Here is a 55734-nt window from a genome sequence, read left to right on the forward strand (position 1 = left end):
TGAGCTGGAAGTATGCCGCCCGCTCAGCGGTCAGCTTCTTCCGTCCCTGCGGCCTCCGGTCCCCCCGGATCTGGTGGTCCATCGCATCCCCTGAGCTGGGGTGTTGCGACGACCACTAGAACGGAAGCCCGTCGGGAGGGGCGTTTTTGCTGGTCAGGGGTGTTTGGCGGGGGTGCCGGGGTGGGAGCGTGGCGCGGGGGCGGACTGGCCGTCAGAGGCGGGGAGGATCGGGAGGATCCTGCTCAGTCCGCTGGCCCTCAGCGCTTGAGCGACGGCGGGGCGCGGTGCGGCGAGGCAGAGGTCGCCGCCGGAGTAGCGGGCGCTGCGGGCGGTGGCGACGAGCAGCCCGAGGCCCAGGGCGTCGCAGGAGGTGACGCCGGAGAGGTCGAGGGTCAGCCGGCTTCCGGGGCTGTGGGACACGTGCAGGAGGCGCTCGCGCAGCCTCGGGACACCGGAGAGGTCCAGCCTTCCGCGGACGGTGAGCACGCGGTCCCGTGGGCTGCCGGGGGGCGGGGAGTGACAGCGCGATGCGGACACGCGCCGGCCCGCCCCTCGGGGAACTTCGGCGGGGGCGGGGACGGTTTTGCGTTCTACGGGCACCACGTGCCTCCTCGGAGCGGCTTGCATCTCGGTGCTGCCGGGGGCTGGGGCCTCACACCGCAGCCTAGTCCTGTCCGTACGTTACGAACAGGGCTGAACAGAGCTGAACAGAAAGGCCCTTGTTCAGGTCTGCCGCGTGCTGCCCGTGTCGATGAGGATCTGTTCGGCCCTGGTGACGTTGTCGGCCCGTACGGCCCTGGCCATCGCGGCGCGTGCCGCGTCGGGCGTCGCGTCGGGCGGGACCACCAGCAGAGCGAAGTGGTCGTTCTCGCCCCGGGTGATGAGGACCGTGTCGTCACCGACCGGGAAGGAGTCGATGCGCACGACCCGGTCGTCGATGGTCAGCCGCGTCGGGAGCTCCTGCCAGGCACTCGCGTCCAGGCCGACGCGCGTGACGGGGCCGAGGTGCTCGGTCAGGGCGGTGATCAGGCCGGGAAGCTCGGCGCCGATGTCGCGGGAGCGCGGCCACCACGCGCCGTCCAGCACTCCCCCGCGCTCTTGCGTCGTCTCCAGCCGCAGGAGCGCCGTCCCGGGTTTCACGGCTCGGTGAATCGCTTCCGGCAGGAGCCCGGGAGGGTGTGGGGTGTCGGAATCGGCCATGGTGTGTGCTCGCCCGTCTCCGAGAGTTACGCGCATGCGCGAGAGTTACGCGCGCTCGCCCGCCGTCCGGGCTGTTCCGGCAGCACCGGGCGAAGCGCTCGCAGTAACCCCACCGTACTCCGCACGGCGGCGGCGGGCTCGCCCGCAGGACAATGCCTGGTCGCGCAGGGTCTCCGGGCCGCCTGCCGGAGTAGGGTGGGGAGACCGGGAGCACTTCGTACACCGGCCTCCATGCGGGTGTCGTTCCCGGTGAGTCACCCATGCCGGGCGATCGACGATGAGCCCGGGGGCAGGTTCAGATCATGGCTGTCACCATCAACCGCCCGACCACCGATGAGCATGCCCCTTCGCCGCCCGCTCGCCTGTCCCTGACGCCGGGGACGGTGCCGGGCCTGCTGGACGGGGCCTGGTGGCCCCGCTCGCGCGATCTCTCCCGCGAGCTCCCCGCGCTGGCGGAGAGGCTGGACCACTCCTGGGGCCGGGTCACGCGCGTCACGGTGAATCCGACGTTCTGGCCCGTGATCCCGCGCAAGGTTCCCGTCGCCGGACACACGGTGCACGTGGGCTGGTTCGACAAGGAGCAGGACCCGCACAAGCTCCTGCTGTTCTCCTTCACCGCGGACCGCCTGGACCTGCTGATCATCCCGCCGGAGACCGACCCGGCCGCGGCCGCCCGGCTCATGTACGCCGCGACCACCCCCGGAAGCCTCCTCACCGCGAGCAAGCTGATGGAGGACGAGCGGACGGCCGACGATGCGACGGAGTCACGGAACAGCGAAGAGGAATGGGAGACCGAGGGTGGAACCGGGACCGGCACCGGGACTGGGACCGGCACCGGGACCGCGTCGCTGCCGGCCGGGAACCCGACCGGTCCTCCCCTCGCGCGTAACTGCCGCGAGCAACCGCGCGGGGACCGCGGGCGACTCCGGCTCTGCTCCGGCGAGGGGTGGTGACCATGCCGTCCGAACGCGCCGCACCCGCCCCCGCGCCGGCGGAGCCGCTGCCGGCGGCGGGGCTCGCCGACGTCCGCATCGTCACCGCGTCCCCCGAGACCGCCCGCCGCGTCGCGGAAGTCCTCCGGCACTGCTTCGATTCCACTGAGCAGCGCAGCTACCCGGCCGGCCGCGGAGGCGGCACCCGGCTGCACCTCACCGTCGACACCACGCATCCCGCCGAGCCCGCGCGATCCTGGCTGGTGGCCAGCCGGGCTTCGGCGGCCGGCCGCCCACGGCACGACGACGAGCTCTGAACGGCCCGCGGCCGCCCCGCTGCCTCCCCTCGTCTTCCCCTCGTCCCGGAGGGCGAAGCCCGCGAAAGAACCGTACGGTTGGCCCATGAGCGTCTTCATCAAACTGGTGGAAAACCGTCCGCCGAAGGAATACGCGAACGATCGGACGCCGGACATCTCCTACGACGACACCGTCGAAGGCAGTTCCGAGATCACTTACCAGTACGACGTGCTTCCCGGCGGCGCCCTGAGAATCCTGCGGATCGCCAAGGGGGAGGAAGCCGTCATCCATGCGGTCTACGCCCAGGGCCTGTGGTTCCGCGTCGAAGGCCTCTGCCGCGGCACTACGGAATAGCGGCACTACGGAATAGCGGCCCGGCCAGGTGCCCCGCGGCCTCAGCGGAGGATTCCCTCCAGGAAGTCGCTGCTCAGGCGGGCCACCGCGCGGACGTCCAGCTGGTAGAGGACGTAGCGGCCGCGGCGGCGGGACGTGATCAGGCCCGCCTTCTTGAGGACGGACAGGTGGCGGGAGACCTCCGGGGGGCTGATGCCGAGGACGCCGGCCAGTTCGCCCGTGGTGTGCGGGGTGCGGGCCGTGCTGCGGCAGACCTGCATGCGGACGGGGTGGGCCAGGGCTTCGAGGCGGAGTTTGAGGAGGTCGACCGAGGTGGGGGCGGGCAGTTCGGGCGAGCCGACCGGGTAGTGGACGACGGGACGCCACTGCGGCCGGTGCAGGACCATCAGGTGCGGCCAGCCGAAGTGGGACGGGACGAGGGTGAGGCCCGGGCCCACCACGGAATCCGTCGCCGTGGCCCTTCCGTCGGCCAGCTTGTCGACCCGGATGCGGCGGCCGCCGTCCTCCAGGTGGAGGGCCGGGGAGACCGCGGCGAGCGCCTCGCGGAGCCCCTTGCGGCGCAGCAGCTGCGTCTTGTGCCGGACGTCGGCGGCCAGCCGGGGCTCGACGCGCTGCCAGATGTCCGCGAAGAACGCCTCGTCGCAGTCCTCGAACAGGCGGCGCACCCAGGCCCGTACGGAGGCCGGGTCCTTCAGCAGGCGCCCGGCGAACTCCACCTGCCGGGGCCCGCGGGCCGCCGCGAGCTCCAGGATCCGGGTGCGCGTCGGGCGGTGCGTCAGCGGCGACGGGCCGCCGATGCTGTACGAGGCGAGGCAGGCGAACTCCAGGGCCGTGGTGACGAACTGGTCGTCGTCCAGCCGGTCGAGGAGGTCCAGCTCCTCGGCGAGAGTCGCCCCGGGCCTGCCCGTGCCGCCGCGCAGCCCGGCCCAGGGCATGAACAGGTCGGAGAAGGTGGTGCGCCACAGGAAGTCGGCTTCCTGGAGGCGGTCGGCGAGGTCCGGGCGGAGCGCGGCGGCCGTGGCCGTGACCCAGCCGGCCAGCCCCGGGTGGTGGCCGGGCTCGGACAGCGCGTGCAGCGCGAGGCACAACTCGCCCATCGGCGACGTCTCGAAGACGATCCGTTCGGTGGCCAGGCCGGTGATGTCTATGCTCACGCTCACGACGTCATGATGCCCGCTCCCGCGCGCTGCCTGCGCGTTCGAGGGCGAGCAGGCGCTGCTTCCGGGGCAGTCCGCCGCCGTAGCCGGTGAGGGCGCCGCTCGCGCCGACGACGCGGTGGCAGGGGACGATGATGCCGACGGGGTTGCGGCCGTTGGCCAGCCCCACGGCCCGGGACGCGGCCGGGCGGCCGATGCGGGCGGCCAGCAGGCCGTACGAGACGGTCTCCCCGTACGGGATCTCCAGGAGGGCCTGCCAGACGGTGCGCTGGAAGTCCGTCCCGGCGAGCCCGAGGGGCAGGTCGAAGCGGGTGCGGGCGCCGGCGAAGTACTCCTCCAGCTGCTCGTGGGTCCGGGCGAACACCGAGCCCGGGGCGTACGGTTGCGGCTCGCGCTCGCCGAAGGTCTCCTGGGGCGGGCGGTGGCGCTGGCCTTCCATGTACAGGCCGCTGAGCCGGTCGCCGGTGGCCACCAGGGTGAGGGGGCCGTACGGGCTGTCCACGACGGCGTACGAGCGGTGGGAGTGGTGGTCGTGGTGGGACATGGTTCCTCCGTGTTCCTCCGTGTTCCTCCGTGATGTGCGGCGGGTTCAGACCGGCATGCGGTTGATCTGGTGGTCACCCGTCGCCCACAGGTGCTGGACGGCGTACGACCGCCACGGCTGCCAGGCCCGTGACCTGCGGGTGAGGGCCGCGGGCGTGGCGGGCAGGCCGAGGTTCGCCGCGGCGAGGCGGACGCCGAGGTCGGTGGCGACGAAGGCGTCCGGGTCGCCGAGGGCGCGCATGGCGATCGTCTCCACGGTCCAGGGGCCCATCCCCGGCAGCGCGGCGAGCTGCTCCCGGGTGCGCTGCCAGTCGCTGCCCGGGCCGAGGTCGAGCCCGTCGGAGGCGAGCGCGGCGACGAGGGCGGTGAACGTACGGCGGCGCGCACCCGGCATGGCGAGGGTCCCGGGGTCGAGCTCCGCGAGGGCCGCGGGGGGCGGGAAGAGGTGGGTGAGGCCGCCGTCCGGGTCCTCGACCGGGGTGCCGTGGGCGGTGACGAGGCGCCCGGCGAGGGTGCGGGCCGCGGCCGTGGACACCTGCTGGCCGAGCACCGCGCGGAGGGCGAACTCGGCCGGGTCCACGGTGTGCGGCACCCTGCGGCCGGGGGCGCGGTCGACGAGCGGGGCCAGCAGCGGGTCCTCGCGCAGGAGCCCGTCGACGGCCTCGGGGTCCGCGTCCAGGTCGAGCAGGCGGCGGCAGCGGCTGACCGCGGCGGCCAGGTCCCGCAGGTCCGTGAGGGTCAGCCGGCAGCCGATGTGGCCGTCCGCGGGGCGGAGCGTCGCGATGCCGTGCCCGTGCGGCAGCCGCATCGTGCAGCGGTACGCCCCCTCCCGCCACTCCTCCGTGCCGGGGACGGCGGTCGCCGCCAGATGCCCGAACAGGTTGTCCGGGAAGAGCGGGGCGCGGTGGGGCAGGCGCAGGGAGACGGTGCCGGGGGTGGTGCCCGGGCCGGTGCCTCCCGCGGCGGGCTCCCGGTGCGCCCGGCCCGCCGCGCGGGTCCGCAGCTCGCTCGGGGAGAGCGCGAAGACCTCCCGCACGGTGTCGTTGAAGGCGCGGATGCTCGCGAACCCGGAGGCGAACGCGACTTCCCCCATCGGCAGGGGCGTCGTCTCGATCAGCAGCCGCGCCGTCTGGGCGCGCTGCGCGCGGGCCAGCGCGAGGGGGCCCGCGCCCAGCTCGGCGAGGAGCTGCCGCTCGACCTGCCGGGTGCTGTACCCGAGCCGCGCCCCGAGGCCCGGCACGCCCTCGCGGTCCACCACGCCGTCGGCGATCAGGCGCATGGCCCGGGCCGCCAGGTCGGCCCGCTCGTTCCAGCGGGGCGAGCCCGGGCTCGCGTCGGGCCGGCAGCGCTTGCAGGCGCGGAACCCGGCCTGCTGCGCGGCGGCCGCGCTCGGGTAGAAGGTCATGTTCCGCGGCTTGGGCGGCACGACGGGGCAGCTCGGGCGGCAGTAGATGCGGGTGGTGGTCACGGCAGTGAAGAACCACCCGTCGAAGCGGGCGTCCTTGGACTGTACGGCCCGGACGCACCGGTCCACGTCGTGGTGCATGCCATCGCTGTGCATGGCGTCGGTGTGCATGCCGCCAGTATTGGCGCACCTCCCGCCCCGGATCCGGCGGAAATCCGACATCCATGTCGGAGGTGTGCTGTGCTTCAGTGGGGTTTCGGTGGGGCCGGTGTTGCTGGTGATCGTTAGGGGGGACAGAGAAATGCGTGGGATGAGTGATCAGATCAATGATCAGAGGAGTGGTCAGAGGCGTGATCAGGCGCGTCTGCGGGTGCCCGTCGGGGAGGACGCCCACCGGTGGGTGACCCGGGCCGCGTGCCGCCGCGTCCTGTTCGTCGTGCACAACGTCACCTCCGCCACCCGGCTGCTGGACGTGCTGCCGCTCTTCCGGGACGACCTCCGGGTGCAGCTGCTCGTGACGTGCACCGGGTCGTCGCCGTTCCTCGCCGGAGTGCCGGAGCTGCTGGCCTCCGTGGGGCTGCCCGTACTGCCCTGGGAGCAGGCCAAGGAGACGCCCGTCGACCTGGCCGTATCCGCCAGCTACGGCGGCGAACTAGAGCTGATATGCGGGGATTTGGCCGTGCTTTCACACGGCGTTGGCTACAATAAGAGATTGGCCACGCCGGACGCCGGACGCCGGACGCCGGACGCCGGACGCCGGACGCCGGACGCCGGACGCCGGACGCCGGACGCCGGACGCCGGACGCCGGACGCCGGACGCCCATACCCCCACCCCCGCGGCTCCCGTCTTCGGCCTCTCCCCCGACTGGCTGCTCCACGACGGCCGCCCCCTCGCCGCCGCGACCGTCCTCTCGCACCCCGAGCAGCTCGGCCGCCTGCGCGCCGCCTGCCCGGAGGCGGCCGGCACCGCCGTCCTCGCCGGTGACCCCTGCTACGACCGCATCCTCGCGGCCCTCCCCCACCGGGAGCGCTTCCGCCGGGCCCTCGGCACGGCCCCCGGCCAGCGGCTCGTCGTCGTCAACTCCACCTGGTCGCCCGGCTCCCTCTTCGGCGACGACGACTCCGAGGGCGACCTGCTGCCGTCGCTCCTCCCGCGGCTGGCCGCCGAGCTCCCCGCCGACGAGTACCGCACGGCCGCGGTTCTCCACCCCAACATCTGGCACGGCCACGGACCCGGTCAGATACGGGCCTGGCTCGACCGGGCCCGCCGCGCCGGGCTCGCGCTCGTGGACCCGGTGGAGGACTGGCGGCAGGCGCTGATCGCCGCGGACTGCGTGATCGGCGACCACGGGTCCGTCACGTACTACGCGGCCGCCATCGGCAGGCCCGTCCTCCTCGGCGCCTTCCCCGGCGGCGCCCTCGACCCGGACTCGCCCGTCGCCGCCCTCGGCCGGGCCGCGCCGCGGCTGCGCCCGTACGACGACCTGCGCGCACAGGTCGACCACGCCGTCGACCACCACGACCCGGGCCGCTTCCGCGCGCAGGCCGAGCACGTCAGCTCCGCGCCGGGCCGCTCCGCCGCACTCCTGCGCCGCGCGTTCTACGGCCTGATCGGCATTCCGGAGCCCGCCGGCCGCCCCGCCCTCCTCGACCCGCTGCCGCTCCCGTCGTACGCGCCCGCCGAGCGCACCGCGCCCGTCCGCGTCCTCACCCGGCTGGCCGACGCCTCGGGCGCACCGGAGATCGCCGTGGTGCGCCGAGCGACGGACGACGGCCCGATGGATGCCGGCGACGACATCGGCCAGGACGCCCACACCTCCGTCCATGAGGACACCCCCGACCCGGGCCGGCTGCGCGTCGCGGACGTGATCGTGCGGTACGCGGCGGCCGACGACCCGCGCGTCGGGCCGCCCGCCGCCTGGACCGCGGAGGTCCTCGGCCGCCACCCGGGCTGCGCGCTCGCCGTGTACGTCACGGGCCCCGGGCGCTGCACCGTCCGCACCCGCGCCGGCGACCTGCTGCGGCTCACCGCCCGCCCCGGCGCCGACGGCCGGGCCGACCTGTGCGACCCGGCGGCCCACGCCTCCGCCCTCCACGCCTGGCTCGCGGGCGGCAAGTCCCTGGAGGAGGCGGTGGGGAGCGGCATCACCGTCGTGACCGGGAGGGTCCACCACCGCGTGGACATCGAGCCGCTGCCCGGCTGAGGCCGGCCGTACCGTCCGGCACCGCCGCTACACGCCCCCGGCCCCCGTCTCCCTCAGGTGTGCCTCCGTACGGGACACGCCCGCCGTGTCGCCGGCCTCCTCGTACAGCGAGCGGGCCAGGCGCAGGTAGCGCGCCGCCTCCTCCGGGGCCTGCGTACAGCGGGCGCGGAGTTCGGCGGCGTCGGCCCGCTGGAGGACCGCGCCCTCGGCCTCCATGACGGCGAGGGCCTCGTCGAGGGGCGTACGAGCAGCGGCGGGGTCGCCGGCGGCCAGGTGGGTCTCGCCGAGGCTCATCCGGACGCGGGCCTCGTTGTAGAGGTCGCGGTCGGGCAGCGCCCGGAAGCGGGCGAGGGCGTCGGCCAGCTGGGCCAGGGCCTCGGCGTGGCGGGCCTGGCCGCGCAGGGCCCGCCCGAGGTGGTGGGCGAGGAGCGCGTCGGCGCGGGGCACGTCGGCCGCGCCGACGCCGCCGGGAGAGATGCCGTCCAGGGCGCTCCGGGCCTGCACGAAGTACTCCTCGGCGGCCTCGTAGCGCCATTGCCGCAGGCAGAGCAGGCCGAGCGACTCGGTGGCCGTGGCGCGGCCGCGGTGGTGGCCCGCGCGCTCGTCGGCCGCCGCGGCGGCGGTCAGCTGGGCCTCGGCCTCCGCGTACCGGCCGAGGCCCATGTACCCGAAGGCGAGCTGGGTCCGTATGCGGCCCTCGGCCCGCGGGTCGCCGATGCCGGCGGCGCAGCGGCGGGCCGCCTCGACGCCCCGCAGGTGCGTGGCGACCCACTGGTCGTGGAAGCCGAGGCGCAGGTGCAGGCCCCAGGTGGCCTCGCACAGTTGCCAGGCCTCCTCGTCGAAGCCGTACTCCTCCGCGGCCCGTACGGCTTCGGCGAGGTTCGCGCGTTCGCGGCGCAGCACGGCCAGGGCCGCGCGGGCCTCTTCCGCGGTACGGCCGGCGGGGCCGCTGCCGGGCGTACGGGCGTACGCGGGTCCCAGGTGCCAGCGGCCGGGGATGACGAGGGCGTCGGCGCGGGCGGCCAGCCGCAGGTACCAGGTGATGGTGCGGCGGACGGCGAGGGCCGTCGCCGCGCGGCCGTCCTCCTCGTGGGCGCGGCGCCCGGCGTGCAGGCGGACGAGGTCGTGGAAGCGGTAGCGCTCCTCACCGGTCTCCTCCAAAAGGTGGGCCGCGGCGAGGGTTTCGAGCAGGCGGCGGGCCTCGGCCTCGCCGGTGTCCGCCGCGGCCGCGGCGGCGCCGACGGGGATGTCCGGCCAGGGGCGCAGGCCCAGCAGCCGGTAGAGGCGGGCGGCGTCGGGGGCCAGGTCGCGGTAGGAGAGGTCGGTGGCGAGGAGGGCCGGTTCCACCGGAGAAACACGAAACGCGGTGTCATCAGGGAAAGCAGCGTCATCAGGCATTCCAGGAGCCTGTCCCTGCCGGCCCCCCGTCAAGCCCGTGGTGTCCCTCAAGCCCGCGGTGCCACTCAAGCCCTCGGCCATCGCGGCGAATTCGCGCTCCAGGCTCTCCCAGGTCAGCTGCTCCCGCACCTGCACCAGGGCCCCCGTCTCGCACAGCGCGAGCGGTATGCCCCCGCACCGCGCCGCCACGGCCTCCGCGTGCGTGCGCTGCGCGGCGACGCGCTCCGGGCCGGCGATCCGGGTGAGCAGCAGGACGGAGTCGGCGCCGGACAGCGGGCCGACCGGCACGATCCGCGCCCCGTGGTCGCGCACGAGCGCGGGCAGCCGGTGGCGGCTGGTGACCAGGACGAGCGAGCCGGGCGACGCCGTCAGCAGCGGCCCGACCTGGGCGGCGCTGTGGGCGTTGTCGAGGAGGACGACCATGCGCCGGCCCTCGGTGCGCTCGCGGTAGAGGTCGGACTGGCCCTGCTCGTCGGCCGGCACCCGGTCCGCGGGTACGCCCAGGTGGTGCAGGAAGCGGACGAGCACCTCGGACGGGGTGACGGCGGTGTCCGCCGCGGCGCCGCGCAGGTCGGCGTACAGCTCGCCGTCCGGGAAGCGGTCGGCGAGGGAGCGGGCGCAGTGCACGGCCGCGGCGGTCTTGCCGACGCCGGCGGAGCCGGCGAGCACGGCGATGGGCGGAGCCATGGACGCGGCGGCACCGCCGTCCGGCCCGTCCAGCAGCGCCGTGACCTTCGCCAGGACCTCGTCCCGGTCGGTGAAGGCCGACGTCAGCGGCGGCAACATCCGCGGGCGGGCCGCGCTGGAAGCCGCCGCGGGGACGGCGGCGGCCGCCGCCAGCCACTCGCTCTCGCGGAGCCAGGAGGCCAGGTCGCGGGCGAAGCCCGGTTCGGCCCGGGCCTGTTCGATCAGGAGGGCGGCGAGGGCCCTGCGCTCGCCGTCGTCCGCAGGGGCCGCGGGCGGCTCGCCGCCGCCGTCCCTGCGCCAGGCCCGGCGGGCCAGGCCGGCCAGCCCCTCCGCGGTCCGCCGCCCCAGCTCGCCGGCCGCGCCCGAAAGCGCTCCCGACGCCGCCGTGTCGACGGCCGCCAGCACCGCCGTCATCGTGAACGGATCCACCGCACGCCCTCCCCCGACTCGCCCCGCCCCGTAGTCCCGACCAAGCTAGCGGGAAGATCACCTACTGGGGAGGGGAACCCCGTGCGCGGGCGGGGAAAAGCCCCCCGAACACAGCGTGGCGCCCGCGACGGTGAATCGAGGGCGCCACACGGAAGCGGCCCGGGGCGGGGGCACCCCGAATCCGCCGGTTTTCGGCCTGTGTCAGTCGATGACGCAGACGTTGCCGGACGCGGGGTTCAGCAGTCCGACGATGTCGATCGTGTTGCCGCACAGGTTGATCGGGATCTGGATCGGCACCTGGATGACGTTGCCCGAGATGACGCCCGGGGAACCGACAGCCGCCCCCTTGGCGCCGGCGTCGGCGAGCGCGGTCCCGGTGATACCCGCGAGCGCCGCGCCCACGGTGGCGGTCAGGGCAGCCGTTTTGACGATTCGTGACATGCGGAGACACCTTTGCTGCTTGATCTTGCTCGGTCGTACTGGGAGGCACCCGACCGGTGACGGCCGGGGTGTGCTTTTCAACGCCCCGTACTCGCAAAGGTTTCGTCCGTGGTGCGGATGGGTGACCGAGGATCTCCCTTCCGGTCGCCCTTGTCCGTGTACTGGTCCGTGCCGTTGCCACGGAGAAATCCGCAGCCATTACCCGCAGCGCCGCAGTCATTTCGGCAGGTCGTCGGTCTAATGCGCTCTAATGCGCCGCGCGGGCGGCGGCGAAAGGAGCGGCGTCGCGGATAGGAAAAGCCCTACAAATGCGGTTCCGCAGAATGACCCGTACGGCCCAGCGGAGAGCGCACCGAAAGGCGCCGCCCCGCCCTACCCCCGCTCCGCCGCCATCCGCACCGCGAAGGCCGTCAGCTCCTCGCACCACCCCGGCGTCAGCCGCGCGGCGGCCGCGGTCCGGGACGCCCGGTCCACCAGCTCGCGGATGAGGCGCTCGGCGATGCCGCGCTCCTCGCGCTCCAGCAGGATCTCCCGCAGCAGTTCGGCGTCCCAGTCGTACTCCGGGCCGCCGTCGAGGAAGCCGCGCAGCCGCCAGGCGGCGTGCAGCGAGCGGGCGTAGGCGTCGTAGGCGGTGTCGAGGTCGGGCCGGTCGGCGAGCGCCGCGCCCAGCCGGAGCGGGTGCCGCAGGGCGTACCAGCCCGCGGCGCAGCCCCGGTCGCATCCCGATATGCACCGCCCGGGCCACGGGTCGTCGAGGTATTCGGCGGCCATCGCCTCGTGGGCGTACGTGCCGATCACGCGCTCCACGCGCATCTCGTCCCAGATCTGCCACGCGGGCGCGGGCAGCCGCGCGGCGAGCCGGTCGCCGAGCGAGAGGGCGAGGTCGCCGGCCAGGGTGGCGGTGGACTCGCCGAAGCGGCGCGCGTCACCGGCCCAGCCGTTGCGCTCGTGCTCGGCGGCGCGGCTGACGTGCAGCGCGGGGATGCCGCGGCGCAGGGCGGCGTTGTCGCGCACGTCGCTGCGGATGAGGGTGCAGGTGTCGAGGAGTTCGAGGGCGGCGGCGGCCTCGACGGCGGCCGTGCCGTCCGCGTCGCCGCCCGCCGCCAGGTAGCCGGTGAGGAGGATGACCGGGCGGACCCGGTCGGCCCCCACGGCGACGAGTTCGGCGAGGGATTCGACGACGCCGGCGCCCCGCGCGTCGGCGGTGCGCCAGCGGCGGTGCTCGTCGTTGAGGAGGCCGCGCAGCCGTTTCTCGACCTGGTCGAGCATCCCGGCGCGCTGGAGCTGGGGGACCGGCTCCCGGGGCGCCACCGCGCGGGGCGGCCGGGGTTGCGTCGTCATCGTGTGCCTCCCTGGATCGGTTTCGGTCCAGCGACCGACCCTGCCGGGCGGGCGCCCCGCCCTCGGCGGCGGAGCCTGACCGGCCAGAAGGCTGCCCACGGGAGCGCGCGGGAAGCGACGGTTTCCTGCCATACCGGAATGCGCCATCCCTCCCCCTTCATGGCACTCTCGCCACCCCCTCCGGTCCGCCGGGACGGCCCCAGGAGGCGGCTTGCGGCCCGTGCGCGCGTACGAGCGTGGCGTGCATGTGGCTCATAATCGGCTGTCGTTGCCCGCCCGGACCGGGCCGATCCCCCCGGGCACCGGTCGTATCATCCTCCGATTCACTCGTGTGACCTGCGGCAGAGCCTTCTCCTGACCGCCAGGTTGACCGTCGGGTTCCGGCCGACGCGGTACGGGAGGGAACGCGTGCGGACGATGATGGCGCCGTCTGTACAGCGCGCCGTGCACGCCGCTACAACGGGAGGGGGCCCGGTGCCGGGACCGCACGGCAGCGACCTCCGGGCCCGCGGAGGCGGCGATGCGCAGGATCGCGGTGGTCGGAGCGGGGCAGGCGGGGCTGCACCTGGCACTGGGGCTGCGGCCGGACAGCACGGGAGCCGCAGGGCCGTCCGGACCTTATGAACTCCAAGAGCCCCACGAGCCCTACGACGTCACCGTCTACACCGCCCGTACCCCCGATGAGGTGCGGGCCGGCCGGGTGCTCTCCACCCAGGTGATGTACGGCCCCGCCCTCGCCCTGGAGCGCGCCGCCGGCCTGCACCTGTGGGAGGCGGAGGCGCCCCGCCTCACGGCCCTCGGCTTCTCCGTCGCCGACCCCCAGCGCTCCCCCGCCGGAGGCTTCGCCGGCCCCCTGGACCTACCCGCGCAGTCCGTCGACCTGCGGGTGAAGACGGCGGACTGGCTGGAGCTGTTCGAGGCGCGGGGCGGGCGCGTCGAGTACGGCACGGTCGGCCCGGACGACCTGCCGGGGATCGCCGCCGCGCACGACCTGACGGTCGTCGCCTCCGGCCGCGGCCCGCTCGCGGAGGTCTTCGCGCGCGACGCCAGACACAGCCCGTTCGAGCGCCCGCAGCGGCGGCTGGCGGTGTGTTACGTACGCGGCACGCGCATGCCGGACGGCCTCAGTGAGCCGCACCTGCGGGTCACCCCCGTGGGCGGCTCCGAAGAGTTGGCCGGGGAGTTCTTCGTCATGCACGCCCTCACGCTCGACGGCCCGTGCGAGATCGTGCTGTGGGAGGCGGTGCCGGGCGGGCCGTTCGACGTCTGGGCGGACCGGCCGGGCCCGGGCGAGGTCGTGGAGCGCACGCTGGAGCTGCTCCGCGGCCACCTGCCCGGGGAGTACGAGCTGTGCCGCGGCATGGAGCCGACGGACGCGGGGGCTTCGCTCACGGGTGCGCTGACGCCGGTCGTGCGGCGGCCCGTCGCGGAGGTCGCGCCCGGCGCGCACGTCCTCGGGCTGGGCGACGCCGTCGTCCTCCACGACCCGATCGGCGGGCAGGGCTCCAACAGCGCGGCCCGCGGCGCCGCCCACTACCTCCGGGCGATCACCGCGCACGGCGGCGAGCCCTTCGACCGGACGTGGATGCTGCGCACGTTCGCGGCGTACTGGGAGCACGCGCGCCACGTGTCGGCCTTCTGCAACATGCTGCTGGGGCCCCCGCCCGAGCACGTGCGGCGCATCCTGTCCGCGGCGGCGCGGCACCCCGCCGTCGCGCACCGCTACGCCAACGGATTCGGGGACCCGGCCGGCTTCGCGGACTGGTTCATGGACGCGGACCGCGCCGACGCGTACCTGGCGGCCGTGGGTGCCGCCGGCGCGGCGGTTCCGGCGGACGGTGGATAACCTGGGCCCACGACGACGAGGAGGCGGGCGGACCGCATGAGCACGACCCGGGCCGGGACGGTCACCGGCGGCCCGTCCCCGCGGACGCGCCCTCCCGGGCGGCGGCCCGTGGCGCGCGGGCAGGGCGCGGTCGTCTGCGCGGTCTCCCTCGGCGGCGGCGCGGGAGCCGCGGCCCGCTACGGCGCCGGGCTGCTGTGGCCGGCCCCGGCCGGAGCGTTCCCCTGGACCACCTTCCTGATCAACGTCGTGGGCTGCGCCCTGATCGGGGTGCTGCTCACGGTGATCGGCGAACTCGCCGCGCCGCACCGGCTGCTGCGTCCGTTCCTCGGCACGGGCGTCCTCGGCGGCTTCACGACCTTCTCCACGTACGCGGTGGACGTCCAGCGGCTGACCGAGGACGGGCACGTCGCGACGGCGCTCGCCTATCTGGCGGCCACGCTGCTCGCCGCGCTGGCGGCCGTGTGGGCGGCCTCGGCGGCGACGCGGGCGGTGCTGCTCCGCAGGAGCGCGCGATGAGGCCCGCGGGCCGGGCGGCGCTGCGCCTGACCGTCTTCCTCGGCGCGTCCGACCGGTGGCGGCACCGGCCGCTGTCCACCGAGATCGTGCACCGCGCGCACGCCGCCGGGCTCGCGGGGGCGACGGTCTTCCACGGGGTCGAGGGCTACGGCGCCTCATCCGTCGTTCACACGGCGCGGCTGCTCTCGCTGAGCGAGGACCTGCCGGTGACGGTGGTGATCGTGGACGCCGAGGAGCGCGTACGGGCGTTCCTGCCGGTGCTCGCGGAGGTGGTCACCGGACAGCTCGTCACCCTGGAGCCCGTCGAGATCCCGCAGCTCGGGCGGCCCGGAGAGCACGGGCGGCCCGGGGAGTCCGAGCCGGAGGGCAGCGCGTGAACTGGCTCCTCGTCCTGGCCGGCGCGATGGCCGGCGCGCCCCTGCGCTACCTCACCGACCGCGCGGTGCAGGCGCGCCACGACTCGGTCTTCCCGTGGGGCACGTTCGCCGTGAACGTCGCCGGCAGCCTGCTCCTGGGGATCCTCACCGCCGCCGCCCCGTCCCGCCTGCAACTGCTCCTGGGCACGGGCCTGTGCGGCGCGCTGACGACGTACTCCACGTTCTCGTACGAGACGCTGACGCTGGCCCGCGAGGGCGCGCGCGGCTATGCCGTGGCGAACGCGGCGCTGAGCGTGGTGTGCGGGCTGGGCGCGGCGTTCGCGGGCGTGGCGCTGGGGCGGGGCCTGTGGGGGTGAGCCCCCCGGCTACTCCTCTCCCACCCCCAGGTGCTCCAGCAGCACCGCCCGCAACTCCCGTGCCGCGCGCGGCGGAGCCACGTCCTTGCGGTGGGCGAGTGCGACCGTGCGGCGCATGCGGGTGCCCTCGAAGGGCGTGACGCGCAGGCCCGAGCGGGCGGCCACCATGCCGGGCACCACCGCCAGGCCCAGGCCCGCGCGGACGAAGCCGAGGACGGCGTCCATCTCCCCGCCCTCGACGGTGAAGGACGGTTCGAAGCCGGCGGCGCGGCAGGCCGAGGTGGTGATCTCGCGCAGGTCGTAGCCGCGGCGGAACATCACCATGGGCAGACCCTCCAGGTCCGCCACGCGCAGGGCGCGGCGGCGGGTGGGCGGCGGCTCGCCGGGGGCGGTGACGACGACGAGGTCCTCGCGCAGGAGCTCGGTCGTGGCGAGGGCCGGGGCTCCCACGGCCAGCGGCGTGATGATCAGGGCGAGGTCGAGGCCGCCGCCGGCGAGGGTGCGCACGAGGTCCTGGGAGCCGCCCTCGTCGACGACGAGCTCGATGCCGGGGTAGCGGGCGTGGTAGGCGCGCAGCACGTCGGGGACGAGGCTCGCGCACAGGCTCGGCGGGGCCCCGAGGCGGACCCGGCCGCGCCGCAGCTGGGCGACCTCCTGGACCTCGCGGCGCGCGGTCTCGGTGTCGGCGATGATCTGCCGGGCCAGCGGCAGCAGGGCCTCCCCGGCGTCGGTGAGGGTGATGTTGCCGCGGGCGCGCTGGAAGAGCTCGGCGCCCAGTTCCCGTTCGAGGGCCCGGATCTGCTGGGAGAGGGAGGGCTGGGCGACGTGCAGGGCCTCCGCCGCGCGGGTGAAGTGACGGACTTCGGCCAAGGTCGCGAAGTAGCGGAGCTGCTGGAATTGCACGGTCAGCAGCATAGATAGGCGGAGCCTATGGAAACCAGCTTCATCATGTCTTGGACGGATCGAGGTGGGGCTGCCTAGCGTCTGGTGTCATGGCACTGGCGACCCGGGCGGACCGTCCTCCGTCCCTCATCGGCTCCGTGTGGCGGTCGACCGTCGGCAAGAAGGCGGTCATGGCGGTCACCGGCGTGATCATGCTGGCGTATCTGGTCGCCCACGTCGTGGGCAACCTCAAGATCTTCTTCGGTGCGGGCGAGTTCAACGCCTACGGGCACTGGCTGCGCACCGTCGGCGAGCCCTTCCTGCACCACGAGTGGTTCCTGTGGATCGCGCGCGCCGCCCTCGGGACGGCCGTCGTGCTGCACGGCGTGGCCGCGTACCAGCTCAGCCGCCGCGACCTCGCCGCCCGCCCGCGGCAGTACGAGCGCAAGCGCCCGCGCGCGAGCTACGCGACCCGCACCATGCGCTGGGGCGGTGTGATCATCGCCCTGTTCATCGTCTGGCACGTCCTCGACCTGACGACGCTGACCGTCAACCCCAACGCCCAGGAGGGGCGGCCGTACGAGAACCTCGTCGCCTCCTTCGACCGCCCGGCCGTCACCGCCTTCTACATCGTCGCGATGCTCGCCCTCGGCCTGCACGTCCGGCACGGCTTCTGGAGCGCCGCGCAGACGCTGGGCGCGAACTCGGCGCGCCGCGACCGCGTGCTGAAGTTCCTGGCCAACGCCCTGGCGCTGGTGCTGACCTGCGGCTTCATCGCCGTGCCCGTGGGCGTCCTGACAGGAGTCGTGAGCTGACATGACCGCATACCCCGACTACCGCACCGGCGACCCCGTCACCGACACCGCCGCCCCCGGCGGGCCGATCGCCGAGCGCTGGGACCGCCGCCGCTTCGAGGCCAAGCTGGTCAACCCCGCGAACCGGCGCAAGCACACCGTCATCGTCGTCGGCACCGGGCTCGCGGGCGGCGCCGCCGGGGCCACCCTCGCCGAACAGGGCTACCACGTCGTGCAGTTCTGCTACCAGGACTCGCCGCGCCGCGCCCACTCCATCGCCGCCCAGGGCGGCATCAACGCCGCCAAGAACTACCGCAACGACGGCGACTCCGTGCACCGGCTGTTCTACGACACCGTCAAGGGCGGCGACTTCCGGGCCCGCGAGTCCAACGTCCACCGCCTCGCCCAGGTCTCGGTCGAGATCATCGACCAGTGCGTCGCGCAGGGCGTGCCCTTCGCCCGCGAGTACGGCGGGCTGCTGGACACGCGCTCCTTCGGCGGCGTGCAGGTGTCCCGGACGTTCTACGCGCGCGGGCAGACCGGCCAGCAGCTGCTGCTCGGCGCGTACCAGGCGCTCAGCCGGCAGATCGACGCGGGCCACGTCGAGATGCACGCCCGTACGGAGATGCTCGACCTGATCGTCGTCGACGGGCGGGCGCGCGGCATCGTCGCCCGGGACCTGATCACGGGCGCCGTCAGCACCCACCTCGCGGACGCGGTGGTCCTCGCGAGCGGCGGCTACGGCAACGTCTTCTACCTCTCCACCAACGCCAAGAACTCCAACGCCACCGCCATCTGGCGGGCCCACCGCCGCGGCGCGTACTTCGCGAACCCCTGCTTCACCCAGATCCACCCCACCTGCATCCCGCGCTCCGGCGACCACCAGTCGAAGCTGACGCTGATGAGCGAGTCGCTGCGCAACGACGGCCGCATCTGGGTGCCGAAGGCGAAGGGCGACACCCGCCCGCCGGGCGAGATCCCGGAGCCCGAGCGGGACTACTACCTGGAGCGGATCTACCCCTCCTTCGGCAACCTCGTCCCCCGCGACATCGCCTCGCGCGCCGCGAAGAACGTCTGCGACGAAGGGCGCGGCGTCGGCCCCGGCGGGCAGGGCGTCTACCTGGACTTCGCCGACGCGATCGCGCGCATGGGCCGCAAGGCCGTCGAGGCCAAGTACGGCAACCTCTTCGAGATGTACGAGCGGATCACGGCGGAGGACCCGTACGAGGTGCCCATGCGGATCTACCCGGCCATCCACTACACGATGGGCGGCCTGTGGGTGGACTACGACCTCCGGACCACGGTCCCGGGCCTGTTCGCGATCGGCGAGGCCAACTTCTCCGACCACGGCGCGAACCGGCTCGGCGCGTCCGCCCTGATGCAGGGCCTGGCCGACGGCTACTTCGTCCTGCCGTCCACGATCAACGACTTCCTCGCCCGGCACCCGCACGACGCCGTGCCCGGGGACCACCCGGCCGTGACGGAGGCCGTCGCGGACGTGACGGACCGGCTGCGGCGCCTGCTGGCAGCCCGCGGCGACCGCACCCCCGACTCCTTCCACCGCGAGCTCGGCGAGCTGCTGTGGGACGAGTGCGGCATGGCCCGCACGGACGCGGGCCTGCGCAAGGCGCTCGACCGCATCCCGGCCCTGCGCGAGGAGTTCTGGCGGCGCATCAGGGTGCCGGGCACGGGCGAGGAGCTCAACCAGTCCCTGGAGAAGGCCAACCGCATCGTCGACTACCTGGAGCTCGCCGAGCTCATGTGCCTCGACGCCCTCCACCGCGCGGAGTCCTGCGGCGGCCACTTCCGGGAGGAGAGCGCGACCCCGGACGGCGAGGCGGCCCGCAAGGACGAGGAGTTCTCGTACGCGGCCGCCTGGGAGTTCACGGGGACGGGCAGCCCGCCCGTCCTCCACAAGGAAGCCCTGACCTTCGAATACGTCCACCCCACCCAGCGGAGCTACGCGTAATGGACCTCACCCTGCGCATATGGCGCCAGCGCAACGCCGATGAGGCGGGCGCCATGACCACGTACCGGGTCACGGGCATCAGCGAGGACATGTCCTTCCTGGAGATGCTCGACCACCTCAACGAGGAGCTGATCCTCGCCGGGGACGAGCCCGTCGCCTTCGACCACGACTGCCGCGAGGGCATCTGCGGGGCGTGCGGCATGGTCATCAACGGGCAGGCGCACGGCCCCGAGCGGACCACGACCTGCCAGCTGCACATGCGGCACTTCAGCAACGGCGACACCATCGACGTCGAACCGTGGCGCGCGGCCGCCTTCCCGGTCGTGAAGGACCTGGTCGTGGACCGGTCCGCGTTCGACCGCATCATCGGCTCCGGCGGCTACGTCTCCGTGCCGACGGGCTCCGCCCCGGAGGCCCACGCCACGCCCGTCCCCAAGCCGGTGGCGGACCTCGCCTTCGAGCACGCGGAGTGCATCGGCTGCGGCGCGTGCGTGGCCGCCTGCCCGAACGGCTCCGCGATGCTCTTCACCTCCGCGAAGGTCGTCCACCTCAATGTCCTGCCCCAGGGCGGGCCCGAGCGGGAGTCGCGGGTCCTGGGCATGGTGGACGCCATGGACGACCAGGGCTTCGGGGGCTGCACGAACACCGGCGAGTGCGCCACGGCCTGCCCCAAGGGCATCCCGCTCCAGTCGATCGCGACGATGAACCGCGAGTACCTGCGGGCCTCGCTCAAGGGCGGGCGGCGGCGCTGAGCGCGCGCCCCGCGGCCGGGCGGTGGTCGCGGGTGCGCAGGTGGAAGGCGGCGGTGCCCAGCAGCCACATCGCCGCGAACCACACGGGGCCCAGCAGCAGGTGCTCGTACGGGGTGGCGTCCGAGAAGCCGGCGGCCACGCTCACCTGCGTGGGCCCGTACTCGGGCAGGAACTGCACGCCGCCCTTCGTGGCGCCCGGATTGCTGATCGGGTTCTGGAGCATGGTGTCGAGCAGGCTGGTCATGATGATGACGAACAGGCCCGCCAGCTCGTTGCGCAGGAAGGCCCCGAGCAGGATGCCGATCCCGCCGTAGCCGACGCCGGCCGTGAACACCCCGGCCATCAGCAGCCAGGGCCGGACCGGGTCCCAGTACCAGCAGATGACGGCGGTCGCGTACGCGGAGATCAGGGCCGCGGCGAGCAGCATGGCGCCCACCTTGGCGACGAGCAGGCAGATCCGCGGGTAGCCGGCCAGGACGAGGCGGCGGTCGAAGGCCAGCGACTTGAACGTCGTCATGAACATCATGAAGCCGACGATCAGCGTGACGGCGTTGAGCGCGCCGGAGACCATCGTCAGCCGGTTGCCGTCGACGGTCAGGTGCCGCCCGGTGGCCCGCAGCAGGAAGCCGGTGGGCGCGGAGGCGACGAACCAGTGCTCCATCGTCAGCCAGAACGGGATGTAGAAGACGACGAGCACGAGCGCGAAGCGGTTGCGGGTGTGCTCCAGCAGGGCGAAGGAGGAGGCCGTGGCGAAGCGGCGGCCCGGGGCGTCCATCCGGCTCACCCGCCTCCCGGGCCCGGCGCCGGGCCCGGCGCCGGGCCCGGGCCGGGCTGCCAGCGCGCCGCGACGCCGTCGTGCAGGCGGTAGAGGCGGTCCAGCCGCTCGGTGTCCCAGGCCAGATGGGAGACGACCACGATGCAGCAGCCGCGGTCGCGCAGGCGGGCCGCGACGCCCCAGAACCGCAGGTAGGTCTCCCAGTCGAAGCCCTGGTACGGCTCGTCGAGCAGCAGCACCTGCGGGTCGTGCATGAGGGCGAGCGTGAGGTTGAGCTTCTGGCGGGTCCCGCCGCTGAGCACGGCGACGCGGGAGTGCCGGTACTCGGAGAAGTGGAGCTCCTCCATCAGCTCCTCGGCGCGCCGCAGGCCGCTGAGCCCGTAGGCGACCTGGAAGTAGCGCAGGTGCTGCGCGACGGTGAGGAAGTCGTTGAGGACCGTCTCCTGGGGGCAGTAGCCGAGCCGGCCCCGGTGCTCGACGGCACCGGCGTCGGCGGCGGTCTGCCCGCACAGGATGCGCAGCAGCGTCGTCTTCCCGGCGCCGTTCTCACCGACGATGCCGGCGAGCGTGCCGGGACCGAGATCGAACGAGACCCCGCGCAGCACCCGCCGCGCACCGTACGACTTGTGCACCGCGCTGACGCGCAGGGCGTGCGGGGGTGCGTACGGTGCGGCCACGCCTGTCCAACGACGGACAGAGCGGGGCGTTGCGGGCGGGTCGCCGCGGACGGGATCAGCGGGCGCCGAAGACCTGGGTCCAGCGGGGGCCGCCGGGGGCGTTGTTGACGCCCACGCCGATCTCCTTGAAGGAGCAGTTGAGGATGTTCTTGCGGTGGCCGTCGCTGTGCATCCACGAGTCCATCACGGACGACGGCGACTGCTGCCCGTAGGCGATGTTCTCGCCGTACGTGCTCCAGTTGTAGCCGGCGGCGGTGATGCGGTCGCCGGGGCCCTTGCCGTCGGGGTTGGTGTGGTTGAAGAAGCCGCGGGCGGCCATGTCGTCGGAGTGGCCCTGGGCGGCGGCGTCGAGCGTGCTGTTCTCGGTCAGGGGCGAGCAGCCGGCCTTGGCGCGCTCGGCGTTGACGAGGGCCGTGACCTGCTGGCCGAGGGATCCGCCGCCGGGGTTCGCGGCCTTGGGGGCGCGCTTGGCCGGGGCCTCGGTCTTCGGCTCGGGCGAGGGCTTCCCGGCGGACCGGCTCGGCTCCGGCGCGGAGGACGAGGGCGAGGCGGAGGCCGACGCGGAGGCGGACGCGGACGGCTTGGCCGAGGCGGAGGCGCTCGCGCTCGCGGAGGCGGACGGCGAGGCGCCGGGCGGCAGCGCGGACGTGCCGGCGTCGAGGGCCTGCACACGGTTCTGCTGCGCCTGCCCGTCCTTCGCCGAAACGTTCTTGCCGTCCGAGGAGTCGGTGAAGAGGTAGAGGCTGCCGAGGACGCCGCCGGTGAGGAGGGCCAGGGCGGCGGCGCCGGCCGCGGCCCGCCGGGCGGTGCGGGGGCGGCTCGCGCGGTGGCCGCCGTTGCCGTTGCCGTTGCCCGCGCGGCGGCGGCCCGCGCGTGTGCCGCCGGCGTGGGAGGACTGAGACGTGGAGGCCGTGGCGGCCGGGGAGGCGTGGGCCACCTGCTGGGTGCGCAGCATCGCGCCGCCGGGCCACCAGCCCAGCAGCGCCGCCCCGAGCGGCACCAGGCCGAGACCGACGAGCAGCCCCTCGGCCGGGACCAGGGCCGACAGCGCGCCGGCGCAGCGGCCGCAGCCGCGCACGTGGCGGGCGACACGCTTGCGCCACAGGGCGGACGGGGCGCCGTCCCAGGACGCGACGACGTCCCCGAGCTGCAGGCAGAGCGGCTGCGCGGACAGGGCCCGTACGACGCCGCGGGCGGTGTCCAGCTGGGCCTTGGTGCGCTGGATGCGGACCGCCGCGTGCTGCGGGGTCATCTCCAGGGCGGTGGCGACCTCGGCGCGCGTGAGCTCGCCGGCGGCCTCCAGCCACCACAGGGAGAGCACGGTCTGCTCGTCGTCGTCGAGCCAGCGCGTGGCCTCGGCGACCTCCTTGCGCTGCCCTTGCAGGCCGAGCCGGACGATGGTGATGTCGACGAAGTCCGCCTCCGGGTCGGGGACCTCGGCGACCTCCTGGAGGCCACTGACGGGAGTCTCCGGGCGCTCCCGCCAGTGGCTGCGTATCTGGTTCATGGTGATGGCGACGAGCCAGGACCGGAACGCGGCGGCGTCCCGCAGCTCGCCCAGGCCGTTGATGACCCGGAGCATGGTCTCCTGGACCACGTCGTCCACGTCGGCGTGGCCGCCCAGGGCCCGGCCGACGATGTTGTAGACGAGGGGCAGGTGGGCCGCGACGAGCTCGTCCTGGGCCGCCGTGTCCCCGGCTCGCGCCGCCTCGACCACGGCCACGCTCTGACTGTTCACGCTCCGCCACCCTTCTCCGGCATTCCGTTCGGGAGTCGATCCGTTCGGTCCGACACATAGGAGATGCGGATGGGGCGCGACGATAACAAAAACTGCTCGGAAAACTTCAAGAGGACCGGACAAATCCCGGTATGTGGGGCGGCTGTTCGCCGTGGTCCAGGAATTCCGTGAGGAGGCCCGGAGTCGCCGCGTCCGCGAAGCCGGCGGCGTCCGCGGCCGGCATGTCCCGGATGCGGTATCCGTCCTCCCCCGCGGCGACGGCGGCGGTCGCCGTGACGAGGCCGGCGCGGCGCGAGAACGGGGTGTCGGTGAAGGTCCACGCCAGGACGGCCGAGCGGTCCAGCGCGACCGTCTCCCGGCCGAACGTGCCGGAGCGCACGAACAGGAAGCGGCCCCGGAAGCCGTGCCCGAGCCCGCGGTAGGCGTCGCGCGCGAGCCCGTACGCGACGGGTGCGGCCAGGACGAGCCAGCCCGCCGCGCAGTACAGCAGGACGGGGGTCAGCAGGGCGCCCAGCACGGCGAGCACCGCGGCGGGCGGCAGCACGCACCACGCGAAAGCCCGCACGACGCGGCGGCGGAGCGCGGCCCGCGGGTGGGCCGTCAGCCCGGCCGGGGCGAAGGGCTCGCCCAGCACGCCGTCGCACACGCTCTGCGCCTCGCCGCGGGAGGCGGGCGGCAGGACGACGCTGCGGCGGCGGTTCTCCTCCCTGTTGCCGAGGCCGCCCGCGACGGCCCGGACGCTCGCGCCGCCGCCCGCGCGCAGCAGGAGCGGCTCGCGCAGGGCCACGCCGCGCAGGCGGGCGCGCTCGATGGACACGGACCGGGTGGTGAACATGCCGCGGCGGACGCGCAGGGTGGCCGCATCGGTCCACTCCAGGCGGTAGTTCCACCAGTTCTCGGCGTAGAGGGCGACCGCGCCGACGGTGCCGAGGGCGGCGACGGCGAGGAGCCCGAGCGGGATCGTGAGCCAGAGGGCGCTGTTGCCGAAGTCCTCGAACGCGCGGCGCACGATCCCGATGCGCCACGGCTCGATGCCGATCCCGTCGAGGACCCGCCAGACGGCGCCCGCCGCGGCGAAGACGCCGCCGACGACCCAGAACGTCAGCGGTGCGTAGCGCAGGCGGCGCAGGTCGGCGACGGCCAGCACGGGATCCTCGGCGCGGGCGGCGCCCGCGCGGGCGAGGAGCTCGGCGCGCAGGCGCACGGCCTCGGGGCGGGCGAGGGAGTCCAGGGAGAGCACGCCGCCCGGCCCGCCGCCGCCCGTGCCGGCGCGCAGCACGGCGAGGCCGAGGAGGCGCTGCGCGAGGTTCGCCGTGATGTCGACGTTGCGCACGCGGTGCAGGGGGATCGCGCGGACGCTGCGGGTGAACAGGCCCGTGCGGAGCTCGATGGCATCGGCGGTGACGCGGTAGCGGGTGCGGCGCCAGGTGATGACGCCGGCGGTGGTGACGGCCGCGAAGACGGCGCCGATGACGGCGAGGGTGATCCACGCGCGGGTGCCGATCCGGCCGCCTGTGGCGAGCGCGGCGAGAGCCAGCGAGCCGAGGGGGGCGCCCATCCAGGTGCAGTGCACGGCGAGCGTGCGCGGGTCGAGCGTGCGCCACGGCTGCCCGGCCTCGCCGAGGCCGCCCGTCCGGAGGTCGCTCATGCGGCGTCACCCTCCCGGGGCGTGAGGCGGGCCGCCTCGGCGATGCGGGAGGCTATCCGCTCCGCGTCCTCGTCCGAGACGCCCGTGATGCGGACGTCGCCGGCCGTGGAGGCGGTGGTGACGGTGACCGTGGCGAGGCCGAACGCGCGCTGGAGCGGGCCGCGCACGGTGTCGACGGTCTGGACGCGGGAGAGCGGGGCTATGCGGCGCTTGTGCAGCAGCCAGCCTCCCGCCGCGTAGACCGCGCTCTCGCCGACCTCCCAGGCGTGGATGCGGCAGCGCAGGCGCGGCATCGCCAGGACGTAGACGACGGCGGGCAGGACGAGGACGCCGAGGAGCAGCGGGCCGAGCCACGGGAGGGCGCCGGGGAAGAAGAGCAGGGAGAGGACGAGGAGGGCGGCGGCGGTCAGCAGCAGGGGGCCGGTGACCGTCAGCCAGGCCTGTGCCGTCCACCAGCGGCGGGCGCGGGGGGCGACGCCGTGGCGGGGCGGCCTGAGCCTGAGCCCGGTCGCCGTCTGTCCGTGTCGTGCCATGGCGCGTCGCTCCCCGGTGTCCCGCTTTTCCAAGTCAGTTGTATTGAGAATAAGCTATAGCAATACGAGCGACTTGGAAAGGTGGGGTGGTGAGCGTGCCCAAGCGCGTGGACCACGAGGAGCGGCGCCGGGCGATCGCGGAGGCCCTGTGGCGCATCGCGTGTGCGCGGGGGCTCGACGGGGCGAGCCTGCGGGACGTCGCGGCGGAGGCGGGGATCTCGCTCGGGCAGCTCCAGCACTACTTCTCCAGCAAGGACGAGATGCTCGTCTTCGCCCTGAAGTACTTGGGCGGACTGGCGGAGGAGCGGATCCGCGCGCGGCTCCTGGGGTTCGCCGGGCCGCCGTCGCCGCGGGACGTCCTGCGGGAGACGGTCATGGAGATGCTGCCCCTGGACGACGCGAGCCGGACCGGCAACCTCGTCCAGATCGCGTACTTCGTACGGGCCCTGCACGACGAACGGCTGCGCGAGCACGCGAAGGAGGGCGTGCCGGCGCTCCGGGCGTTCTTCGCGGACCAGGTGCGGGCGGGGATCGCGCGGGGCGAGGTGGACTCCTCCCGCGCCCCGGAGGCGGAGGCGATGCTCCTGATCGCCCTGACGGACGGGCTGACGACGTATCTCCTGCTGGAAGCGTGCGGCCCGGAAGAGGCGGCGGCGCTGCTGGACGGCCACTTGGACCGCCTGTTCACTCCGTGAGGGGCGGCGGCCCGGATTACGGTCTGCGCGTGGCGCGGTTGCGGCCGCCCGGGCCGGGCGACAGGGATGTCGCCAGTTCGTCCAGGGCGTCCAGCAGGAGTTCCGAGCCGCGGACGGCCACGCCCTCCTCGCCCTCCTCCTCGCGCCACGCGGCGAGCGCCTCGTGCGGGCCCGTCCAGTCGAGGGGACGGCGGCCCCGGACGGCTTCGGCCGCCGCCGGGAGGGCCGACTCCAGCGCCGCGGCGAACGCGGCCGCGCCCTTCGACGGCTCCGCCTCCCGGTCCGGAAGGTGCGCCTCCATCAGCATCGTGGCGCGGCCCACCGTGGCCAGTGCCGCCTCCGCGGCCCGCTCGGAGCTGCGGGAGATCCCGCGGTGGCGCACGGGCTCGGTCAGGGCCCGGCCGGCCATCTCCTCCCAGGCCGTGCGCGCGGCGCGCGCGTCCAGCAGGGCCTCCCGCACGCGCCGCGGCTTCCGCTCGCCGGGCTGAGCGAACGCGCCGAGCACGGCGAGCGCGTAGTCCCCGTTGGCGGTGAGCCACTCGGCGAGCCGGTCGCGCAGCCGGGGCGTCTCCCAGGTGGGGAAGAGCGCGTACGCGGCCATGGCCAGGAGTCCGCCGAGCAGGGTGAGGGCGACGCGCGCCTGGACGGTCTGGGACCAGCCCTCCCCCGCGATGCCCAGCAGGAAGACGACGTAGGCGGCGATGCAGGCGGAGGCCACGCTGTAGCCCGTCTGCATCAGCAGGTACATGAGCCCGACGCACACGACCGCGAGCCCCGCGCACACCCACAGCCCGGGGTGCGTGAAGGCCATGAGCGCACCCCCGACGGCCACGCCGACGACCGTCCCGGCGAACCGGGCGACGCCCCGCGAGTACGTCTGCCCGAAGTCGGGCCGCATGACCATGACGGAGGTCATCGGCGCCCAGTAGGCGTGCCCCCAGGGCAGGGCGGTGCCGGCGGCGTAGCCGGTGAGCACCACGGCGGCGACGCGTACGGCGTGCCGTCCGACGGGCGACGACCAGCGCGCCTCGCGCCGCAGCGCCCGCAGCGCGACGGGCACGAGGCGGGGCACGGAGGGCCGCAGGAGGTGCCGGTGCTCGGAGCCGCCGCGCGCCGTGGTCCGGCGCACGGGTTCGTCGGTGGAGTCGACCGCGTCGCCGAGGAGCGCCATCAGGCGCAGCGCGGAGCGGCGCGCGGGGCCGTGGAGGACGGGTCCGGTGGCGGGCACGGTGAGGACGGCGGTGGCCTCGTCGGGCAGCTTCACGGGCTTGCCCCACCGGATGGCGCGCGCGACCGCGTCGAGCACGGTCGCCGCGGCGCCCAGCAGGTCGCGCGCGCGGTCGCGTTCGGGGCCTTCCGCGGGGGCGCCGAGGACGGGGTCGGCGAGGGCCGCGAGGACGGGCCGCAGCCGTTCGGCGACGCCGCGCGGCCCGCCGAGCTGGCGGGGCCGGTTGCGGGCCTGGCGGGGCGTCAGCTCGGCGGCCTCGCGGGCGTCCATGAGCGGCTGCGGGTCGAAGGGGGCCTGCGGGTCGTGCCGGAGCCGGCGCGCGTAGTCCGCCTCGGCGGCGAGCGCGTCGGCGAGCGCGTCCCGCTGGAGGCCCCAGGGGCGGACGGGCAGCAGCACGACGAGGGCGGCCTGCACCAGCCCGCCGACGGCGATCAGCCCGGCGTGGTGCAGGGCGCCCATGACGGACGTCGGCAGGGTGACGGTGACGAGCATGACGGCGATGGTCTGGGTGGCGACGAGGCCGGAGACCGGCCCGACCGCCCAGGCCATGCCCGCGAGCAGCGTCCATACGGTCAGCAGGGTGCCGAAGACGACGGGGTCGAAGGCGGCCACGTAGCCGAGGAAGGTGCTGACGGCGAGGCCGACCGCCACGGCGAGCGCCAGCACGGGGCGGGGCCGCCAGCTGCGCTGGAACGTCACCAGGCCCGCGGAGAACGCGCCGAACGCGGAGGACACGGCGAGCGCCGGGGTCCCCAGCCACAGGATGACCCCGACGACGATCGCCACGCCGAGCGCGCCACGGGCGGCGACCACGGGCGTCAGCTTGGTGCGCTCGATCGTCAGCCCGTCGCGGGCGGCGTTCCGCAGCGCGCTGGACCAGGTCATGGCCTGAGCTTACGTTCCGGACCGGTGTGTTCCGCGCAGCGGGGCGGGCTCAGCGGTGGCTGGGGAAGCCCAGGTCCACGCCGCTGTCGGCCGGGTCGGGCCACCGGGTCGTGACGACCTTGCCGCGCGTGTAGAAGTGGACGCCGTCGTTCCCGTAGATGTGGTGGTCGCCGAAGAGGGAGTCCTTCCAGCCGCCGAAGGAGTGGTAGCCGACCGGCACCGGGATGGGCACGTTGATGCCGACCATCCCCGCCTCGACCTCCAGCTGGAAGCGGCGGGCCGCGCCGCCGTCCCGCGTGAAGACGGCCGTGCCGTTGCCCCACGGCGAGGAGTTGATGAGGGCCAGCCCCTCCTCGTAGGACTCCGCGCGCAGCACGCACAGCACGGGGCCGAAGATCTCGTCGCGGTAGGCGTCGGCCCCGACCGGCACCTTGTCGAGCAGGGACAGCCCGATCCAGTGCCCGTTCTCGTAGCCCTCGACCGTGAAGCCGGTGCCGTCGAGGACGACGTCGGCGCCCTGGGCGGCGGCGCCGTGCACGTACGAGGCGACCTTGTCGCGGTGGGCGGCGGTGATGAGGGGGCCCATCTCGGACGCGGGGTCGTCGCCCGGCCCGATCTTGATCTTCTCGGCGCGCTCGCGGATCTTCGCCACCAGCTCGTCGCCGGCCGCGCCCACCGCGACGACCGCGGAGACGGCCATGCAGCGCTCGCCGGCCGAGCCGTACGCGGCGGAGACGGCGGCGTCGGCGGCCGCGTCGAGGTCGGCGTCGGGCAGCACCAGCATGTGGTTCTTGGCGCCGCCGAGGGCCTGGACGCGCTTGCCGTGCTCGGTCGCCACCCGGTGGATGTGGCGGGCGATGGGCGTGGAGCCGACGAAGGAGACGGCGGCGACGTCCGGGTGGGTCAGCAGCCGGTCGACGGCCTCCTTGTCGCCGTTGACCACGTTGAGGACGCCTTCGGGCAGCCCGGCCTCGGCCGCCAGTTGCGCCAGCAGGATCGCGGGCGAGGGGTCCTTCTCGCTGGGCTTGAGCACGAAGGTGTTGCCGCAGGCGATGGCCAGCGGGAACATCCACATCGGCACCATCGCCGGGAAGTTGAAGGGCGTGATGCCCGCGACGACGCCGAGCGGCTGGCGGATCGCCGCGACGTCCACGCCGCCGGACACCTGGGTCGACAGCTCGCCCTTGAGCTGCGTGGTGATGCCGCACGCCAGCTCGACGATCTCCAGGCCGCGGGCGACCTCGCCGAGCGCGTCGGCGTGCACCTTGCCGTGCTCGGCGGTGATCAGCTCGGCGAGCTCGGCGCGGTGGGCGTCCAGCAGCGCGCGGTAGCGGAAGAGGACCGCGGTGCGGGTGGCGAGGGAGGACGTGCCCCACGTCGCGAAAGCGGCCTTGGCGGCGGCGACGGCGGTGTCCACCTCCGCGGCCGTGGCGAACGCGACCCGCGTGGTCTGCACGCCCGTCGCGGGGTCGGTGACCGGCCCGTACGTGCCGGAGGTGCCCTCGACGGCCTTGCCGTCGATCCAGTGGTTGACGGTCTTCATCGGTCGGCCTCTCCTACGTCAAAGATAGCGGCGGCGGGCGGCGGCCCGGCTCTCGTACTCCTCCCGGGCCCTGCGGGCCGCCGGGCGGGTCGCGGCCCCGGCGACAGGCACATCCCACCACGCCTGGGCAGGGGGCGCGCCCGGCACTGTGTCGGCTGTTTCGGTCTCCACGTAGACACATGTGGGGCGGTCGGAGGCGCGCGCCTCCGCGAGCGCCCGCCGCAGCTCGCCGGCCGTGCGGGGGCGCAGCACGTGCATCCCGAGGGAGGCGGCGTTGGCGGCCAGGTCCACGGGGAGCGGGTCGCCGGTGTACGTGCCGTCCGCGGCGCGGAAGCGGTAGGCGGTGCCGTAGCGCTCGCCGCCGACGGCCTCGGACAGGCCGCCGATCGAGGCGTAGCCGTGGTTCTGGATCAGCACCACCTTGACGGGGATGCCCTCCTGCACGGCGGTGACCAGCTCGGTCGGCATCATCAGGTACGTGCCGTCGCCGACGAGGGCCCACACCGGGCGGCCGGGCTCGGCCAGGGCGACGCCGATCGCGGCCGGGATCTCGTAGCCCATGCAGGAGTAGCCGTATTCGAGGTGGTACTGGCGGCGGGAGCGGGCGCGCCAGAGCTTGTGGAGGTCGCCGGGGAGGGAGCCGGCGGCGTTGATGACGACGTCGGTCCCGTCCACGACGGCGTCGAGGGCGCCGAGGACCTGGGCCTGGGTGGGGCGCGCCGCCTCGTCCCGCGCGGTGAAGGCCCGGGTGACGGCCTGCTCCCACGCCTGCTTGCCGGCCGTGTACTCCTTCTCGTACGCCTCCGCCACGCGGTGGCCCGCCAGCGCCCGCGTCAGGGCCTCCAGGCCGGTGCGGGCGTCCGCGACGAGCGGCAGGGCGGCGAGCTTGTGGGCGTCGGAGGGGGCGATGTTGAGGTTGACGAAGCGGACGCCCGGGGCGGCGAAGAGGGTGTTCGAGGCGGTGGTGAAGTCGCTGTAGCGGGTGCCGGCGCCGATGACGAGGTCGGCCGTGCGGGCCAGGTCGTCCGCCACGGCCGTCCCGGTGTGGCCGATGCCGCCGACGTCCGAGGGGTGGGCGTGGTGCAGGGAGCCCTTGCCGGCCTGGGTGGAGGCGACGGGGATGCCGGTCGCGTCGGCGAGGGCGCGCAGCGCGTCCTCGGCCGCGCTGTGGTGGACGCCGCCGCCGGCGATCAGCAGGGGGCGGCGGGCGGCCCGCACGGCGGCGGCGGCCGCGGCCAGCTCGGCCGGGTCGGGGCCGGGGCGGCGCACGTGCCAGACGCGCTCGGCGAAGAACTCCTCCGGCCAGTCGTACGCCTCGGCCTGGACGTCCTGCGGGAGGGCGAGGGTGACGGCGCCGGCCTCGACGGGGTCGGCGAGGACGCGCGCGGCCTGGAGGGCGGCGGGGATGAGCGCCTCCGGCCGGGTGATCCGGTCGAAGTAGCGGGAGACCGGGCGCAGGCAGTCGTTGACGGAGATGTCGCCCGCGCCGGGGTGTTCGAGCTGTTGCAGGACGGGGTCGGCGGGCCGGGTCGCGAAGGTGTCGCCGGGCAGGAGCAGCACGGGGAGGCGGTTGATGGTGGCGAGGGCGGCTCCGGTGACGAGATTGGTGGCACCGGGGCCGATGGAGGTGGTGACGGCGTGGGCGGAGAGCCGGTCGCGGTGGCGGGCCCAGCCGACGGCCGCGTGGACCATGGCCTGTTCGTTGCGCCCCTGGTGGTACGGCATGGCGTCGCCGGACTCCAGCAGCGCCTGCCCGATGCCGGCGACGTTGCCGTGGCCGAAGATGCCCCAGCAGGCGGCGATCAGGCGCTGCCGCTCGCCGTCGCGCTCGGTGTACTGGTTGGCGAGGAACGCGATCAGGGCCTGGGCGGTGGTGAGGCGGCGGGTGGTGGTCATCGGGCGCCTCCATCGCGGCCATCGCGGCCCTTGTGGCCCTCGTGGCCCTCGTGGCCATCACGTCCCTCGTGGAGCGGCAGCCGGGGGTCGGCGGGCTGCCCAGGCCAGGTGCCGCGGATCCAGGCGTGGTCGGGGTGGTCGCGGATGAGCCACTCGCGCTCCGCGCCCGGCCCCGCCATGACGTTGAGGTAGTACATGGCATGGCCGGGGGCCGCGATGGAGGGGCCGTGCCAGCCGTCGGGGATGAGCACGGCGTCGCCCGTGCGGACCTCGGCCAGGACGTCGGTGCCCTTGTCGCGTGAGGGGGACACGCGCTGGTAGCCGAGGCCGGGGGTGCCGGCGGGGCCGTCGGCGATCTCGAAGTAGTAGATCTCCTCCAGCTCGGACTCCTCGCCCGGGTGGTGCTCGTCGTGCTTGTGGGGCGGGTAGGAGGACCAGTTGCCGCCGGGGGTGAGGACTTCTACGGCGATGAGCTTGTCGCAGGTGAAGGCGTCCGCGGCAGCGAAGTTGTGGACCTGGCGGGAGCAGGTGCCGGCGCCGCGCAGCTCGACGGGGACGGCTTCGGCGGGTCCGTAGCGCGCGGGCAGGCGGCGCTCGCAGCGGGCCCCGGCGAGGGCGAAGCGGCCCCCGGCCGCCGTGGTGAGGGTGGCGGTGGTGTCGCGGGGGACGTAGGCGAAATCGGTGGTGGAGGAGAAGACTCCGGCGCGCCCGCGCAGGGTGAAGGACTCCCCGCCGGTGGCGACCGTGCACCCGCCGCTGAGGGGCAGGACGATCCACTCGCTGTCGCCGGTGGGGAAGGTGTGGGTGCCGCCGGGGGGAAGGGTGAGGACCCTGAGGGAGGAGTGGGCCCAGCCGGCGTTCTCGGGGCGGATGTCGAGGTCGTACGGGGCGGCGCCGGCGGCGGCGCCGGCCGGGAGGTGCCGGCCGGGGAAGGCCTCTCCCCGCTCGCGCCCCTGCCGGGAGAGGGGCTCCGCTGGTCGGCTCATGCTGGCCTCCTCGCAGGTCGGGCAGTCCTGGATCGGCTGCTTCCGTTCCCCGGAGGGTAAGGGATCACGCTACGCGCCGACAGGGGCCGGCCGCGGCTCACAGCGGTACGAAGGCGCCGAGTTCGTGGTCGAGGGAGAGGACGAGGCCGCTGTCGACGCCGTAGAACCAGCCGTGCAGCCGCAGGGTGCCCTCGCCCAGGCGGCGGCGGACGCACGGGTAGGTGTGCAGCCGTTCGAGCTGGGCGCGGACGTTGCGCTGCCCGGCGGCGTGCAGACCGGGATCGGCGGTCCCGGGCCGGGCGTCGGCGCCCGGGGGCTCGTGGCCGGCGTCGCCGGGCAGCTGGGTGGTGAGCCAGTGGTCGACCGCGGGCAGCGCGGAGAGGTCGTCGCCGCGCGTCCGGGCGCCGACGGCCCCGCAGTGGGAGTGGCCGCAGACGATGAGGTCGGGCACGCGCAGCACGTCGACGGCGTACTCGATGGTGGCCGCGTCACCGCCCGGCCGCACGTGGCTGTAGGCGGGGACGGCGTTGCCGGCGGTGCGCAGTTCGAACAGGTCGCCGGGGCGGGAGCCGGTGATCAGGGAGGGGATGACGCGGGAGTCGGAGCAGGTGACGAAGAGGGCCATGGGCGACTGGCCCGCGGCCAGGGCGCCGAACTCCGCGCGGCGGCCGTCGCGGTCGATGCGCAGGCGCAGGGAGCGGGCGTGCTCGATGAAGGGCTGCACGTGGTTCACCTCTCGCGGGGACGGGGGCTTTCGCGGCGGGGCTTCCTGGGGGCTTTTCCTTGGGCCTGCCCGGGGCCTTCGCGGGGGCCGGGCTATCGCGGGGACGGGGTGCGGCGGGCCCCGGGCGCCAGTTCGCGGGCGAGGAGGCACTCCTCGGCGAAGGCCAGGGCGCGCAGGTGGTAGGTGCGGGCGGCCCAGCCGAGGCTGATGTTGTGCCCGGCGTTCGGCTGGCGGTCGAAGACGACGCGCGGCGCGGCCAGGTGGGCCCGCATGGAGGCGATGGTCTCCTCGTCGTGGTGCCACCAGCCCTCGTGTTCGGCGAAGGTGAAGCGGACGGGGACGCGGACGCGGGCGGCGAGTCCCGGGAAGGCCTGCGCCCAGCGGGGGGCCTCCTGGGCCTCGCGCGGGGGCATCGGGGTGACCAGCGGCTTCGCGGCGCTGAAGGTGCCGGGCGGGTAGAGGCCCAGGCGGCCCCAGTGCAGCGGCCAGGTCTTGACGCCGTGGAAGTCGTCGAGGCGGGCGGGGTCGACGGCGTAGCGGTGGCTGATGCCGGAGATGTCCAGCCCGAGGAAGGCGGCGCCGCGCGGGTCCGCGGCGGCGTGGAGGGCGAGTTTGCCGCCGTAGGAGTGCGCCATGAGGAAGACGCCGCCGCCGGTGTCGTGCTCGCTCGCGTAGGAGGCGAGGGCGGCGTGCAGGACGTGGGACTGCTCGGAGAGCGTGGCGCCCTGGGGGAAGTTGGGCTCGGACATGCCGTAGCCGGGCCGGTCGACGGCGAGGACCGCGTAGCCCAGGCCGGCGGCGAGGGTGAGCAGGGACTGCCCGCAGTGGCTGAGGCCGTGGAAGTAGCCGGCGCGCATGCCGCCGCCGTGGATGGCGACGACGGTGGCGCGCGGGGGCCCGTCGGGCAGGGCGATCAGCCCGGACAGGGGGATGCCGTCGGCGTCGAGGACGGTCTCGCGGACGCGGACCCCGGGGGTGGTGTCGGTGGGGGTCATGGTCAGTCCAGGCCGCGCACGATGTGGGGCTCGTCGGACCGGTCCTCGTCGTCACCGGCGAGCTGCGCGATGCGGCGCAGGTCGTCGGTGGTGCTGGGGTGGGTTTCGCCGGACTGGGTGTTCACGTCTCGTCTTTCTGGCCGGTGCGCCCGCCGGACGGCGGGACGGCTGGCAGGGCAGGTGGCGGGGCGGACGATCGGGGGGCGGGGGCGCCGGCGCCCGGGCGGGCGGGGGCCCCGCCCGGGTGCGGTGCCGCCGTGGGGCGGCCGGGGCCGGTGGGTCAGCGGTCGCCCGCAGTGATGATCTCGAGCTTGCTGACGTCGAGGGTGGCGCCCTGGCCCCACAGCCGGTTGCCGGCCGCGCTGTTCTCGTCGAGGAAGGACTGCCGGGTGGGCTCGCCCTTGCGGGGGTCGAAGTAGTCGACGGTGGAGTCGAGGCGCACCAGGCCCTTGGTGGTGCTGCCGACGGCGCCGTCGAGGAGCGTGAAGGTGGACACGCCGCAGTTGAGCTGGCGGGGGTGGACGACCTCTTCGGTGCCGCCGTGGTCGAGCGTCATGTACTTGCGGTCCACGGCCCGGGTGCCGATGCCCTTGACGTTCAGGACGTTCTTGTCGTTGACGAACCAGGTGACGGCGGAGTTCTCGCTGTCGACCACGATGCGCAGGTTGTCCCGCTGGGTGCTGCTCGCCCGGTCGGCGACGGGGACGGCGTAGGAGTAGGCGGCGTAGGTCGTGCCGGGCATGCGCAGCCGCTCGTAGATGGCGTAGACCTTCTTGTTGGTGACGAAGAAGTCGAAGATGACGGCGGACTGGGCGTCGGAGACGACCATGGCGCCGGCGGCGAGGCGCGGGTCGGACTGGGGGTCGGCGACGGCCGTGCCGAAGGGGTGCTTCTCCGTGCCGGTGGTGGTGGCCGACATGTTGGTGGTGCAGTGGAGGCTGCCGGTCTTGGGGGTGTCGAAGCCCGGGTAGCCGGCCTTGGAGGTGCTCTTGGGGCGGGCGCCCCACTTGACGTGGTCCCAGGTGCCGTTGCCGCCCTGGGACTGGGGGGCGCTGGTGGAGACGAAGGCGGGCTTGCCGGTGGCCGGGTCGGTGCCGGTGGGGACGACCTTCAGGCCGGTGGAGGTGGTGCTGGTGATGCCGTCGCCGTTGGCGAGGCCGCCGGTCGGCTGGGTCTCCCAGCGGGCGCCGGCGCCGGTGGCGGCGAAGCCGTTGCGGAAGTCGTCGAAGAAGAGCGTCTTCGGCGCGCCGGAGTCCGGCACGTCGACGGCCTGGGCGCCGGTGGGCAGCAGGGCGATGCCGATGGCGGCGGCGGCAACGGCGACGGCCGCCTTCACCTTGTACGTAGCGGTCATGGTTCTGACTCCGTGTTCCCGTAGGAGAGGACGTGTGAGAGGTGGGGGAGGTGCAGCACGTGGTGGAGGAGCATGCGTGGGGGGGATGCGCAGGAAGCGGAAAACGGCAGGCGCCCGGTGGCTCGGATGAGCCACCGGGCGCCTGCCGGTGCGGACCGGGGAGGTCCCGGGGGAAGCGTGGTGAGGCCGTGCCTCAGCCCGCGAGGGTGGGGTAGTCGGTGTAGCCCTTGGCGTCGCCGCCGTAGAACGTGGCGCGGTCGGCCTCGTTGTACGGGCCGCCGGCCGCCAGGCGGGCCGGCAGGTCGGGGTTGGCGAGGAAGCCGGCGCCGAAGGTGAGGACGTCGGCGGTGCCGTCCTCGATCAGGTGCAGGTCCTCCTGGCCGGTGGGGCGGTCCACCGTGCGGGGGTTGAGGAAGAACGGGCCGGTGAACTCCTTGCGGACGAGCTGCATCAGCTCGCGGTCGGTGTCCTCCTGGAAGTGCAGGAAGGCCAGGCCGAACTTGTTGAGCTCCGCGACGAGCGCCAGGTAGGTGGGCTCCGCCTCCGGCTCGCTGATGTCGTTGAACGGAACGGCACCGATGCGGATGGCGGTGCGCTCGGCGCCGATCTCGGCGACGACGGCCTTGACGGTCTCGACCGCGAAGCGGATGCGGTTCTCGACGGAGCCGCCCCACTCGTCGGTGCGCTGGTTGGAGTTGGGCGCCAGGAACTGGTGGATGAGGTAGCCGGTCGTGCCGTGCAGCTCGATGCCGTCGAAGCCGGCGGCGATGGCGTTGCGGGCGGCCGTGGCGAAGTCGGCGATGGTCTGCCGGACCTCATCGCCGGTGAGGGCGTGCGGGGTGATGAAGTCCTTCAGGCCCTCGGGGGTGAAGACCTGGCCGGTGGCGGCGACGGCGGACGGGCCGACGGGGACCTGGCCCTCGGGCAGCAGGACCGGGTGGCCGACGCGGCCGGCGTGCATGAGCTGCGCGAAGATGCGGCCGCCCTTGGCGTGGACGGCGTCCGTCACCACGCGCCAGGCGTCGACCTGGGCCTGGGAGTGCAGGCCCGGGGTGAAGGGGTAGCCCTGGCCCACCACGGACGGCTGGATGCCCTCGCTGATGATCAGGCCGGCCGAGGCGCGCTGGGCGTAGTACTCCGCGGTGAGCGCGGTGGGCAGGCCCTCGGTCGCCCGGCTGCGGGTCATCGGGGCCATGACGATGCGGTTCGCCAGGCGAAGGGAGCCGATGTCGATCGGGTCAAAGGCAGTGGTCATGATCCGGTTCCTTCACACTTTTACGTGGTGGGCCAAGTAACTTCACTGTAGCAGTTTCGTTGGCCCGACAACAATTGGTGGGACAAGTACTCTTCGGTCGCGGCGGCCGGGGGCGCCGCCGGACCCCTCTAGCGCTACGCCTGCGCGGTGGAGGCGGCCGCGGGCTGCGGCTTCGCGGCCGGGGCGGCGGCGGGGCGGGCGGCCCGCATCGGCAGCAGGGCCAGCAGGACGACCGCGGCGAGGCCGGCGGCCGTCAGGAACCCCGTGGTCAGCGAGGTGGCCGCGATCAGCGGGCCGAAGACCAGGGGCGAGACGAACTGGCCGAGGAAGCTGAACGTGCCCGACAGGGAGGTGGCCTGGCCGCGCAGCTCGGCCGGCGCGCCCTCGCCGATGAGGACCGTCAGCGCCGGGAACGACATGCCCTGGCCCAGGCCGAAGAGGGCGGAGGCGACCAGCAGCAGCGCCGACTGCTCGACCGTGGCCAGCAGCACGAAGGCCAGCGCCCAGCAGGCGGCGGAGACCTTCAGCAGGGTCGCGTAGCCGAGGGCGCCGCGCAGCCGGGCGTAGACCAGCCCGACCAGGCTCATCAGCACCGTCATCACGACGTTGTACAGGGCGACCACGAAGGGCTCCGTGACGCCGAGGTCCGCCAGGCGCTGGGGCTGGAAGACGCCGAGCGCGTAGAGCAGCACGGACGCGGTGGCCTGCACGAGGTAGAAGCCGAGGAGGGCGGGGTTGGCGCGCAGGAGCTGCACGACGCCGCCGGAGCCGGCCGGGCGGGCGGTGCGGGCGCGCTCCGCCGGCAGGGCCCACAGCGTGGCGAGGCCGACCGGGATGCCGACGAGGTAGATGCCGAAGGGGGCGTGCCAGGAGACGCCGCCGAGGCCGCCGCCGATCAGCGGCCAGACCACGCCGCCGAGGCTGATGGCGGTGGCCCGCCAGCCCATCACCCGGTCGCGCTCGGGGCCTTGGTAGAAGGAGAGGAGCGCGACCGTGGTGCCGGCGAAGACGGCCGCCGCGCCGACGCCGAAGACGATGCGCGTGGCGATCAGCATCCAGTACGAGTCGGTCACGAGGCCGGCGCCGCCGGCGATGCCGTAGAGCACGAGGCCGCCCGCGAGCGGCAGGCGGATGCCGTGCCGGTCGATGAGCCAGCCGACGGCCGGGCTCGCGACGGCCAGGGACAGGCCGTGGGCGGTGAGGATCAGGCCGGCGGCGGTGCCGCTGACGCCGAGTTCACCGCGGATCACCTCGACGACGGGCATCAGGATCGCGCCGGCCATCACGGTGAGGGTCGAGGCGAGCAGGAGGACGGTCAGGACGGCCGGCCGCTGCGCGGCGGCCGGGGCCGGGACGGGTGAACTCATCTGAATCCTCGGTGAGGTTGGCTTCGGGGGAGGCGCGGGGAGGAAGGGGTGCGGCCCCACCGGGCCGGGGGGCGTTCGGTCAGGCCGCGAAGGGGCGCTTCTCGCGGGCCTCGCGCAGGGACTGCGCCCACCACACGAGCTGGTTGAGCATGTTCTTGGCCGCCAGGGCGATGCCCTCGGGGTCCTTCGGCCGGCCCTCGTCGTCGAACTGGTCCCAGACGTTGGCGAAGCTGACGCTGTCGCGCAGGGTCACCGCGTGGAGCTCCGAGAAGACCAGGCGCAGTTGCTCGACGGCGCGCAGCCCGGCCGAGCGGCCCCCGTAGCAGACGAAGGCGACGGGCTTGGCGTGCCACTGGTCCACGTGCCAGTCGATCGCGCTCTTGAGGACGGCCGGGTAGGCGTGGTTGTACTCGGCGGTGATGACGACGAAGGCGTCGGCGGCCGCCAGGCGGGGCGAGATCCCCGCGAGCGCCTCGGTGGCCTCGGCGCTCGGCGGCCTGGTGACCAGGACCGGGAGGTTGGCCTCGGGGAGGCTGACGACGTCGATGTCGAACCCGCCGAACTTCCGGGCCTGCTCGACGAACCACTCGGCCACGGCGGGGCCGGTCCTGCTCTCGGGGCCGCTGCTGGTGAGCACGGCGAGGCGAATGCGCCCTTGCGACATGAGTGGCCTTTCGGAAGAGGGGCGGAAGGACGTCAGGCGGCGGCCGGCTGCGGCTCGCTCCAGCGCAGTGCGGCGGGCTCGAACTGGAGGCCGCCGTGGCTGGCCGCGCCGCGCACGTCGCGCCAGATCCGCTGGAGGGGGCTGCCCTCGGCCTGGGCGCGGGTGCCCGCGCCGCGGAAGAGCCGGTCGACGGCCCCGGCGAGGATCTCCACCGCGAGCGCGCAGTCGCGCGAGCCGCGGGCGGCTTCCTCAGCGGTGACGCCGCCGCGGTCGGCGGTCGCGGCGGCGCGCAGCAGCAGCAGCTCGGCCGCGTCGATCTCACCGCCGGACCGGGCGACGGCGACCCGGGCGGAGTCCTTGGCCTTGCCGGCAGCCAGCGGGGCCGAGGCGACCGCGAGCGCGGCGCGGGCGGCGCCGAGGATGGGGGCGGCGAAGGTGAGGCCGTTGATCGCGAACAGCGGGGCCGTGTACAGCGCTTCGCCCGAGGGGTGGTTCCCGGCGAACAGGTCGGCGGAGAGGAAGGAGCGGTGGGCCGGGACGAAGGCGCGCTCGATGGTGAGCGCGTGGCTGCCGGTGGCGCGCATGCCCAGGGTGAACCAGGTGTCCTCGAAGGTGTAGTCCGCGCGCGGGACGGCGAAGAAGCGGGCCTCGCCGCCGGCCGTGGTGGCCATCAGCAGCGCCCACTCGGAGAACTCCACGCCGCTGACGAAGCTCCAGGTGCCCGACAGCTCCCAGCCGCCGTCGGCGGGCTGGGCGACGACCTGCGAGACCAGGCCGGCCACCAGGCGGGTGTCCGGGCCCTCCGCCCAGATGTCGGCCCGGCCCTCGGCCGGCAGGAAGCCCGCGAAGCGACCGGTGTTCGCCATCAGCGAGCCGACCCAGGCGGCGGAGGCGCACTCCTCGGCCACGGCGGCGACAGCCCGGGTGACCTCGGCGAAGGAGACGGGCGCGCCGCCGAATTCCGCGGGCGTGAAGGCGCGGCTGAAGCCGGCGCCGGTGAGCGCGTCGACCACCTCGGGGCGCAGCCGGCGGCCGGTGTCGGCTTCGACGGCGCCTTCCCCGGCGGCCTGGGCGGCCTTTGCGGCGGCGGTGAGCAGCTCGGTCTGGGTGGGCATCGTGGTGTTACCTCCGTGAGTGGTGTGCTGCGTGCTCCCGCGCGGGCCCGGCGGCGCGACGGACGGGCACCCGTCCGGCAATTGAGGCCGCGGCAATTCGAAATACTGCGGTGAACGCTACTGATGAGCTTCTTCGACGCGGCTTTCGGTTTCAAGCGGGTGCGCGTCAGATCTCCGTGAACTCTTCGTCACGCATCGGTGAGCGGAAATCCACGGCCTATTCGGGGGTCCGCGCGGGCCGTTCGGCACCGGGCGCGGCCAGGCTCCAGGCGAGGCGGTAGCGGGGGCAGCCGACGCCCCGGACGCCGGGCGTCGCGCGCGTGGTGGCGCCGGCTTCCTGGAGGGTGGCGCTGTGCAGGGAGCGCTCGTGGAGCTCCTCGGAGGTCCACTCGGCGTAGTTGAGGATGCGGGTGCCGCAGGTGCTGAAGTGGAAGTGGGCGGCCACCAGTCCGGGCAGCGGCCGGGCGAGCGGGCCGGCGAGGAGCGTGTCGATGATGGTGCGCTGCCGCTCGGGGCCGTCGACGTCGAAGAGCGGGGTGGCGATGCAGGCGGGGACGGCGGTGCTGCTGCGGCCGGGGCCGATGGTGCGGTAGCGGCGGAAGACCAGCGGCTCGGAGCGTGCGAGGTCGTCGTCGCTCTCCCCCACTCCCCGGATCATCACCGGGCCGTGTGCGGCGGCGTGCCGCAGGCTCGCGCCCCGGTGCGTCCACTGGGCGTAGGCCATGACGGCGGCGCCGTCGGTGCCGGTGTAGAAGCTGAAGGAGAGCAGGCCGTCGGGCCAGGGCAGGGCCCGGCGGGCGGCGAGGGTGGCCCGCGCGGCGGCCCGCTGGGCCTGCGGGGAGCCGGCGTGGCGGGTGCTGACCAGCGCCACGCCGGCATCGGGGCGGGTGATGTCGGGGAATTCCCCGAGGGATTCGGTACCGAGTTCGGCGTTGAATTCAGCGCCGAGTTCGGTACCGAGTTCGCTGCCGGGTTCGCCACGGTATTCGCCGCCGCCCGGGAATTCGGCGGCATTTACGGTACGGGCTTCAGTACGGGGCGCCATGCGGGTCTCCAGTTCTGCGGCCGGGAAATAAACAGGCCGGCCGCCGCGCCCCCGGGGGATCGGGGCGCGGCGGCCGGCCTGGGATCAGGAAGGGAAGGTGAATTCCCCGGCGATGCTGCGTGCGGTGCTGCCTGCGGTGCTCGTTCGTCGTCGCCGTCGGGCGGCGGGCGCTACTTCGCGGGGGCGGTCCAGTTCTCCGCCACCCACCGCTCCAGGGTGATGAGGTCCGGGTGGCTCGCGCGCAGGGCGGGCAGGTCCGCGATGTAGCCGTGGTCGTTGAACCAGCCGAACATGATCGCGGCCTCCTCGCTGAAGGCGCGCAGCGCCTCGGCGGGCTGGGAGACGAAGCGGACGGGCTCGCCGGCGGCGCGGGCGAAGACCTCGGCCATCTGCGGTCCGGTGAGGGCGTCACCGGCGATCTCCAGCTGCTTGCCGGTGAACTCGGCGGCGTTGTCGAAGGCGTCGGCGGCGAAGACGCCGATGTCGTCGGTGGCGATCATCTGGAGGACGGTCCCGGGCTCCAGCGCCAGGGTGAGGACGAGCTCGCCGTCGACGCGGGCCGGGCCGATGCCGGCGAAGTTGGACAGGAACATGGTGGGGCGCAGGACGGTGGCGGGCAGGCCGAGGGCGGCGATGTGCCGCTCGATCTCGCCCTTGCTCTCGAAGTGCTCGACGCCGCTGCTGCGCTCCGCGCCGCCCACCGAGCCGTAGACGAAGTGGGTGACGCCCGCACGGTGGGCGGCGTCGGCGACGGCCTTGCCCTGGCGGATCTCGCCCGCCGAGCCGTCGGGGCCCTCGAAGGTCTGCACGCTGTAGACGCCGTGGGCGCCGGCGAGCGCGGCGTCGAGGGAGGCGGCGTCCTCCATGTCGCCCTTGACCAGCTCGGCGCCGGCCGCGGCCAGGGCCCGGGCGCCGGCGGACTGCGGGTCGCGGACCACGGCGCGCACCGTGCGGCCGCGGCGCAGCAGCTCGCGGGCCACCGCCCCGCCCTGCCGGCCCGTACCGCCGAAGACCACGATCACTTCCTCGCGTGCAGACACCGCACACACAACCTTTCGGACGAACGACAACGAACGAACAACGGGAACGAACAACGAACGACAGCGCCGCGCAATTTGCTTGGCGGGACAACAGTATTACTTGGCGGGCCACATGTCTACGGAGTCAGGCGGTGGATTTTCCGCACCCGCCTCCGGTAACCTTGGCCCGCCAAATAAACCGGGGGGCCGTGAAGGGACATCCATGAAGGAGTACGGCGAGGTAAGCCACCTGGTCACCCGGGTCGCCCGCGCACACTGGGCGGCCGCGTCGTCGCTGCTCCAGCAGTGCGGCCTCTACCCGGGCCAGGAGCTGCTGCTGATGCGGCTGTGGGAGAGCGACCACCAGTCGCAGACGAGCCTGGCCAAGGCCCTGCGGCTCGACCCCTCCACCGTCACCCGGACCGTGCAGCGCCTGGAGCAGCAGGGGCTGCTCACCCGCCGCCCCTCCCCCACCGACCGGCGCGCCGTGGTGGTCTCCCTGACCCCCGAGGGCCGTGAGCTGCGCGGCAAGGTGGAGGAGTCCTGGGCGGAGCTGGAGGCGCTGACGACGAAGGGGATGTCCGAGCGCCAGCGCACGGAGACCCTGCGGACGCTGCGCCGCATCGAGCAGAACCTGTGCGCGGCGGCGGACGGCCCCGGCAAGCAGGCCTAGGCGGCGCGCCAGCTGCGCGGCCCGGGAGCGCGGGGGCTGCGCTCGGGCCGGCGCCACAGGGCGGTGGCCCGGTGGTGGCGGGCCAGGTCGTCGGGGTCGGCGCCGGCGGCGCCGCGGGCCAGGAGGACGGCCGTCAGGGCGGCCAGCTCCTCCGGCCCCGCCTCGCCCTTCTCGACGCGCAGGAAGAGCTCGGCGGTCACCGGGGCTTCGTGCGGCACGGGGACTCCTTCCGTCATGGGGGCTCCTTCCGTCACCGGAACTCCTCCGGTCACTGGGGCGGGTTGCCGTGCTTGCGGGAGGGCAGGTCGGCGTGCTTCTCGCGGAGCATGGCCAGGGAGCGGGCGAGGATCCTGCGGGTCTCGCGCGGGTCGATCACGTCGTCCACCAGGCCGCGTTCGGCGGCGTAGTAGGGGTGCATGAGCTCCGCCTTGTACTCCTTGATCTTCTGTGCGCGCACGGCCTCCGGGTCGTCGGCGGCGTTGATCTCGCGGCGGAAGATGACGTTGGCCGCGCCCTCCGCGCCCATGACGGCGATCTCGTTGCTGGGCCAGGCCAGGGCGAGGTCGGCGCCGATGGAGCGGGAGTCCATGACGATGTAGGCGCCGCCGTAGGCCTTGCGCAGGACCAGGGAGATCCGCGGGACGGTGGCGTTGCAGTACGCGTAGAGGAGCTTGGCGCCGCGGCGGATGATGCCGTTGTGCTCCTGGTCGACGCCGGGCAGGAAGCCGGGGACGTCGACGAGGGTGACGAGCGGGATGTTGAAGGCGTCGCAGAACTGCACGAAGCGGGCGGCCTTCTCGCTGGACTCGATGTCCAGGACGCCGGCGTACGAGGCGGGCTGGTTGGCGACGATGCCGACGACGCCGCCGTCGATCCGGCTCAGGGCGCAGACGATGTTGGTGGCCCAGGCCGGGTGCACCTCGAAGTACTCGCCGTCGTCGACGATCTCCTCGATGACGGCGCGGATGTCGTAGCTGCGGCCCGGGTCGTCGGGGACGAGGTCGAGGAGGGAGTCGGTGCTCCGGTCGGCGGGGTCCTCGGTGCGGGCGGCGGGCGGCAGTTCGCGGTTGTTCTGCGGCAGGAGCGAGAGGAGGTAGCGCACCTCCTCCAGGCACGTCTCCTCGTCGTCGTAGGCGAAGTGGGAGACGCCGGAGGTGGCGGAGTGGACGTCGGCGCCGCCGAGGCCGTTCTGGGTGATCTCCTCGCCGGTGACGGCGCGGACGACGTCGGGGCCGGTGATGAACATCTGCGAGGTCTCGCGGACCATGAACACGAAGTCGGTCAGGGCGGGCGAGTACGCCGCGCCGCCCGCGCACGGACCGAGCATCACGGAGATCTGCGGGATGACACCCGAAGCCTTGGTGTTGCGCTGGAAGATGCCGCCGTAGCCGGCCAGCGCCGAAACGCCCTCCTGGATACGGGCACCCGCGCCGTCGTTCAGCGACACCAGCGGCGCACCCGCCGCGATCGCCATGTCCATGATCTTGTGGATCTTCGTCGCGTGAGCCTCGCCCAGCGCACCACCGAAGATGCGGAAGTCGTGCGCGTAGACGAAGACCGTCCGCCCGTGCACGGTGCCCCAGCCCGTGATCACACCGTCGGTGTAGGGCTTCTTGTTCTCCAGGCCGAAGCCTGAGGCGCGGTGCCGGCGGAGGGTCTCGACCTCGGTGAAGGAGTCCTCGTCGAGGAGGAGGGCGATGCGCTCGCGGGCGGTGAGCTTGCCCTTGGCGTGCTGGCGCTCGGTCGCCGCCGGGTCCGGCCCCTCGTAGGCCTCGTCCCGGATCAGCCCGAGCTCTTCCACGCGTTCGTGCAGCGTCCACTCCCGGTGTTCGGCGGGGGCGGACGAGATCTTTCCAGTGACGGGCATGGGTGTGTCTCACTCTCCGATGAAAGGTCGCTTCTTCACGTGCCGGCCGCCCCGGCCGGGCTGTTGTGCGCGGCTCCTAGGCGGGGACCGGGGTCCGGCCGGCGCCCGCGCGCACCGCTTCGGCGCGGAGGACCTCGGCGCGGAGGGCTTCGGTGCCTCCGGCGAAGAGGGCGCCGTCGGGCAGCAGGCGCAGCCGGCTCGCGGTGGGCGGGCCGCCCTTCAGCGCGACGGCGCCGTTGTGGCGGGGCCCGCAGGGAAGGTCGAGGACGGTCCAGCCGGACGGCCTGCGGGCGGGGTCGGCGCCGAGGTAGTCCAGGGAGGGGCCGCGGCTCAGGCCGGTGCCGATGCCCTTGAGGAAGGCCTCCTTGCGGGTCCACAGGCGGCCGAAGGCCTCCTGCCGCTCCCCGGGGTCCAGGGCGCCGAGCTCCTGCTGCTCGCCCGGGTGGAGGGCGGGGGTGCAGGCGTCGACGGTCGAGGGCCTGGGCAGCCGTTCGACGTCCACGCCCACCGGCCGGTCCGCGACTCCCACCAGGGCCATGCCGTGGCTGTGCGAGAGGGAGAAGTGCAGGCGCGGCTGGTGGGGCGTGGCCACGGCGGGGCGGCCGTGGGGCTCGCCGCACCCGGGGCAGGGTTCGCGCAGGAAGGTCACCTGCGGCGGCGGGATGTCGAGGTGGACGCCGAGCAGGCGGCGCAGGGCGATGTGCGCGGCCGCGTAGGTGAGGCCGTCGGTGGGGCGGATGAACGAGGCCGCCCGCTTGCGCTCGGCGGCGTCCAGGTCGGTCAGGTCCAGCCGGTCCTCCGAGCCGTTCGCGGGGCGGCGGACCAGCCACAGGTCGAGCGCTCCCGCCCGGAGGGCGGGGCCGCCGGTCATGCGGCGCCCGCGGGCGCCTGCGGGGGCAGGGGGCGGTGGGCGGCCCGGCGGTGCGCGTTGTCCTCGTCGTCGCCGAGCTGGCCGGCCAGGCAGTCGATGAGTTCGGCGGCGCTGTTGGCGCGCAGCAGGCGCTGGAGGTCCACCTCCACCTTCAGGGCGTCCTCCATGCGGCGTTGCAGCTCCAGCCCCATGATGGAGCCGACGCCCAGGCTGTTCATGGGCCGGCCGGTGGTGTCGATGGTGTGCGGCGGGACGCGCAGCGCGCGGCCGAGCTCCTGGCGGACGTAGGTCTCCAGGAGCTCGCGGCGCTTGGCGAGCCCGGTGACGGCGAGGAGACGCAGGTCGGGCGGGATCACCTCGGGGGCGCCGTCCACCGTGCCGTCGGGCCCGGCGAGGTCGTCGAAGCCCGCGAAGTCGCCGTCGTCGAAGAAGCCGTCGCCGAGGCCGTCGCCGGGAGCGATGTCGAAGGCGCTCAGGTCGAGGGCGTCGAGGGCGTCGAGGCCGAGGGTGTCGAGGTCCCACTGCAAGGGGACGTCCTGGATGCTCATGGGCTCCCCGGGGGCGGTGAGAGGGTGGGCGGACACGGCTCAGCTGCCGTAGGGGCGGCGGGCGCGGGCGCGGTGGAGGGCGTCCGCCCACCACTCGAGCTGGTCCAGGAGGACCTTGGCGGCGCCGGCCGGGCCGGCGGGGTCCTTGGGGGCGCCCAGCTCGTCGAACTGCTCCCAGGCCGTGTGGAAGCTGACGGCGTCGCGGACGGTGACCGCGTGCAGCTCGGACATGACCGGCCGCAGCGCCTCGGCGGCGCGCAGGCCGCCGGAGAGGCCGCCGTAGGAGACGAAGCCGACGGGCTTGGCCTGCCACTGGGTGTAGTGCCAGTCGATGAGGGACTTCAGGGCGGCCGGGTAGCTGTGGTTGTACTCGGGGGTGACGATGGCGAAGGCGTCGGCCCGCGCCAGCCGCGGCGTGAGGCCCGCGAGGACCTCGGCAGTCTGCGGCGAGGGGTCGGCGGTGAGGACCACCGGCAGCTCGTGGTCGGCCAGGTCGATGACGTCGACGTCGAATCCGGCGTGGCTGCGGGCCTCGGCGGCGAACCAGTCCGCCACCGTCGGGCCGAAGCGTCCCTCACGGACGCTGCCCACGATGACGGCGAGGCGGAGGCGGGTGCTGGACATGGGGTGCCCTTCCGGGAGGTGTGTCGGGGTCAGGACGTACGGTCGCGGCGGCGGGGCAGCACGCCGGTCAGAGCGGTCAGCAGGCCCGCGGCACCGGCTGCGGTGACCAGCCACACGGCGGGCCGGGAGCCGGCGAGGAGCTCGGTGCGGGGCGCGCCGGGGGGCGCCTGGCCGGTGGTGAGCAGGGCGGCGACGGCGGCGAGCATGACGGCGGCGCCGATCTGTACGGCGGTCTGGTAGACGCCGCTGGCCTCGCCGCGCGCTTCGGCGGGGAAGCCGGAGACGGCCTGCATGTTCAGCGCGGCGAAGGAGAGGACGAAGCCCGCGCCGACGAGCAGCATGGTGGGCAGCATCGTCGTCGCGTAACCGCCGCTGTTGACGGGCAGCCGCAGGTAGAGGAGGTAGCCGAGCAGGGGCGGCACGGCGCCGGCCGCGATGAGCCGGTGGGCGCCGAAGCGGCCGACCATGCGGCCGGAGACCAGGGCGGTCACCGCCAGGGGCGCGCTGGCGGGCACGATGGCCAGGCCGGTCTGCAAGGGGGTCCAGTCCAGGACGGCCTGCGTCTGGTAGCTGACGATCAGCAGCAGCCCGAGGTAGGAGCCGTTGAGGCTGGCGGCGCCGAGCGCGGAGCGGAGCATCCCCGGGTCGGCCAGCAGCTCCAGGCGCAGCAGCGGCCGGGGCGTGCGGCGCTCGTGCCGGACGAAGAAGACCAGCAGGGCGGCGGCCGCGGCGAAGGAGGCCAGGGTGTACGGGTCGGCCGGGCCCTCGTGGGGCAGCCGGCTGAGTGCGTGGACGAGCAGCAGCAGGGCGCCGGCGAAGGAGGCCGCGCCGGTCAGGTCGTAGCGCCGCGGCCCCGGGGCCCGCGCCTCGTCGGCGGGGATCAGCTTGAGGCACAGGGCGAACAGGAGCAGGACGACGGGGGCGGGGAAGGCGAAGGTCCACCTCCAGCTGATGGAGGTGAGGATGCCCGACAGCAGCAGTCCGGCGGTGAAGCCGCTGGCGCCGAAGAGGGTGTAGACGGAGACGGCCCGCTCGCGTTCGGGGCCCTCCTTCATGACGGTGCACAGGATGGCCAGGCCCGTGGGGGCGGTGAGGGCGGCGCAGAAGCCCTTGACGAAGCGGGTGGCGATCAGGAGTGCGGGGTCGCTGCTGAGGGCGGCGGCCAGGGAGGCCGCGGCGAAGGCGAGCAGGGCGATCAGGTACATGCGGCGGCGCCCGGCCAGGGCGACGACGCGGGCACCGAAGAGCATGAGGGCGCCGAAGCCGAGGGCGAAGCCGGTCATGACCCAGTGGGCGGTGCTGGGCGCAAGGCCCAGGTCCGTCCCCACGGAGGGCAGGGCGACGACCGCGACCGAGACCTCCAGGGCGTCGATGAGCATGTTGCCGGCGAGGACGACCAGCAGGCCCCACTGACGGGGGCTCATCCGGCCGGCCGTGGCGGAGGCGGGCTGCGGCGGGGAGGACGAGGAGAGGGAAGAGGGCTTCATGGTCTGCTTCCGGGAGCCGGGGCTGGGGTCCGGGGTCGGCGCGGGAGGAACGGGGCCGGCGCGGGAGCCGGGCGGGAACGGCTCGAAGAGCGCCGAAGTGAGCCGGGAGAGCCGGGGGAAGACGCCGGGCCGGCCGCGGGCAAGGTCCGCGGCCGGCCTGCGCCGGGGGCCGGCCGGCGTGCCGGGGGTAACACGCCGGGCGGCCGGTCCGGGGGTCAGCCCAGGAGGGTGCCGCCGGTGGCGTCGATGAACGCGCCGGTGACCCAGCGGGCGTCGGCGCTCGCGAGGAAGGCGACGACGTCGGCGACGTCCTGGGGCTCGCCGACGCGGTTGAAGGCGGACAGGGCCGCCATCTGGTCGACGACCTCGGGGATGTCGAAGGCCGGGTTGCCGTTACGGGTGATGCCCGGGGCAACGCTGTTGATGGTGATGTTGCGCGGGCCCAGGAGCTTGGCGAAGTGGCGGGCGAGCTGCTCGACGGCGCCCTTGGTCATCGCGTAGGCGATCTCCTCGGGGTTGGCCACGCGGGTGAGGCCGGAGGAGATGTTGACGATGCGGCCGCCGTCGGGGAGGTTCTTCAGGGCGCGCTGGATGAGGAAGAACGGGGCCTTGGCGTTGACCGCGAAGAGCCGGTCGAACTGCTCGGGGGTGGTGTCCTCGGCGGCCACGCCACCCATGACGCCCGCGTTGTTGACCAGGATGTCGAGCGTGGTGGTGCCGGTGCGCTCCTTGAGGCCCTGCTCCAGGCCGAGGAAGAGCTCGTGGACGTCGCCGGGGACGCCGAGCTCGGCGCGGACGGCGAAGGCGCGCCCGCCGTCCTTCTCGATCGTGGCGACGACCTCGTTCGCGGCGTCCTCGTTGCTCGTGTAGTGGACGGCGACGAGGGCGCCCTCCTTGGCCAGGCGGATCGCGGTGGCGCGGCCCATGCCGCGGCTGGAGCCGGTGACCAGCGCTGTCTTGCCGCTGAGGCTGCCCATGTCTGTTCTCCCGTTCGTGGCTGGGGCGGTTGTCTGGTGCGTCGCCGGTTCGCCGAACCAGCGGGTGAGGGCCCGCGTGAGGCCCTCGGTGGGGGCGCCGCCCGCCGGAGCGGCCCACACCACGTGGCCGTCGGGGCGCACCAGCACGGTGGTGGCACCGGCGGGGGTGCCGCCGGTGGGACGGGCCGTGACGGTGCGGACCAGGCGGGACCACGGGGCGGCGGCGGAGCGCAGCAGGTCGCCGTGGCCGGCGTCGCCGGTGAGGTCCAGGAGGAGGCCGCCGCCGGGGCGCAGCAGCGCCGCGGTCGTGGTGTCCTCGCCGGAGTCCTCGCCCGGGTGCTGCGGGTCGCCGGTGCGCACCGGCCAGTGGGGCAGGCGCAGTCCGAGCAGGGGGTGGTCGCCGGCGCCGACGTCGTAGCGGACGTCGAGGCCGGAGATCATGCCGGCGAGGTGGCTGCGCACCTCGTCGTGCTCGTCGATGAGCTCGCCCATGACCTCGCGCGCGGCGTCGACCTCGGAACCGCCCAGCAGGAGCAGGGCCTGGGCGCGGATGTTGCTCAGGGTGCGCTGCCCGACGGCGTGGCGCTCGCTGTGGTAGCTGTCCAGGAGGCCCTCGGGGCCGCGTCCCTGGACCTGGGCGGCGAGCTTCCAGCCGAGGTTGAAGGCGTCCTGGAGGCCGAGGTTGAGGGCCTGGCCGCCGATGGGCATCTGCTGGTGGGCGGCGTCGCCGGCCAGGAAGAGGCGGTAGTCGCGGTACTGCTCCGCCTGGCGGGAGGCGTCGGTGAAGGCGTTGACCCACAGCGGGGTGCCGCCGCTGATGTCCTCGCCGGTGACGCGCTTCCACGCGTCGGCGATCTCGTGGAACTCCACGTTCTCGCTGCGGGGTTCGGCGGTGCTGCCGAAGTCGCAGACCATGACGCGGGTGACGCCGTCGGGGCGGCGCGCGGCGATGGCCAGTCCCCCAGGCAGGCGCTCGAAGCGGCGGCCGGGGATGTCGATGCCGTCGACGTCGGCGCGCAGGAGCTCGCGGCCGGCGGCGGCGCCGGGGAAGGCGAAGCCGCCCAGGCGCCGCACGGTGCTGTTCTCGCCGTCGCAGCCGACGACGCACTTGGCGCGCAGGTGTACGACCTCGCCGCCGGCCGCCACCTCGGCCTCGGCGTGGTCCCCGGTGACGGTCAGCCCGCGCAGCTCGTGGCCGCGCAGGATGACCGCTCCCAGGCCGGTCGCCCATTCCGCGAGCAGTTCCTCGGTGCGGATCTGCGGGACTTTCCACTGGCCCGGATAGGGGGTGGGAAGGGTGAGGTCGAGCGGGAGCCCGCCGAAGTGGCCCCGGGTCTCCTGCGGGACGGCGCCGAGGCCGTCGAGCAGGCCGCGGCTGTCGAGGATCTCCATGGTCCGGGCGTGCAGGGTCGAGGCCCGGGATTCGGTGGTGGGCTCGGTGAGCCGCTCGATGACGACGACGTCCGCGCCGGCCAGTCGCAGCTCGCCGGCGAGCAGCAGCCCGACCGGTCCCGCTCCGACCACGATCACCTGGGTTTCCGTGTACGTGCGGGCCATGGCGTTACGCCTGCTGCTCGGCGTAGGCCTTGGCGTGGCCGAGCGTGGCGCGGCTGTTGGTGCTCAGGGCGGTGTGGACGTACTCGCGGGCCTCCGCGATGCCGGCGTCCGGGCCGAGGATCTTGGTGATGTTCTCGGTGTTGAGGACGACGGTGTGCTGCGAGGAGGCGGCGACGCCGTCCGCGTTCTCGGCGAAGGTCCAGTAGCCCGTGTGCAGCGTCATCAGCGCCGGCAGGGTGACCTGCTTGTACGCGATCTTGTGCGAGGGGAAGGTGACGCGGAAGGACTTGGTGGTGTGGGTGGAGCCGTCCTTGGCGCGGGTGTCCATCTCCAGGGTCTGGAGGCCGGGGGTGTCCTCCTCCAGGCGGACCGTCGCCACGTGCGGGAGGCGCTCGGACCACAGGTGCGCCTCGTTGATGAAGTCGTAGACGTCCTTGGCGGAGCCGTTGATCTGGACGGTGTCCTCGAAGGAGAAGGTCACCTCCTCGGCGGCGTGGGCGAGTTCGACGTTGGTCTTGAGGGCGGCGAGCTCGGACCGGGAGTTGCGGTCGACGGCCTCGTCGATCCAGGCGAGCCCCTCGGAGTCGTCGTCGATCGCCCGGTAGTCGTGCAGGAGGCGGACGCGGGAGGTGGCCCCGTCCAGCGGCTCGATGATCCAGGTGCCGCCCATGGCGGCGACCGGCGGGGTGGAGACCTCCTGGCGGAAGATGATCGTGAGGGCCTTCTCGTCCAGGGTGCGGAACGACGTCCAGTTCTTGGCCTCGCCGTTGGCGGTGGCCCAGATGCGGATGCGCTCGGTGCCCTCGCCCTTCTCCACGTGGTCGACGTAGATGGTCGGCGGGAAGATCCGCGGCCAGTTGGCGACGTCGGCGATCAGGCGGTAGACGGCGGCGGCCGGGGCCGAGATCGTGATCTCGTGCTCCACCTCGCGCAGACCGGTCTGCGACATGCTGGGTGCTCCTCGGTGACGGTGCGGTGCGGGTGCGGTGGGGGCGCGGTGGGCGCGCGGGGATCCGGGAGGGATCCGGCGGGGCTTAGAAGTTGCCCAGGCCGCCGCAGACGTTGAGGGCCTGCGCGGTGATGGAGGCGGCCGTGTCGGAGGCCAGGTAGCCGACCAGGCCCGCGACCTCCTCGGGGGTGGAGTAGCGGCCGAGCGGGATCTTCGACTGGAACTTGTCGAGGATGGCGTCCTCGGAGGTGTCGTAGGCGGCGGCGTAGCCGGCGCGCACGCGCTGGGCCATCGGCGTCTCGACGTAGCCGGGGCAGACGGCGTTGACGGTGATGCCGGTGGGGGCGAGCTCGTTGCCGAGGGCCTTGGTGAAGCCGACGACGCCGTGCTTGGACGCGGAGTACGGGGCGCCCAGGACGACGCCCTGCTTGCCGGCGGTGGAGGCGATGTTGATGATGCGGCCGCGGCTCTTCTCGCGCAGGCCACCGGTGGTGAGGACCTCGCGGGTCAGGCGGAAGACGCTGTTGAGGTTGGTGTCGATGACGTCGTTCCACAGCTCGTCGTCGATGTCGGCGGTGACGCCGCCGCCGCTGCGGCCGGCGTTGTTGACCAGGACGTCGACGGTGCCGAAGCGGTCGACGGCGGTGGCGACGAAGGCGCGGACGGACTCGGCGGAGCGGACGTCGAGGGTGGTGCCGTCGACGTCCAGGCCCTCGTCCTGGAGCTGCTTGACGGTGGCGGCGACGTTGTCGGCGTTGCGGGCGCCGATGAAGACCTTGTGGTTCTGCGAGGCCAGGAGGCGGGCGACGGCGAGGCCGATGCCGCTGGTGGCACCGGAGACGAGGGCGACGCGCTGCTCGTGCTGCGACATGGTGGGTGGCTCCAAAGGTGGTGGCGCGGGAAGGGGCGGGCGTCCGCGGGGAAGGGCGTCACGGACGGGCGCGGAAGGGGTGGTGCGGGCGCCGGGCCGGCCGCCCGTCGGCGACGGGGGCGGCCGGCCCGGGGTGCTGCGCGCGGGCTTGCGTCAGGCGGCGGCCTGGAGCAGGCCGTTGACGTGGGCGACGAGGGCGCGCGGGGTGCGGTTCTCGGCGAAGGCGTCGTCGTCGAAGGCGACGCCGTACTCGCGCTCGATGCGGCCGCCGGTCTCCAGCAGGGCCAGGGACTCGTAGCCGAGCTCCTCGAAGTCGGTGTCGAGGATGTCGCTGTCGAGGTCGACGCCTTCATCGGCGCCGGCGCCTTCGAGGAGGATGCGCTTGAGGTCCTCGAGGGCGAACTCCTGGTGGGACATGCCGGTCCTTTCCTGGAACACGTAGGGAGGGTCGGGGGCGGCGGACGGCGCTGTCCGCCGCGGGAAGGCGAAGGGGCCTAGTCGACGGCGCGGACGACGACGGCGGAGTTGAAGCCGCCCTGTCCGCGGGCGATGACCAGCGCGGCGCGCACCGAGGCGGTACGGGCCTGGCCGGTGACCAGGTCGATGTCGTACTCGGGTGCGAGCGTGACGTTGGTGGTGGGCGGGATCAGGCCCTCGCGCATGGCCAGGACGGCGGAGACCACGTCCACCGGCGCGGCGCCGGAGTACAGGCGGCCGGTCATGGTCTTCGGCGCGGTGACCGGGACGCCGCCGGGGCCGAAGACGGCGGTGAGGGCGTCGGCCTCGGCGCGGTCGAGCTCGGGGCTGCCGGCGGCGTCGGCGAAGACGACGTCGATCTGCCCGGGCGCGAGGTCCGCGTCGGCCAGGGCGGTCTCGATGGCGCGGCGCAGGCCGCTCTCGCGGCCGCTGCCGGGCTTGGGGTCGATGGTGGCCCCGTAGCCAGCGATCTCGCCGTAGATGTTGGCGGCGCCGCGGGCGCGGGCGGCCTCGGCGTCCTCCAGGATCATCAGGGCGCCGCCCTCGCCGGGCACGTAGCCGCTGGCGTCGGCGTCGAAGGGCAGGTAGGCGCGCTCGGGCTCGTCGCTGGTGGTCATGCGGCCGCCGGCGATCTGCGCGACCCAGCCCCAGGGGCAGATCGAGGCGTCGAAGCCGCCGGAGAAGATGAGCTTGCTGCCCTTGCGGATCTGGCGGCGGGCCTGGGCGATGGCGTCGAGGCCGCCGGCCTGGTCGCTGACGACGACGCCGCTGGGGCCCCGCATGCCGTTGCGGATGGAGATCTGGCCGCTGTTGACGGCGTAGAACCAGGCGAAGGACTGGTACGCGCTGACGTACTGGCTGCCCTGGCTCCACAGCTTCTTGAGCTCGTTCTGGCCGAACTCGAAGCCGCCGGAGGTCGAGGCGGTCACCACGCCCATGTCGAACTCGGGGATGTCGCCGGGCCTGACGCCGGCGTCCTCGAAGGCGCAGTCCGCGGCGACCAGGGCCAGGCGCGTCATCCGGTCGGTCTGCGGGATGAGGCGGCTGGGCAGGTGGTCCTCGGCCGCGAAGTCGTGGATCTCGCCGGCGAGCCGGGTCGGGTACTGGGCGGCGTCGAAGCGGGTGACGGGCCCGATGGCGTTCTTGCCGATCCGGGTCGCGGCCCAGAACTCCTCGACGCCGAGCCCGTTGGGGGTGGCGACGCCGATGCCGGTGATGACTACCTTGGCGCTCACGCCAGGCTCCTCTCGGGACGGGCCAGCACCATCGCGCTCTGGAACCCGCCGAAGCCGCTGCCGACGGTCAGGACGGCGTCCGTGCGGTGGTCCCGGGCGGTGAGCGGGACGTAGTCCAGGTCGCACTCGGGGTCGGGGGTGTGCAGGTTGGCGGTGGGCGGCACCACGTTGTTCTCCATCGCCAGCACCGAGGCGGCGATCTCGATCGAGCCGATCGCGCCGAGCGAGTGGCCGACCATCGACTTGATGGAGCTGACCGGGGTGCGGTAGGCGTGCTCGCCGAGGCTGAGCTTGAAGGCGGCCGTCTCGTGGCGGTCGTTCTGCTTGGTGCCCGAGCCGTGCGCGTTGATGTAGTCGATGGCCTCGGGGTTCATCCGGGCCTCGGCCAGCGCGACGGTGATGGCCTCGGCCATCTCGCGGCCGTCGGGGCGCAGGCCCGTCATGTGGAAGGCGTTGCAGCGCGAGGCGTAGCCGGCGATCTCCGCGTAGATGCGGGCGCCGCGCTTCTTCGCGCTCTCCAGCTCCTCCAGGACGAAGCAGGCCGAGCCCTCGCCGAGGACGAAGCCGTTGCGGGAGGCGTCGAAGGGCCGCGAGGCGTGCTCGGGGTCGTCGTTGCGCGGGGTGGTGGCCTTGATGGCGTCGAAGCAGGCCATCGTGATCGGGGAGATCGGGGCGTCGGTGGCGCCCGTGATCATGATGTCGGCGGTGCCCTCGCGGATCAGCTCGACGGCGTGGCCGACGGAGTCGATGCCGGAGGTGCAGCCGGTGGAGACCACGGTGGCCGGGCCCTCGGCGCCGGTCGCCCAGGCGACCTCGGCGGCGAAGGAGCTGGGCACGAAGTGGTTGTAGAGGTGCGAGGGCGCATAGGTGTGGTCGACGAGGTCGAGGCGGCCGTCGTTGCTGACGACGCGGTACTCGTTGTCGAGACCGGTGGTGGCGCCCACCGCGCTGCCGATGGTCACGCCCGCGCGGTGCGGGTCGAAGCCGGCCAGGTCCAGGCCGCTGTCGGCCAGGGCCTCGCGGGCCGTGACGACGCCGAACTGGGCGGCGCGGTCCATGCGCCGGATCTCCTGGGGGGTGAGCCCGTGGAGCTCGGGGTCGAAGTCGGCCTCGGCCGCGACCTTGGAGCGGAACGGCGAGGGGTCGAAGAAGGTGATCCCGCGGGTCGCGGTGCGGCCCTCGCTCAGCAGGCTCCAGAAGTTCTTGGTGCCGATGCCTCCCGGAGCCAGGACTCCGATTCCAGTGATTACTACCCGGCGCCCCACTAGTGGTCGCCTCCCATCGTGTCGGCGGACGGCTTCACATGGCGGTTCACTTGGCTGCCGTCCAGGAGTAGAAGCGGGTGGCCATCGCGTCGGCCGGCGAACGCCAGGTCGCCGGGTCGTAGGCCTCGATGAAGGGCTTGAGGTCCTCGCTGATGCCGACGAAGCGCGGGTCGCTCTTGGCCTCCTCGATGAGCTGGCCGCCGTTGTCGGTGTCGAAGTCCTGGAGGTGGAAGTACAGGCCGCGGTACGAGAAGAGCTGGCGGCGGCGGGTGCCCATGCGGTGGGGCATCTCGGTGGCGTCGAACTCGCCG

At 74.1% G+C, this 55734-nt stretch carries 54 protein-coding genes (1 of these 54 only partly in view); 13 read left to right on the forward strand and 41 right to left on the reverse strand.

Going from position 1 to position 55734, the window contains the following annotated elements; all coding sequences use genetic code 11:
- Positions 1–153: 153 nt before the first annotated feature.
- Both D7231_RS31215 and D7231_RS31220 read right to left on the reverse strand, forming a co-directional pair.
- Positions 154–537 (reverse strand): STAS domain-containing protein, encoded by a 384-nt coding sequence (locus D7231_RS31215; RefSeq protein WP_158673846.1) that lies wholly within the window; start codon positions 535–537, stop codon positions 154–156.
- 186 nt (positions 538–723) lie between these two features.
- Positions 724–1200: a DUF5994 family protein gene (locus tag D7231_RS31220; RefSeq protein ID WP_120759071.1), complete on the reverse strand. Its 477-nt coding sequence runs from the start codon at positions 1198–1200 to the stop codon at positions 724–726.
- Positions 1201–1502: 302 nt separating this feature from the next.
- On the opposite strand from D7231_RS31220, the gene D7231_RS31225 reads away from it, so the two are divergent.
- From D7231_RS31225 to D7231_RS31235, 3 genes are all read left to right on the forward strand, one after another.
- On the forward strand, positions 1503–2153 hold the full coding sequence (locus D7231_RS31225; RefSeq protein WP_242000019.1) for a DUF5994 family protein: 651 nt from the start codon (positions 1503–1505) through the stop codon (positions 2151–2153).
- Positions 2154–2155: 2 nt separating this feature from the next.
- Positions 2156–2449: a hypothetical protein gene (locus D7231_RS31230; RefSeq protein WP_120759157.1), complete on the forward strand. Its 294-nt coding sequence runs from the start codon at positions 2156–2158 to the stop codon at positions 2447–2449.
- A gap of 85 nt (positions 2450–2534) precedes the next feature.
- Positions 2535–2783 (forward strand): hypothetical protein, encoded by a 249-nt coding sequence (locus D7231_RS31235; protein ID WP_120759073.1) that lies wholly within the window; start codon positions 2535–2537, stop codon positions 2781–2783.
- 41 nt (positions 2784–2824) lie between these two features.
- Here D7231_RS31235 and D7231_RS31240 read toward each other — a convergent pair whose 3' ends face one another.
- The 3 genes from D7231_RS31240 to D7231_RS31250 are packed head-to-tail and all read right to left on the reverse strand — an operon-like array spanning position 2825 to position 6029.
- A complete protein-coding gene (locus D7231_RS31240; RefSeq protein WP_120759074.1) occupies positions 2825–3937 on the reverse strand; it encodes a DUF5937 family protein in 1113 nt (370 codons plus the stop codon).
- Positions 3938–3947: 10 nt separating this feature from the next.
- Positions 3948–4484 carry a methylated-DNA--[protein]-cysteine S-methyltransferase gene (locus tag D7231_RS31245; RefSeq protein WP_120759075.1) on the reverse strand — a complete coding sequence of 179 codons (537 nt, stop codon included), beginning with the start codon at positions 4482–4484 and terminating at the stop codon, positions 3948–3950.
- Positions 4485–4529: 45 nt separating this feature from the next.
- Positions 4530–6029: a DNA-3-methyladenine glycosylase 2 gene (locus D7231_RS31250; protein WP_120759160.1), complete on the reverse strand. Its 1500-nt coding sequence runs from the start codon at positions 6027–6029 to the stop codon at positions 4530–4532.
- A 554-nt stretch (positions 6030–6583) separates the two neighbouring features.
- Between D7231_RS31250 and D7231_RS31255 the strand changes: the two genes are divergently transcribed.
- The gene (locus D7231_RS31255; protein ID WP_120759076.1) at positions 6584–8092 is read left to right on the forward strand and encodes a hypothetical protein; all 1509 of its coding nucleotides are present in this window, start codon (positions 6584–6586) and stop codon (positions 8090–8092) included.
- Between the two features lie 27 nt (positions 8093–8119).
- Here D7231_RS31255 and D7231_RS31260 read toward each other — a convergent pair whose 3' ends face one another.
- From D7231_RS31260 to D7231_RS31270, 3 genes are all read right to left on the reverse strand, one after another.
- Entirely contained in the window at positions 8120–10606 is a 2487-nt protein-coding gene (locus tag D7231_RS31260) for a tetratricopeptide repeat protein (protein WP_242000020.1), read from the reverse strand.
- Between the two features lie 201 nt (positions 10607–10807).
- Complete coding sequence (locus tag D7231_RS31265) at positions 10808–11047, reverse strand: chaplin (RefSeq protein WP_120759077.1); 240 nt, start codon at positions 11045–11047, stop codon at positions 10808–10810.
- Between the two features lie 372 nt (positions 11048–11419).
- Positions 11420–12388 carry a polyprenyl synthetase family protein gene (locus tag D7231_RS31270; RefSeq protein WP_228775409.1) on the reverse strand — a complete coding sequence of 323 codons (969 nt, stop codon included), beginning with the start codon at positions 12386–12388 and terminating at the stop codon, positions 11420–11422.
- Between the two features lie 520 nt (positions 12389–12908).
- Between D7231_RS31270 and D7231_RS31275 the strand changes: the two genes are divergently transcribed.
- The 4 genes from D7231_RS31275 to crcB (D7231_RS31290) are packed head-to-tail and all read left to right on the forward strand — an operon-like array spanning position 12909 to position 15483.
- Complete coding sequence (locus tag D7231_RS31275) at positions 12909–14234, forward strand: styrene monooxygenase/indole monooxygenase family protein (RefSeq protein WP_120759078.1); 1326 nt, start codon at positions 12909–12911, stop codon at positions 14232–14234.
- 36 nt (positions 14235–14270) lie between these two features.
- Entirely contained in the window at positions 14271–14750 is a 480-nt protein-coding gene (crcB, locus tag D7231_RS31280) for a fluoride efflux transporter CrcB (protein WP_120759079.1), read from the forward strand.
- The gene (locus tag D7231_RS31285) at positions 14747–15127 is read left to right on the forward strand and encodes a DUF190 domain-containing protein (protein ID WP_120759080.1); all 381 of its coding nucleotides are present in this window, start codon (positions 14747–14749) and stop codon (positions 15125–15127) included. Before crcB (D7231_RS31280) ends, D7231_RS31285 begins: the two co-directional genes overlap by 4 nt.
- Entirely contained in the window at positions 15124–15483 is a 360-nt protein-coding gene (gene crcB, locus D7231_RS31290) for a fluoride efflux transporter CrcB (protein ID WP_120759081.1), read from the forward strand. Before D7231_RS31285 ends, crcB (D7231_RS31290) begins: the two co-directional genes overlap by 4 nt.
- Positions 15484–15492: 9 nt before the next feature.
- On the opposite strand, the gene D7231_RS31295 is transcribed toward crcB (D7231_RS31290), so the two are convergent.
- Entirely contained in the window at positions 15493–16386 is an 894-nt protein-coding gene (locus tag D7231_RS31295; RefSeq protein ID WP_120759166.1) for a LysR substrate-binding domain-containing protein, read from the reverse strand.
- An 89-nt stretch (positions 16387–16475) separates the two neighbouring features.
- Between D7231_RS31295 and D7231_RS31300 the strand changes: the two genes are divergently transcribed.
- The 3 genes from D7231_RS31300 to D7231_RS31310 are packed head-to-tail and all read left to right on the forward strand — an operon-like array spanning position 16476 to position 19880.
- On the forward strand, positions 16476–17180 hold the full coding sequence (locus D7231_RS31300; RefSeq protein ID WP_120759082.1) for a succinate dehydrogenase cytochrome b subunit: 705 nt from the start codon (positions 16476–16478) through the stop codon (positions 17178–17180).
- Between the two features lies 1 nt (position 17181).
- The gene (locus tag D7231_RS31305; protein ID WP_120759083.1) at positions 17182–19128 is read left to right on the forward strand and encodes a fumarate reductase/succinate dehydrogenase flavoprotein subunit; all 1947 of its coding nucleotides are present in this window, start codon (positions 17182–17184) and stop codon (positions 19126–19128) included.
- Positions 19128–19880, forward strand: a complete 753-nt coding sequence (locus D7231_RS31310) for a succinate dehydrogenase/fumarate reductase iron-sulfur subunit (RefSeq protein ID WP_120759085.1) — start codon at positions 19128–19130, stop codon at positions 19878–19880. Before D7231_RS31305 ends, D7231_RS31310 begins: the two co-directional genes overlap by 1 nt.
- On the opposite strand, the gene D7231_RS31315 is transcribed toward D7231_RS31310, so the two are convergent.
- The 5 genes from D7231_RS31315 to D7231_RS31335 form a co-directional block, all read right to left on the reverse strand.
- Complete coding sequence (locus tag D7231_RS31315; RefSeq protein WP_120759087.1) at positions 19858–20655, reverse strand: ABC transporter permease; 798 nt, start codon at positions 20653–20655, stop codon at positions 19858–19860. The two genes, D7231_RS31310 and D7231_RS31315, sit on opposite strands and share 23 nt — an antisense overlap.
- 5 nt (positions 20656–20660) lie before the next feature.
- Positions 20661–21332 (reverse strand): ABC transporter ATP-binding protein, encoded by a 672-nt coding sequence (locus tag D7231_RS31320; protein WP_242000021.1) that lies wholly within the window; start codon positions 21330–21332, stop codon positions 20661–20663.
- A 55-nt stretch (positions 21333–21387) separates the two neighbouring features.
- Positions 21388–23070: a sigma-70 family RNA polymerase sigma factor gene (locus D7231_RS31325; protein WP_120759089.1), complete on the reverse strand. Its 1683-nt coding sequence runs from the start codon at positions 23068–23070 to the stop codon at positions 21388–21390.
- Between the two features lie 106 nt (positions 23071–23176).
- A complete protein-coding gene (locus tag D7231_RS31330; RefSeq protein WP_120759091.1) occupies positions 23177–24718 on the reverse strand; it encodes a PH domain-containing protein in 1542 nt (513 codons plus the stop codon).
- Positions 24715–25251 carry a PH domain-containing protein gene (locus tag D7231_RS31335; RefSeq protein WP_120759094.1) on the reverse strand — a complete coding sequence of 179 codons (537 nt, stop codon included), beginning with the start codon at positions 25249–25251 and terminating at the stop codon, positions 24715–24717. The genes D7231_RS31330 and D7231_RS31335 overlap by 4 nt, the downstream gene beginning before the upstream one ends.
- Positions 25252–25340: 89 nt before the next feature.
- Between D7231_RS31335 and D7231_RS31340 the strand changes: the two genes are divergently transcribed.
- Complete coding sequence (locus D7231_RS31340; RefSeq protein WP_242000022.1) at positions 25341–25946, forward strand: TetR/AcrR family transcriptional regulator; 606 nt, start codon at positions 25341–25343, stop codon at positions 25944–25946.
- 16 nt (positions 25947–25962) lie between these two features.
- On the opposite strand, the gene D7231_RS31345 is transcribed toward D7231_RS31340, so the two are convergent.
- The 14 genes from D7231_RS31345 to D7231_RS31405 all read right to left on the reverse strand — a co-directional run bounded on the left by D7231_RS31345 (position 25963) and on the right by D7231_RS31405 (position 42043).
- Complete coding sequence (locus D7231_RS31345) at positions 25963–28059, reverse strand: FUSC family protein (protein WP_120759096.1); 2097 nt, start codon at positions 28057–28059, stop codon at positions 25963–25965.
- A 49-nt stretch (positions 28060–28108) separates the two neighbouring features.
- The gene (locus D7231_RS31350; RefSeq protein WP_120759099.1) at positions 28109–29602 is read right to left on the reverse strand and encodes a CoA-acylating methylmalonate-semialdehyde dehydrogenase; all 1494 of its coding nucleotides are present in this window, start codon (positions 29600–29602) and stop codon (positions 28109–28111) included.
- Between the two features lie 18 nt (positions 29603–29620).
- On the reverse strand, positions 29621–31498 hold the full coding sequence (gene iolD, locus D7231_RS31355) for a 3D-(3,5/4)-trihydroxycyclohexane-1,2-dione acylhydrolase (decyclizing) (protein WP_120759101.1): 1878 nt from the start codon (positions 31496–31498) through the stop codon (positions 29621–29623).
- Positions 31495–32484 (reverse strand): 5-deoxy-glucuronate isomerase, encoded by a 990-nt coding sequence (gene iolB / locus D7231_RS31360; protein WP_120759103.1) that lies wholly within the window; start codon positions 32482–32484, stop codon positions 31495–31497. The genes iolD and iolB overlap by 4 nt, the downstream gene beginning before the upstream one ends.
- A gap of 97 nt (positions 32485–32581) precedes the next feature.
- On the reverse strand, positions 32582–33208 hold the full coding sequence (locus D7231_RS31365) for a carbonic anhydrase (protein WP_120759172.1): 627 nt from the start codon (positions 33206–33208) through the stop codon (positions 32582–32584).
- 92 nt (positions 33209–33300) lie between these two features.
- On the reverse strand, positions 33301–34203 hold the full coding sequence (locus D7231_RS31370) for an alpha/beta hydrolase (protein ID WP_120759105.1): 903 nt from the start codon (positions 34201–34203) through the stop codon (positions 33301–33303).
- Between the two features lie 2 nt (positions 34204–34205).
- Complete coding sequence (locus D7231_RS38195; RefSeq protein WP_277875663.1) at positions 34206–34328, reverse strand: hypothetical protein; 123 nt, start codon at positions 34326–34328, stop codon at positions 34206–34208.
- 155 nt (positions 34329–34483) lie between these two features.
- Positions 34484–35557 carry a DUF6081 family protein gene (locus D7231_RS31375; protein ID WP_242000023.1) on the reverse strand — a complete coding sequence of 358 codons (1074 nt, stop codon included), beginning with the start codon at positions 35555–35557 and terminating at the stop codon, positions 34484–34486.
- 193 nt (positions 35558–35750) lie between these two features.
- The gene (locus tag D7231_RS31380) at positions 35751–36812 is read right to left on the reverse strand and encodes an alkene reductase (RefSeq protein ID WP_120759107.1); all 1062 of its coding nucleotides are present in this window, start codon (positions 36810–36812) and stop codon (positions 35751–35753) included.
- Between the two features lie 134 nt (positions 36813–36946).
- Positions 36947–38179: an MFS transporter gene (locus D7231_RS31385; protein WP_120759109.1), complete on the reverse strand. Its 1233-nt coding sequence runs from the start codon at positions 38177–38179 to the stop codon at positions 36947–36949.
- A 79-nt stretch (positions 38180–38258) separates the two neighbouring features.
- Positions 38259–38843 (reverse strand): NADPH-dependent FMN reductase, encoded by a 585-nt coding sequence (locus tag D7231_RS31390; RefSeq protein WP_120759112.1) that lies wholly within the window; start codon positions 38841–38843, stop codon positions 38259–38261.
- A gap of 32 nt (positions 38844–38875) precedes the next feature.
- Positions 38876–39958 carry an acyl-CoA dehydrogenase family protein gene (locus tag D7231_RS31395; RefSeq protein WP_120759115.1) on the reverse strand — a complete coding sequence of 361 codons (1083 nt, stop codon included), beginning with the start codon at positions 39956–39958 and terminating at the stop codon, positions 38876–38878.
- A 217-nt stretch (positions 39959–40175) separates the two neighbouring features.
- Entirely contained in the window at positions 40176–41003 is an 828-nt protein-coding gene (locus tag D7231_RS31400) for a monooxygenase (protein ID WP_120759117.1), read from the reverse strand.
- 170 nt (positions 41004–41173) lie between these two features.
- Positions 41174–42043, reverse strand: a complete 870-nt coding sequence (locus D7231_RS31405; protein WP_194962333.1) for an NmrA/HSCARG family protein — start codon at positions 42041–42043, stop codon at positions 41174–41176.
- Between the two features lie 202 nt (positions 42044–42245).
- Between D7231_RS31405 and D7231_RS31410 the strand changes: the two genes are divergently transcribed.
- Positions 42246–42695: a MarR family winged helix-turn-helix transcriptional regulator gene (locus D7231_RS31410; RefSeq protein WP_120759122.1), complete on the forward strand. Its 450-nt coding sequence runs from the start codon at positions 42246–42248 to the stop codon at positions 42693–42695.
- Here D7231_RS31410 and D7231_RS31415 read toward each other — a convergent pair.
- The 13 genes from D7231_RS31415 to D7231_RS31475 all read right to left on the reverse strand — a co-directional run.
- On the reverse strand, positions 42692–42931 hold the full coding sequence (locus D7231_RS31415) for an acyl-CoA carboxylase epsilon subunit (protein ID WP_120759124.1): 240 nt from the start codon (positions 42929–42931) through the stop codon (positions 42692–42694). The two genes, D7231_RS31410 and D7231_RS31415, sit on opposite strands and share 4 nt — an antisense overlap.
- Positions 42932–42963: 32 nt before the next feature.
- Complete coding sequence (locus tag D7231_RS31420; RefSeq protein ID WP_120759126.1) at positions 42964–44562, reverse strand: acyl-CoA carboxylase subunit beta; 1599 nt, start codon at positions 44560–44562, stop codon at positions 42964–42966.
- Positions 44563–44638: 76 nt separating this feature from the next.
- Positions 44639–45433, reverse strand: a complete 795-nt coding sequence (locus D7231_RS31425) for a 4'-phosphopantetheinyl transferase family protein (RefSeq protein WP_120759128.1) — start codon at positions 45431–45433, stop codon at positions 44639–44641.
- On the reverse strand, positions 45430–45981 hold the full coding sequence (locus D7231_RS31430; RefSeq protein WP_120759130.1) for an acyl carrier protein: 552 nt from the start codon (positions 45979–45981) through the stop codon (positions 45430–45432). Before D7231_RS31430 ends, D7231_RS31425 begins: the two co-directional genes overlap by 4 nt.
- Positions 45982–46020: 39 nt before the next feature.
- Positions 46021–46605: an NADPH-dependent FMN reductase gene (locus D7231_RS31435; protein ID WP_120759132.1), complete on the reverse strand. Its 585-nt coding sequence runs from the start codon at positions 46603–46605 to the stop codon at positions 46021–46023.
- 29 nt (positions 46606–46634) lie between these two features.
- The gene (locus D7231_RS31440; protein ID WP_120759134.1) at positions 46635–48092 is read right to left on the reverse strand and encodes an MFS transporter; all 1458 of its coding nucleotides are present in this window, start codon (positions 48090–48092) and stop codon (positions 46635–46637) included.
- 215 nt (positions 48093–48307) lie between these two features.
- Positions 48308–50626, reverse strand: coding sequence for an SDR family oxidoreductase (locus tag D7231_RS31445; RefSeq protein ID WP_120759137.1), 2319 nt, complete (start codon positions 50624–50626; stop codon positions 48308–48310).
- Positions 50627–50630: 4 nt separating this feature from the next.
- Positions 50631–51575: an aromatase/cyclase gene (locus D7231_RS31450; RefSeq protein ID WP_120759139.1), complete on the reverse strand. Its 945-nt coding sequence runs from the start codon at positions 51573–51575 to the stop codon at positions 50631–50633.
- A gap of 85 nt (positions 51576–51660) precedes the next feature.
- Entirely contained in the window at positions 51661–52446 is a 786-nt protein-coding gene (gene fabG, locus D7231_RS31455; protein ID WP_120759141.1) for a 3-oxoacyl-ACP reductase FabG, read from the reverse strand.
- 153 nt (positions 52447–52599) lie between these two features.
- Entirely contained in the window at positions 52600–52863 is a 264-nt protein-coding gene (locus tag D7231_RS31460) for an acyl carrier protein (protein WP_120759143.1), read from the reverse strand.
- A 77-nt stretch (positions 52864–52940) separates the two neighbouring features.
- A complete protein-coding gene (locus D7231_RS31465) occupies positions 52941–54158 on the reverse strand; it encodes a ketosynthase chain-length factor (RefSeq protein WP_120759146.1) in 1218 nt (405 codons plus the stop codon).
- On the reverse strand, positions 54155–55423 hold the full coding sequence (locus tag D7231_RS31470; protein ID WP_120759148.1) for a beta-ketoacyl-[acyl-carrier-protein] synthase family protein: 1269 nt from the start codon (positions 55421–55423) through the stop codon (positions 54155–54157). Before D7231_RS31470 ends, D7231_RS31465 begins: the two co-directional genes overlap by 4 nt.
- A gap of 46 nt (positions 55424–55469) precedes the next feature.
- Positions 55470–55734: the 3' portion of a TcmI family type II polyketide cyclase gene (locus D7231_RS31475; RefSeq protein ID WP_106681614.1), read on the reverse strand. 65 nt of this gene lie beyond the right edge of the window; 265 of the gene's 330 nt are visible here — the last part of the coding sequence; its start codon lies off the right edge, out of view — the gene reads right to left on this strand; it ends in the stop codon at positions 55470–55472.

Source organism: Streptomyces klenkii, from assembly GCF_003626645.1.
In the GTDB taxonomy this organism is placed as follows: Bacteria; Actinomycetota; Actinomycetes; order Streptomycetales; family Streptomycetaceae; genus Streptomyces; species Streptomyces klenkii.

Coding starts and splice junctions, on each gene's coding strand:
- D7231_RS31445 (WP_120759137.1), bottom strand. CDS start 50,626: ATGGCCCGCACGTACACGGAAACCCAGGTGATCGTGGTCGGAGCGGGA.
- D7231_RS31435 (WP_120759132.1), bottom strand. CDS start 46,605: ATGTCCAGCACCCGCCTCCGCCTCGCCGTCATCGTGGGCAGCGTCCGT.
- D7231_RS31400 (WP_120759117.1), bottom strand. CDS start 41,003: ATGGCGCCCCGTACTGAAGCCCGTACCGTAAATGCCGCCGAATTCCCG.
- D7231_RS31430 (WP_120759130.1), bottom strand. CDS start 45,981: ATGAGCATCCAGGACGTCCCCTTGCAGTGGGACCTCGACACCCTCGGC.
- D7231_RS31460 (WP_120759143.1), bottom strand. CDS start 52,863: ATGTCCCACCAGGAGTTCGCCCTCGAGGACCTCAAGCGCATCCTCCTC.
- D7231_RS31285 (WP_120759080.1), top strand. CDS start 14,747: ATGAGGCCCGCGGGCCGGGCGGCGCTGCGCCTGACCGTCTTCCTCGGC.
- D7231_RS31315 (WP_120759087.1), bottom strand. CDS start 20,655: ATGGACGCCCCGGGCCGCCGCTTCGCCACGGCCTCCTCCTTCGCCCTG.
- D7231_RS31230 (WP_120759157.1), top strand. CDS start 2,156: ATGCCGTCCGAACGCGCCGCACCCGCCCCCGCGCCGGCGGAGCCGCTG.
- D7231_RS31425 (WP_120759128.1), bottom strand. CDS start 45,433: ATGACCGGCGGCCCCGCCCTCCGGGCGGGAGCGCTCGACCTGTGGCTG.
- crcB (WP_120759079.1), top strand. CDS start 14,271: ATGAGCACGACCCGGGCCGGGACGGTCACCGGCGGCCCGTCCCCGCGG.
- D7231_RS31235 (WP_120759073.1), top strand. CDS start 2,535: ATGAGCGTCTTCATCAAACTGGTGGAAAACCGTCCGCCGAAGGAATAC.
- D7231_RS31410 (WP_120759122.1), top strand. CDS start 42,246: ATGAAGGAGTACGGCGAGGTAAGCCACCTGGTCACCCGGGTCGCCCGC.
- D7231_RS31440 (WP_120759134.1), bottom strand. CDS start 48,092: ATGAAGCCCTCTTCCCTCTCCTCGTCCTCCCCGCCGCAGCCCGCCTCC.
- D7231_RS31415 (WP_120759124.1), bottom strand. CDS start 42,931: ATGACGGAAGGAGTCCCCGTGCCGCACGAAGCCCCGGTGACCGCCGAG.
- D7231_RS31370 (WP_120759105.1), bottom strand. CDS start 34,203: ATGACCCCCACCGACACCACCCCCGGGGTCCGCGTCCGCGAGACCGTC.
- D7231_RS31275 (WP_120759078.1), top strand. CDS start 12,909: ATGCGCAGGATCGCGGTGGTCGGAGCGGGGCAGGCGGGGCTGCACCTG.
- D7231_RS31385 (WP_120759109.1), bottom strand. CDS start 38,179: ATGAGTTCACCCGTCCCGGCCCCGGCCGCCGCGCAGCGGCCGGCCGTC.
- D7231_RS31395 (WP_120759115.1), bottom strand. CDS start 39,958: ATGCCCACCCAGACCGAGCTGCTCACCGCCGCCGCAAAGGCCGCCCAG.
- D7231_RS31390 (WP_120759112.1), bottom strand. CDS start 38,843: ATGTCGCAAGGGCGCATTCGCCTCGCCGTGCTCACCAGCAGCGGCCCC.
- D7231_RS31375 (WP_242000023.1), bottom strand. CDS start 35,557: ATGACCGCTACGTACAAGGTGAAGGCGGCCGTCGCCGTTGCCGCCGCC.
- D7231_RS31380 (WP_120759107.1), bottom strand. CDS start 36,812: ATGACCACTGCCTTTGACCCGATCGACATCGGCTCCCTTCGCCTGGCG.
- D7231_RS31420 (WP_120759126.1), bottom strand. CDS start 44,562: ATGCCCGTCACTGGAAAGATCTCGTCCGCCCCCGCCGAACACCGGGAG.
- iolD (WP_120759101.1), bottom strand. CDS start 31,498: ATGACCACCACCCGCCGCCTCACCACCGCCCAGGCCCTGATCGCGTTC.
- D7231_RS31305 (WP_120759083.1), top strand. CDS start 17,182: ATGACCGCATACCCCGACTACCGCACCGGCGACCCCGTCACCGACACC.
- D7231_RS31265 (WP_120759077.1), bottom strand. CDS start 11,047: ATGTCACGAATCGTCAAAACGGCTGCCCTGACCGCCACCGTGGGCGCG.
- D7231_RS31270 (WP_228775409.1), bottom strand. CDS start 12,388: ATGACGACGCAACCCCGGCCGCCCCGCGCGGTGGCGCCCCGGGAGCCG.
- D7231_RS31220 (WP_120759071.1), bottom strand. CDS start 1,200: ATGGCCGATTCCGACACCCCACACCCTCCCGGGCTCCTGCCGGAAGCG.
- D7231_RS31350 (WP_120759099.1), bottom strand. CDS start 29,602: ATGAAGACCGTCAACCACTGGATCGACGGCAAGGCCGTCGAGGGCACC.
- D7231_RS31310 (WP_120759085.1), top strand. CDS start 19,128: ATGGACCTCACCCTGCGCATATGGCGCCAGCGCAACGCCGATGAGGCG.
- D7231_RS31450 (WP_120759139.1), bottom strand. CDS start 51,575: ATGTCGCAGACCGGTCTGCGCGAGGTGGAGCACGAGATCACGATCTCG.
- D7231_RS31300 (WP_120759082.1), top strand. CDS start 16,476: ATGGCACTGGCGACCCGGGCGGACCGTCCTCCGTCCCTCATCGGCTCC.
- D7231_RS31225 (WP_242000019.1), top strand. CDS start 1,503: ATGGCTGTCACCATCAACCGCCCGACCACCGATGAGCATGCCCCTTCG.
- D7231_RS31335 (WP_120759094.1), bottom strand. CDS start 25,251: ATGGCACGACACGGACAGACGGCGACCGGGCTCAGGCTCAGGCCGCCC.
- D7231_RS31245 (WP_120759075.1), bottom strand. CDS start 4,484: ATGTCCCACCACGACCACCACTCCCACCGCTCGTACGCCGTCGTGGAC.
- fabG (WP_120759141.1), bottom strand. CDS start 52,446: ATGTCGCAGCACGAGCAGCGCGTCGCCCTCGTCTCCGGTGCCACCAGC.
- D7231_RS31345 (WP_120759096.1), bottom strand. CDS start 28,059: ATGACCTGGTCCAGCGCGCTGCGGAACGCCGCCCGCGACGGGCTGACG.
- iolB (WP_120759103.1), bottom strand. CDS start 32,484: ATGAGCCGACCAGCGGAGCCCCTCTCCCGGCAGGGGCGCGAGCGGGGA.
- D7231_RS31330 (WP_120759091.1), bottom strand. CDS start 24,718: ATGAGCGACCTCCGGACGGGCGGCCTCGGCGAGGCCGGGCAGCCGTGG.
- D7231_RS31250 (WP_120759160.1), bottom strand. CDS start 6,029: ATGCACCACGACGTGGACCGGTGCGTCCGGGCCGTACAGTCCAAGGAC.